Source organism: Ruminococcus sp. SR1/5, assembly GCF_000209835.1.
GTDB lineage: Bacteria > Bacillota > Clostridia > Lachnospirales > Lachnospiraceae > Blautia_A > Blautia_A fusiformis.
In genome coordinates this window covers 2,851,009-2,906,388 of record NC_021014.1, presented here as the reverse complement: position 1 = coordinate 2,906,388, position 55,380 = coordinate 2,851,009, and the positions used below count along the sequence as shown (strand labels likewise).

The following is a 55,380-nucleotide window of genomic DNA, read 5'->3' as shown; positions in this document are numbered from 1 at the left end:
AACCTCCGTAGTTCAGAAAGTTCGGAATACAGCCCATAGACCGGATCATTTCTTCCCCGATCTTATCAATCTCTTTGGTGCTGACACCCGGTTTGATGTAAGGGATCAAACCGTCATGCACCTTCTCAAGAAGATGGCCTGCTTCTCTCATAAGTTCGATTTCATGCTGTGTCTTAATTGTTACGGACATTCTTATTCTCCTAAGATGTCAACGATCTCCTGGAATACCTCATTCAGATCCCTGGTTCCGTCTACCGTCTTCAAAACACCCTGTGTGGTGTAATAGTCAATCAATGGCTGTGTCTGCTCATGATAAACATTCAGACGCTTCTGGACTGTTTCCGGCTTGTCATCATCACGGAGTACAAGCTTGTCACCACAGGTATCGCAGACCCCCTCTGTCTTCGGTGCTGCAAATACAACGTGATAAGTTGCACCGCATTTCACACATGCACGGCGTCCGCCCATACGTTTCACGATGTTATCATCCGGCACATCCACATCGATCGCATAGTCAATTTTGCTTCCAAGTTTGTTCAGAGCCTCTGTCAGACATTCTGCCTGCGGAATTGTTCTCGGGAAACCATCCAGAACATACCCTTCCCTTGCGTCATCCTGCTGGATTCTGTCAACAACAAGGTCGCAGGTCAGTTCATCTGGAACAAGAAGTCCCTGATCCATGTAAGTTTTTGCTTTGTTTCCAAGCTCGGTACCGTTTTTGATGTTAGCACGGAAAATATCTCCTGTGGAGATGTGCGGAATTCCATATTTCGCCGCAATTTTCTTAGCCTGAGTACCTTTACCTGCCCCCGGTGCACCCAACATAATAATTCTCATAGCATACCCTCCATTTTCCTGTTTTCTGCCTGATCTTCAGACAGTCCTGTTTACAAATCAAGGCTGCGACACTTTCGCACCGCAACCTTCATTTTCAATTAGTTCAGGAAGCCTTTGTAATTACGTACAAGCAGCTGAGATTCCACCTGCTTAACGGTCTCCAGGATAACACCTACGATGATGATGATAGATGTACCGCCGAAGGAAACATCCGCACCGAACACACCGTTGAAGAAGAACGGTATAACGGCCACGATAACAAGACCTACTGCACCTATAAATATAATATAATTCAGGATTTTAGTCAAATAATCTGAAGTCGGTTTTCCAGGACGGATGCCTGGGATAAAACCGCCCTGCTTTTTGATATTATCGGCTACTTCCAACGGATTAAAGGTAATTGATGTATAGAAGTATGCGAAGAATACGCAAAGTACCACATACACGATCAGCCCCCAGCTGTACTGGATCTGACTTGGATTACACCAGTTATTGGAGGAAAGTCCTCTTAAGATCTCGCTTCCGATGCCCGTTCCGTTTCCTTTGCCAGCAAACTGAGCAATGATCGACGGGAAAGACATGATAGAGGAAGCAAAAATAACCGGGATAACGCCGGCAGTATTTACCTTGAGCGGAATGTTTGTGGACTGACCGCCCATCATTTTACGTCCAACCATCTTTCTGGAATACTGAACCGGAATTCTTCTCTCTGCTCCGTTGAGGATAAGTACGAGCACTACAACAAACAGAATAATCACAGCAATGATGCAGGCTGCAAGCATTCCTTTTGCAATTGTTTTGCCCTTGACGAAGTTCTCATAAAGAAGGGACATATCACTCGGGATCCTGGACACGATATTGATAGTCAGGACGATGGAAATACCATTTCCAATGCCCTTCTCTGTAATACGCTCGCCCAGCCACATAAGCATTGCGGAACCCGCTGTTAAACTTGCAACAACTACGATTCCTTTAAGGAAGCTCATGTTCGGGATCATACCCTGACGTCCAAATCCGATTGCCATGGCAACAGACTCAAACAGAGCAAGACCAACCGTTACATAACGTGTGATTGCTGTAAGCTTTTTTCTTCCTTCTTCTCCGTCACGCTGCATCTCTTCAAGTGCCGGAATGGCAATGGTAAGAAGCTGAATGATAATGGAAGAAGTAATGTAAGGTGTGATGTTCAATGCGAAAATTGACATCTGAGTAAAGGAACCGCCGGTGAACGCATCAAAGAAATTGAATGCGTCACCGGTATTAGATTCAAACCACTGCTTAAAGAAGTCACTGTCGACTCCCGGTACAGGAAGCTGGGATCCGATTCTGATCACGAATATCATCCAGATCAGATAGAGAAGCTTTCTTCTCATTTCCTTTACTTTGAAAACACTCTTAAGAGTCTCAAACATTAGATCACCTCTACTGTACCACCAGCAGCTTCAATTTTTGTTTTTGCAGTCTCGCTGACAGCGTTTACTTTAACATTAAGTTTTTTTGTAAGCTCGCCGTTTCCAAGGATCTTAACACCATCACCGATCTTGGAGATTGCACCGCTTGCAAGTAAGCTGTCAACTGTAACCTCTGCGCCATCCTCAAAACGATTGAGAACGTCTACATTGATTGCGATAATTTCTTTAGAGTTTCTGTTAGTGAAACCTCTCTTAGGAAGACGTCTGTATAAAGGCATCTGACCTCCCTCGAATCCCGGTTTCTTGTGTCCGGAACGAGCAAGCTGTCCTTTATGTCCTTTACCAGCAGTTTTGCCGTTTCCTGAACCATGTCCACGGCCTCTTCTGAAGTTATCGCTATGCTTGGAACCCTCTGCGGGTCTTAAGTTTGATAATTCCATTCTGGCACCTCCTTAATCTTCTACTTTTACCAGGTGCTGCACCTGCTGAATCATTCCTCTGGTTGCAGCGTTGTCTGGCATCTCAACTGTTTTATGCATCTTTGTAAGACCCATAGCTTTTACAGTTTTTTTGTGTTTCGGTACTGCACCGATTGGAGATTTTACCAGTGTAACCTTGATTGTATCTGCCATTTCCATATCCTCCTTAACCCAGAATCTCATCTACAGATTTTCCGCGGAGCTTTGCAACCTCTTCCGGAGTCTTTAACTGGCTCAGGCCTGCGATTGTTGCCAGAACTACGTTCTGTTTATTTCTGGAACCCATACATTTTGTACGGATGTTTTTGATACCTGCAAGCTCGATTACGGCACGTGCCGGGCCACCGGCGATAACTCCAGTACCTTCCGGAGCTCTCTTCAGAAGCATCTCAGCGCTTCCGAATTTTCCGATGAAGTCATGTGTAATGGAATTGTTCTCGTCTCTTGCAACAGTAACAAGCTTCTTCATAGCGTCCTCTTTACCTTTGCGGATCGCCTCCGGAATTTCTGCTGCTTTTCCTAAACCTGCACCAACGTGTCCATTGCCGTCACCTACAACAACTAAAGCTGTGAAACGGAAGTTACGACCACCTTTAACAACCTTGGTAACACGCTTGATTGATACTACTTTATCTTCTAACTCTAACTGACTAGCATCAATAAGATTACGTTTCATGTGTTCTTTTCCTCCTCTTAGAATTTCAGTCCAGCTTCTCTTGCTGCATCTGCCAGTGCTTTAACTTTTCCGTGGTAGATATATCCACCTCTGTCGAAAACAACGCTCTCGATACCAGCCTCAACAGCTTTTTTACCGATCACTGTTCCAACTTTTGCTGCAGCCTGTACATCATCAGTGTTCTCAAGCTCTGCTTTTACGTCCTTCTGGAGAGTAGAAGCGGATACTAAAGTTTTACCAACTGTGTCATCAATAATCTGTGCATAGATGTGCTTGTTGGAACGAAATACTGCCAGACGAGGAGTAGTTGCAGTTCCGTTTAAATGATGACGTAATCTTCTATGCTTCTTTTCGCGAATTTCGCTTCTGGATGCTTTGTTAATCATATTCTCACTCTCCTTAATTATTTCTTACCGGTCTTACCGACTTTACGTCTGATAACTTCGTCAACGTACTTGATTCCCTTGCCCTTGTATGGCTCAGGTCTTCTCTTGTCTCTGATCTCAGCTGCGTACTGGCCAACTTTTTCTTTGCTGATACCAGATACGATGATCTTGTTTCCGTCAACTGTGGACTCAAGACCTTCTGGATCTTCCATCTCTACCGGGTGAGAATATCCGAGGTTAAGTACAAGTTTCTTGCCCTGCTTAGCAGCTCTGTAACCAACACCGTTAACCTCAAGCTCTTTTTTGTATCCTTCGCTTACACCAACAACCATGTTGTGGATAAGGCTTCTTGTTAAGCCGTGAAGGGCTTTGATTCTCTTTAAGTCGTTCGGTCTTGTTACAACTACATGACCGTCTTCAACTTTGATCTCTAACTCTGTCGGGAGTGCTCTCTCAAGTGTTCCCTTAGGTCCTTTTACTGTTACAACGTTTCCATCTGCGACTGTAACCTCAACGCCAGCTGGAATTGCAACCGGAAGTCTTCCGATTCGTGACATAAATTTGTCCTCCTTACTTAGATTGTCGGAGAGGGCCCATGCCCTCTCTGTTTTCAGTTTAAAAGCTATATGACTGCTTCGTTAAGCGGCTTTGGCCTACCAAACGAATGCAAGTACCTCGCCACCAACCTGAAGCTTACGAGCCTCTTTGTCAGTGATAACGCCTTTGTTTGTGGAAAGGATTGCGATACCAAGTCCACCAAGAACCTTCGGAAGCTCATCCTTGCCTGCGTATACACGAAGACCTGGTTTGGAGATTCTCTTAAGTCCTGTGATGATCTTCTGGTTTTTGTCCTCACCATATTTCAGTGTGATGTGAAGAGTTTTAACAACTCCATCCTCAACCAGATCATATTTTGCGATGTATCCCTCATCTACAAGGATGTTTGCGATAGCAATTTTCATCTTGGATGCCGGTACGTCTACAGTGTCATGTTTTGCAGTATTTGCGTTACGGATTCTTGTAAGCATATCTGCGATCGGATCGCTCATTGTCATGTAAGTTTCCTCCTCTTTCTTCAGACTTTACATGTCGTGTGAATATTATTTAAATGATTAAAAAGTTGCTTTCGCCTCGGCCTACCAGGAAGCTTTCTTAACACCCGGGATCTGACCTTTGTATGCCAGCTCACGGAAGCAGATTCTGCAAATTCCGTATTTTCTCAGGTATGCATGTGGACGGCCACAGATTCTGCAGCGAGTATACTCTCTTGTGGAGAATTTAGCTTTACGCTGCTGTTTAATTTTCATTGCTGTCTTAGCCATGAATCTTTTCCTCCTATTTAGCAAATGGCATGTTGAATAATGTCAGTAATTCGCGTGCCTCTTCATCTGTTTTAGCAGTTGTAACGAAGATAACGTCCATTCCTCTTACTTTATCAACCTTATCGTACTCAACCTCTGGGAAGATCAGCTGCTCTTTGATACCAAGAGCATAGTTTCCTCTGCCGTCGAATGCGTTCGGGTTAACACCACGGAAGTCACGTACACGTGGAAGAGCAAGGTTGATAAGACGATCAGCGAACTCATACATCTTCTCGCCTCTTAAGGTAACTTTACATCCGATCGGCATACCCTCTCTGATTTTGAAGTTAGCGACAGATTTTTTAGCTTTTGTAGCGATTGCTTTCTGTCCTGTAACAAGTTCCATATCTGCGATTGCAGCGTCAAGAAGTTTAGCGTTCTCTTTTGCCTCGCCAACACCCATGTTAACAACGATTTTCTCGAGTTTTGGCACTTCCATTACGTTTTTGTATCCGAATTTCTTGGTCATGGCATCCATGATCTCGTTCTTGTAAAGATCTTTTAATCTACTCACCTTTATATGCCTCCTCTCTTAATTAATCGATTGTCTTTCCTGTTGCTTTGGCAACACGAACTTTTTTGTCTCCATCCATCTTGAATCCAACTCTTGTAGCTTTTCCGTCTACAACGAGCATTACGTTGGAGATATGAAGCGGAGCTTCTTTTGTCACGATTCCACCGTTCTGATTAGCTGCGGACGGTTTAGCGTGCTTTGTAACCATGTTTACGTTCTCAACAACTACTGTGTTGTCTTTTACGTTAACTGCAAGGACCTTTCCGTCCTTACCTTTATCTTTTCCAGTGATTACCTTTACAGTATCACCTTTTTTAATTTTCATAGCTGACATTCGGCACCCTCCTATAATACTTCCGGAGCTAAGGAAACGATCTTCATGAATTTCTTCTCACGAAGCTCTCTGGCAACTGGTCCAAAGATACGTGTTCCTCTCGGAGTTAAGTCATCCTTGATAATTACGGCAGCATTTTCATCGAAACGGATGTAAGATCCGTCTTTACGACGAGCGCCTTTTTTAGTTCTAACAACTACAGCTTTAACAACGTCACCTTTTTAACAACGCCGCCTGGTGTTGCATCTTTAACCGTAGCAACGATTGTGTCACCGATGTTTGCATATCTTCTTGTAGAGCCGCCCATAACACGAATACAAAGGATTTCTTTTGCACCAGTGTTGTCGGCAACTTTCAGTCTAGTTTCCTGCTGAATCATACTGGTTTCCTCCTTATTTAGCTTTCTCTACGATCTCAACCAGTCTCCATCTCTTGTCCTTGGACAGCGGTCTGGTCTCCATTACCTTAACGGTATCTCCGATGTTGCACTCATTGTTCTCGTCATGAGCTTTTAATTTATATGTTCTCTTCACGATTTTTTGTAAAGAGGATGTTTTACATGGTCTTCAATTGCAACTACGATGGTCTTATCCATTTTGTCGCTGATAACCTTACCCACGCGGGTTTTTCTCAGATTTCTTTCCACGATTATGTCCTCCTGTCCTATTTGGAAGCGTTTGCCTGCTCAGTGATTACTGTCTGGATTCTGGCAATATTTTTACGAACCTCTTTGATTCGTCCTGTATTGTCTAACTGGTTTGTTGCATTCTGAAATCTCAGATTGAAAAGCTCTTTTTTAGCAGCTACTAATTCTTCATTCAGTTCTGCAACTGACTTTGCTTTTAAATCTTCCACGAACTTATTAATTTTCACTGTTATCACCGCCTTCTAAGTCTGCACGAGAAACGATTTTACATTTACATGGTAACTTGTGCATTGCAAGACGTAATGCTTCACGGGCAACCTCTTCGGACACGCCTGCAATCTCAAACATAACACGACCTGGTTTTACTACTGCTACCCAGTACTCCAGAGCGCCTTTTCCGGAACCCATTCGAGTCTCAGCTGGTTTAGCTGTTACCGGTTTATCCGGGAAAATCTTAATCCAAACTTTACCGCCACGTTTGATGTAACGGGTCATAGCAACACGGGCTGCCTCGATCTGATTAGATCTGATCCAACATGGCTCAGTAGCAACAAGACCGAAATCACCATAGTTGATAACATTGCCTCTAAGGGCTTTTCCTCTCATGGAGCCACGGAATTGTTTACGACGTTTTACTCTTTTTGGCATTAACATTATTTATCGCTCCCTTCCTTAGTTCCTTTTGTCGGAAGAATCTCACCATTGTAGATCCATGCCTTAACACCAACTTTACCGTATGTGGTGTCTGCTTCCGCAAAGCCATAGTCGATATCTGCACGAAGTGTCTGAAGCGGGATTGTTCCCTCGCTGTAGAACTCTGTACGAGCCATATCAGCTCCGCCGAGACGTCCGGATACGGAAGTCTTGATTCCCTTAGCGCCAGCCTTCATTGTTCTCTGCATTGTGGACTTCATAGCACGTCTGAAGGAAATACGGTTCTCAAGCTGAAGAGCAATGTTCTCAGCAACCAGCTGTGCATCTTTGTCCGGTCTCTTAACTTCTTTGATGTCAACGATAAGCTTCTTGTCTGTGTATTTCTGAAGCTCAGCTTTAACTTTCTCGATCTCTGCGCCGCCCTTACCGATTACGATACCAGGTTTTGCTGTGTAGATGATGATCTTAACTCTGTCAGATGCTCTCTCGATCTCGATTTTGGAAACACCTGCGCTGTATAATTTCTTTTTAAGGAATGTTCTGATGTTGTAGTCTTCTACCAGGTAGTCAGCAAACTTGTCTTCTGCATACCATCTGGAATCCCAATCCTTGATAACTCCGACTCTAAGGCCATGCGGATTAACTTTCTGTCCCATGCTTTTCCTCCTTACCTTTCATCAAGCACAACTGTGATATGGCTAGTTCTCTTCTCGATTCTGTAAGCTCTACCCTGTGCTCTCGGCTGAATTCTCTTCATTGTAGGTCCCTTATCTGCATAGCATGCTGCAACATAAAGGTTGTCTGCGTTCATTCCGTTGTTGTTCTCAGCGTTTGCTACTGCTGACTCAAGCAGTTTTTTGATCACGCTGGAAGCGTATCTCGGATTGTATGTCAGGATACCAAGTGCTGTCTGTACATCTTTGCCACGGATCGCATCTAATACGTAGCAGGCTTTCTGAACAGAAATTCTTGCATAAGATAACTTTGCAGACGGCCTTGTCTCTCTATTATTCTCATTTCTGGCTCTCTTTATCTGGCTTCTATGTCCTTTTGCCATCTTAAAGTGCCTCCTTTCTTAAATTCGATATCTAAGTTATCTGCCAGCTGTCTTAAATTGACAGCGGGCAGTTATAAATCTGATGACTAGCGTACTCCGGACTTCTTCTCGTCTTTTCCGTGTCCTCTGTAAGTTCTTGTTGCAACGAACTCACCAAGTTTGTGTCCTACCATATCCTCTGTGATATATACCGGCACATGTTTTCTTCCGTCATGAACAGCGATTGTGTGTCCTACGAAAGACGGGAAGATTGTGGAACGGCGAGACCAAGTTTTGATTACGGATTTATCATTTGCAGCGTTAAGAGCGTCTACTTTTTTAAGTAAGCTCTGGTCTGCAAAAGGTCCTTTTTTCAGTGAACGAGACATGCTTTCTCCTCCTTATTATTTCGATAATGCTTTTCCATCGCGTCTTCTTACGATGTACTTGTTGGACTGTTTGTTTTTCTTTCTGGTCTTCAGGCCGAGAGCAGGTTTGCCCCACGGTGTGCAAGGACCTGGGCGTCCGATACCGGTCTTACCTTCACCACCACCATGTGGATGGTCATTCGGGTTCATTACGGAACCACGAACTGTAGGTCTGATACCCATGTTACGTTTACGTCCGGCTTTACCGATGTTAATAAGGTTGTGATCTCCGTTTCCGATTACACCAACAGTTGCGCGGCATACGATCGGAACCATTCTCATCTCACCGGAAGGAAGACGAAGTGTTGCGTACTTTCCTTCTTTAGCCATGAGCTGTGCGCCGTTTCCTGCAGAACGAACCATCTGTCCGCCTTTTCCAGGATGAAGCTCAATGTTGTGAACCATAGTACCAACCGGGATAAGCTCCAGTGGGAGGCAGTTTCCAACACGAACCTCAGCTTCCGGACCATTGTAAACCTTCTGGCCTACTTTAAGTCCCTCTGGAGCGAGGATGTAAGCTTTCTCGCCATCTGCGTAGCAGATCAGAGCGATGTTAGCTGTTCTGTTCGGATCGTACTCGATTGTTTTAACTGTTGCAGGGATTCCATCTTTTCTTCTCTTGAAGTCGATGATTCTGTATTTTCTTCTGCTTCCGCCACCCTGATGTCTTACAGTGATCTTACCCTGATTGTTACGTCCAGCGTTCTTCTTAAGGGAAGTAACGAGGGATTTCTCTGGTTTTGCAGCTGTAATCTCAGAGAAGTCGGAACCAGTCATATGTCTTCTTGACGGTGTATATGGGTTATAGCTTTTGATTCCCATGATGTTTCTCCTTTCGAATTTGTTCTCGTGCTTTCGTGCACATATTCGGACTTATCTGTTAATTAAAGTCCCTCAAAAATCTCGATATCTTTGCTCTCTTCTGTAAGAGCTACGATAGCTTTTTTAGTCTTAGCAGTTTTTCCAACTACCATTCCACGGCGTTTTTTCTTTCCATCACTGTTGATGGTGTTTACGCTCTTAACTTTTGTTCCCTCGAACATCTTCTCAACAGCCTCTTTGATCTGAGTCTTGTTAGCTTCCGGATGTACAAGGAATGTATATTTCTTCTCACCCATGTCTGCCATGGATTTCTCTGTGATAACCGGACGGATGATTACGTCATAGTACTGAATACTTGCCATTATGCGTATACCTCCTCGATAGATGCAACGGCATCCTTTGTAACAACTACGGTGTTGTGTTTCATAACATCGTATGTGTTGATTGTAGCCGGTGTTGCAGTTTCCACGTCAGCGATGTTTCTTGCGGAAAGAACTACGTTCTGATCGTTGTCAGCTGTGATTACAAGAGCTTTCTCTGCTTTCAGGTTTGTAAGAACCTTCTGCATCTCTTTTGTCTTAACCTCAGCAAGTGCAAGGCTGTCAACAACAACAAGTTTATTATCCTGAACCTTGGATGTCAGAGCGGATTTAAGAGCTGCTCTTCTTTCCTTCTTGTTCATTTTCACTTCATAATCTCTCGGAACCGGAGCGAATACAACACCGCCGCCTGTCCACTGTGGTGCACGGATGGAACCCTGTCTTGCATGACCTGTTCCTTTCTGTCTCCACGGTTTTCTTCCGCCGCCTCTTACCTCAGAACGAGTTTTCGCTTTCTGAGTTCCCTGACGGTTATTTGCAAGCTGACGAACAACTGCAAGATGAACGAGATGCTCGTTGATCTCAACGCCGAATACTGCGTCATTCAGCTCCATTGTGCCAACTTCATTGCCTTCCATATTATAAACAGTTACATTAGCCATTCTGATGCTCCTCCTTTCCTATTATAAGGACTTTACTGTCTCTTTGATTGTAACCAAAGATTTCTTAGGTCCTGGAACAGCACCCTTAACTAACAGTAAGTTATTTTCTGTATCTACACGTACGATCTCAAGATTCTGAACAGTTACCTGAACATGTCCCATGTGACCTGGCATATGTTTTCCTTTGAAAACCTTGCTCGGATCGGAGCAAGCGCCGTTGGAACCTGCATGACGATGATATTTAGAACCGTGAGCCATAGGTCCTCTGGACTGGCCATGTCTCTTGATGGCGCCCTGGAAGCCTTTACCTTTGGAAACTGCAGTAGCATCGATATGATCTCCTGCTGCAAAGATATCAGCCTTGATCTCCTGTCCAACCTCATACTCGCCGGCATTGTCAAATCTGAACTCTTTTACAAATCTCTTTACAGCTACACCAGCTTTGTCAAAGTGGCCTTTCTCCGGTTTGTTGACCAGTTTCTCTCTGATCTCGCCGAAGCCAACCTGAACTGATGTGTATCCATCGTTCTCCTCAGTTTTAACCTGAGTTACAACGCAAGGACCTGCCTGTAAAACAGTTACCGGAATTAACATTCCATCTTCATTGAAGATCTGAGTCATTCCGACTTTAGTAGCTAAAATAGCTTTCTTCATTTCTTTCTTCCTCCTTATAGCGGATTACCATTCGGTAATCATATAGTTAATGTCAAATGACATTATTAGCGGTTTTTCATCTTGATATCGATGTGAACACCAGCCGGCATTTCCAGTCTGGAAAGTGCATCTACTGTTTTCTGAGTTGGTGTCAGGATATCGATAAGTCTCTTATGTGTTCTCTGCTCAAACTGCTCTCTGGAATCTTTGTATTTATGAACAGCTCTTAAGATTGTAACAACCTCTTTCTTAGTAGGAAGCGGAACCGGTCCACTTACCATTGCTCCGTTCTTCTTTACTGTCTCGATGATCTTTGCTGCAGATGCATCAACGAGCTGATGATCATATGCCTTTAATGTGATTCTCATTACCTGATTTGCCATAAAAAAAGTCTCCTCCTATTCGTACTTATATAGCAGTACGACAAGCGGCGACTGTACACATCTCCGTGTGTGTCATGGTATATTTGCACACACGTCCCATCCCAAGATGGTTATTGAACTTTGTACAGTGACTTGTCGTCAGTTTCCTAACTTGACATTCGCTCCACGGAAAACCTGCCAGTGTGGCAGCAACCTCGCGCTTCATAGCTATCAATGTCACAGCAAGGATTAGTATATACGATGATTCTTCAGAATGCAAGCCTTTTTTAAATTTTTTGATTTTTTAAAAAGAAGAAAATGGCTCATTTCTGAACCATTTTCTTCTTATATAATAGGTACTTATTTTATTCTTCCATATCGTCCACATCACCACTGATGATATCCGAGTAATCAAACAGTGTAACCTTCGTGATGTCATCCTTAACGATATCCGGTGCATCACCGGCCTTCTTTACGCGGCTTGCAAGCTGCGCTGCGGAATAAGACGGCATCGCAAGGCTTCCAATGGTAACCGGCTCCTCTTCCTCTTCCGGAACCTCTTCGACCTTTCCGGCCGGATGCGGCTTTCTGTTTTCTTCAACCGTACGTTCTGCCATTTCCAGTCTGGAAAGCATATCTGCTTCTTCTGAAGTGGCTGCTGCAATCTCTTTCTTAAGTTCCGCATGAGCTTCACTTGCGGCAGTCTGTGCAGTCTGCTGTATGGCAGCCTTCTTTTTATTCTCCGAATAGCCTGTAACATCCTCTTCGTCAATCTCATCTACGAAACCGCCCGTACGGACCTTACGCTTATCTGCTTTTTATTTTGTGTTTTCGTGCCTTTTCTTCCTGAATGATCTCTTTTCTTCTTCCTTCATTCTTCTGGCACGTGCTTTTTCTTCCTGCTTCAGTTCTTTCCTGGACTTCGCATAACCCGGTTCCGGATCGTTCACATCTTCCTCAATATCATCCGGCTCTTTCTTCCAGAGCTCTGCGATCACATACAGGATGATCAGGAACAATACGACCAGACCAAGAATGATCAGGCCTTCAATACTTTCTGTAGCCACCATAAGATATCCCACATAGCCAATGGTAACTACAACTTTCGGAACATAATCTCCAACCTTAATGGTAAAAGTCTTTCCTCCGGAAACGGACTGATCTGTTACTGTTCCGGTTCCCTTGGAGGCATCGAGATTGGTGATCGTATATTTATATGTCTCGGAATCTTTCTGTACAAGGATCGGAGTACCTGCGCTGATCGCAGAACTCTTCTCCGGGATCGCATATGTAACAGATCCGACTGGGAGGTTCGTTGCCTTATCGGATTTATCCACGATCACTGTTCTCACCCCGAAGAACGGCGGAAGAACAAGTCCCAGTACACAGATCAGTGTGCATATCACAACAAAATGTACGATAAATTTCAATACTTTTGACATAGGTAATCTTCCTCTTTCATATTTGTAGGTACTTTGAAGCGGAAAGGGATACAGCGGGAATCGGTCTTCCTTTCCGTCTGTATCCCTTTATATTCCACATCCGCAGGAATCTACCCTTTTCCGCGGACTGCTCTGTCCCAACTGATTACTGGTTGCTTAAATACTGTTCAATGCTCTCCATCGCTGCATTCTCATCATCACCGTTGGCAGACAGTGTAATCTCTTCTCCAGCGTCAAGTCCCAGGGTCATCATTCCCATAATGCTCTTTGCATTGACTCTTTTTTTGCCAATCTCAACATAAATTTCACTGTTAAACTGGCTTGCCACCTGAACAAGCTGTGCTACAGGTCTTGCCTCCAGTCCAGTGGATAAGTTGATAGTGATTGGTTTTTTAATCATAATAGCTCCTCCTTGTTCTCCCGCAGCTCATCTGCGATCTCACTCAGCTTGCGAAGCCGGTGATTCACACCTGATTTGCCCACCTGCGGATTCAACATCATACCTAATTCTTTCAGTGTGGCATCCGGATACTGCAGTCTCAGCCTGGCTATCTGTGCCAGTCCATCGCTTAAGCTCTCAAAGCCGATAGTTCTGCTGATCAGCTGTATATCTTCCACCTGTCTCACTGCCGCATTTACCGTTTTATTGATATTCGCAGCCTCACAGTTCACCTTACGGTTTACCGTGTTACGCATTTCCTTAAGTATCCGGATGTTCTCCAGATCCATAAGGGCTACGTTCGCCTCCATGACTGCCAGCATGTCAACGATCTGCGCGCCTTCCTTCACATAGACCACATATGATTTCTTGCGCACCACAATTTTAGCTTCTACGTGAAAGCTGCGGATAATCCCCTGTAATTGTTCTGCTTTCCTGCTGTCCGGACACACGATCTCAAAATGATACCCTTTCTCTGGATCACTGATCGAACCGGACGACAAAAAAGTACCGCGAATAAATGCCCGCTTGCAACAGTTCATCTGAACCACAAGCGAATTATCCATTTCAAGTAAACCGGTTTCGTTATCCACAGAAAGTTTTGTCCCCTGCAGTACTTCCTCTGTTCTGGCAGGATCCGTAACCTCAACAAGATATACCTTACCCCGTTTGAGATGAGACCCTTCCCGGATAACAATCGCTGTCTCTATATTAAAGGTTTTTCGCAATAATGTAAAGCTTTTTCTTGCAACTGCTTCATTTTCTGTCTGGATCCATAGTTTTCTGTTTCCATCCGACATTTTTTCCACACGGCCGCAGCCGCAGAGCAGTGCCGCCAGTTCTGCCACCTGACAGTGCCTGGCCAGACTAAGCTGTCCTGCAAGTTCTTCTTTGACTTTTCCTGAAAATGACATCCCGAACCCTCTTTTACTGTTTCCCTGCCACCCTTTTCATCGCGGCAGTTATTTTTTCAGAAGTCTGTCCTTCTCCGCATCCCTGTGCTCCAGGCGGATGCCGTATTCATCCGATTTGGAAAGCCTGGAAAAAAGTTCTCTGGCAATCGTAACAGAACGATGTTTTCCCCCTGTACATCCGATACCGATCACAAGGCTTGTTTTCCCTTCTTTAATGTAGTTAGGGATCAGAAAACGGATCATATCCTCCAGTTTGTCCGCGAAGGCTTTCGCCGTATCACTGGCCATCACATAATTGAACACTTCATCGTCAAGGCCTGTCAGAGGACGCAGTTCATCCACATAATAGGGATTGGGAAGAAATCGCACATCAAACACAAGATCTGCATCTGCCGGGATTCCATACTTAAAGCCGAAGGAAAGCACAGAGATCATGATATTGCTGAACTCTCTGTCATCCACAAAGATCTTTTCGATTTCCTGGCGAAGCTCCCTGGTAAGCAGATGGCTGGTATCAATGATATAATCCGCACGTTTCCGGAGAAATTTTGTTTTCTCACGTTCCAGGCGGATTCCCTCATCCACTCTCCCTGCTCTTGCCAGCGGGTGGCTTCTTCTGGATTCTTTATAGCGTTTTACAAGGACCGAATCCTCTGCATCCATAAACAGGATCTCGTAATCATACCCGGTCTGCTTCATACGGTCCAGAACTACTTCCAGTTCATCAAGGGCACTTCCGCTTCTAGCATCGATCCCCAGAGCCACATTTCTAACATTTTCGCTCTGCATCTCAGGAAGAAGGGAAGCAAATTTTTCCAGAAGCTGGATTGGAAGATTATCCACGCAGAAATATCCCATATCCTCCAACATTTTAAGTGCAGCTGTTTTTCCTGCTCCTGACACTCCTGTAACGATCACAAAACGCATAGTCTCTCTTCCTTTCCATTTCTTCTTCCGTTATCTGCAAAGCGTACATACGCATTCCTGTTACCTCTGTTTCGTATCCTGGGTACCTGAAAGCCGGACTACGCTGAGCCTTTTAGGTCTGTGCGATCGGATCCACAGACAAGTAAGTGGTATAATTATTTTGAAAACGATGTACCAGAAATGGTCATCAGGCTTCAAAATCACCCAGGAACTTCACCTCCGGTTCCAACGTAACTCCATATTTCTTATAAACGATATCCCTGACATTATCCATCAGCGTGCGGACATCCCTGGCAGTTGCACCGCCTGCATTGATCACAAAGCCACAGTGTTTCTCAGAAACCTGTGCACCACCTACCTGATATCCAGCAAGACCGCTGTCCATGATCAGCTTACCTGCAAAATATCCCTCCGGTCTCTTAAAGGTACTTCCAGCACTGGGATACTCCAACGGCTGTTTGGTGGTACGACGGATCGTCAGATCTTTCATGGTCTCACGGATCACTTCCGGATTTCCCTCCTTCAGCTGCAGCTTTGCTTCCAGCACGATATAACCTGCGGTTTTGATGATGCTGGTACGATATCCCAGTTCCAGTTTATCTGCCGGAAGGGTAACGATCTCTCCCTCCTCATCCATCACAGTTACCTCTGTGAGAACATCCTTCATCTCGCCGCCATAGGCACCTGCATTCATCACAACCGCACCGCCCATAGTTCCCGGGATCCCGCCTGCAAACTCAAAGCCTGTAAGAGCTGCATTTTTTGCTGCTGCTGCCACCGATGAAAGCAGCGCACCTGCCTGTACGGTGATCTCTGTTCCTTCTACGGTAACGGCAGACATATTTTTGTAGATCTGGATAACCGCGCCACGGTAACCGCCGTCTCCTACCAGAAGATTACTTCCGTTTCCGAGGATAAAATAAGGGATCGCACTTTCCTTACAGATTTTTACGATACGCCCCACATCTGTGTCTTTATCCGGCATCAGAAAATAATCCGCCGGACCTCCGATTTTAAAAGTTGTATGACGGCTCATTGCTTCGCCTGTAAAAACACGTTCTTCTCCAAGAAGATCGCAGAACTTTTTTATGATTTCTGAATTCACTTTTTATTTCCTCAGTCTTTCTGTTTTATTTCTGTAAAGCAGACATTACTGTTCCGCCTTGACTCATGCTCATGAACTGGATCTGTCCGTGATCTGCGCTCAATTTCTCATTTGCTATCAGCTGTGTGAAACGTTTCCGGCTGACAGTATATCCCGCACAACTTCTCCCGCCAGCAGATATCCCGCAGTCCCTGTCACAAAGGAAATATTTCCTTCGGCAGGCTTCTTCACCATAGTTCTTCTCCGTCTGAAAAGCTTTTCTTTTGCCGGTTGTTCTCTGGAATACAGTACTTTGAGTTTACGTATTCCCTGTTTACGCAGTTCTTTTTTATGATTCTGGCCGCCGGGCATACTGTGGTCCTGCTGATATCCGCAACCTCAAGTCTAGACGGGTCTATCTTGTCCCCGATGTCCAGGCAGGAGATCACAGGCACACGTCCCTCCCTTGCTCTGCTGATCAGAAGCAGTTTTGACGACAGTGTTCCCATTGTATCCACAATATAATCAAAGGAACGCAATTCAAACATTCCCGCAGTCTCCTCATTATAAAAGGTTTCGTAGGTATGCACCAAAATATTCTCATCAATATCCCGGATTCTCTTCTTGGCCGCCTCTACCTTGCTCATTCCCAGAGTAGAATGAAGTGCCAGCACCTGGCTTCCGATATTCGTCAATGTGATCTTTTCATGATCGATCAGTGTCAGACTCCCCACACCGCAGCGCGCAAGTGACTCTGCCACCTGTGATCCGGCTCCGCCAAGACCGAATACTGCAATTTTCGCCCTGCTGAGTTTTTTTACACCTGTATTTCCAACGAGCAATTCCATACGTGAAAAAGCATCCTGCATATCCGTCCTCCTGACACTGTTTTTCTTTTGATTGAGAAAGACAGCGCCTGTCCGCCGCTGTCTATATTCTTTTTTATTATACTATCTCTGTCCGTAAATGTACAGATATTCTTGTTTTTTAAGATTTTCGCATAAAAAATTTATATTTTCTCATACTATTCCCATACAATCCTACAAGGAGGTTCTGTTCATGCTTCAACAGCTGATTCTGTGCTTTATCGGTTTCTGTGCCGGGATCATCGTTGCAGGAGGTGTCTCCGGACTGCTGATCGGCCTTTCCATTGTTCCCCGCTATGCAGGTATCACGCATACAGCTGACCAGATTTTTCTTTATGAAGATCTGACACTTCTGGGAACAGTTGCCGGAACCGTCGTCACCCTGTTTCCGATCAGAATTCCGCTGGGACCTTTTTTCCTGGCTGTCTGCGGAGTATTTTTCGGAATTTTCCTGGGCGGCTGGATCCTTGCACTGGCAGAAATCGCAAAAGTCTTTCCCGTCTTTGCCAGACGGCTGAAGCTCTCTCAGGGGCTTTCTCCGGTAATAATTTCCATTGCTGCCGGAAAAGCCCTGGGCTCCCTGTTTTATTATGCCATGAGCTGGATGTAATTCTTACTGTCACTCTACCATCTCACGAAAGGATTTTCCATATGCAAAATATCAACCCAAAAAATATGAACAATATGTCAAGCAGCTTACTCCCACCCACAGTCTGCCGCTGAATATGGCAAAAGCTTTTCTCACAGGCGGACTGATCTGTCTTCTTGGACAGGTTATCTTAAACACAGCACAGGCTCTCGGTGCAGATGCTTCCGATTCCAGAACCTGGTGTTCTGTCCTTCTCATTCTCTTAAGCGTCCTTCTCACAGGCTTTGGTATTTATCCCAAAATCGGCAAATTCGGCGGTGCAGGAAGTCTTGTTCCCATTACCGGATTCGCCAACTCAGTGGCTGCATCCGCCATTGAGTTCCGGGCAGAAGGACAGGTTTTCGGCATAGGATGCAAGATCTTTACTATTGCAGGTCCTGTGATCCTCTACGGCATCTTAAGCGCCTGGGGACTGGGTGTGATCTATTATATCCTAAAGATCCTGGAGGTGATATCATGAGCAAAAATCTCAGACTTGGCGCAGCCAGCATTGCATTTTCACAGCCTTTGTATATCGAAAGCGCCGCATCCATCGTCAGTCAGAAAGAGGCGGACGGTCCTCTTGGAGATCTTTTTGACCTGGTCTGTGAAGATCCCATGTTTGGCTGTGACACCTGGGAATCTGCGGAAAGCACACTGCAGAAAGAAACTGCCACTCAGGCCATAAGCAAAGCCGGACTGAGCTCCGAAGATATCCATCTGATGTTCGCCGGAGATCTTCTCGCTCAGACATCAGCCACCTGTTTCGGCTCCGCTGGACTTGGAATTCCCTTTTACGGTCTTTACGGCGCCTGCTCCACCATAGGGGAAGCACTTTCTCTCGGTTCCCTTGCTCTGACCGCCGGATTCGGCACACGAGTCTTATGTGCCACCTCCAGCCATTTCGCAAGTGCGGAAAAAGAATTTCGTTTTCCTCTGGGATACGGAAACCAGCGGCCGTTTTCTGCCACCTGGACAGTAACCGGAAGCGGTGCCTGTATCCTAAGTACATCTCCTCCCGGAGAAAAAGCTCCTCTGCGCTCCGGCAAAGGCTGTGCTGCTATCACTGGCCTTACTGCCGGCCGTGTGATGGATTACGGTCTCAGGGATTCCATGAACATGGGAGGCTGTATGGCTCCTGCAGCCTGCGATACCATTGCACGAAGCTTTTCGGATTTCGGGCGGACGCCTTCGGATTATGATGCCGTCTTTACCGGGGATCTGGGAATCATCGGGCAGAAAATTCTCCTGGATCTTCTGGAGGAACAAAATATCCGGCTTTCTCCCATTCATAAAGACTGCGGTATCCTGATCTATGACAATCCTTCTCAGGACACTCACGCAGGAGGAAGCGGCTGCGGCTGTTCTGCTGTAGTCCTTGCCTCCTACATCCTTCCGAAGATTGTATCCGGAGAATGGAAGCGGATCCTTTTTGTACCAACAGGAGCGCTTCTTTCCAAAGTAAGCTTTAATGAAGGTGACAGTATTCCGGGTATTGCCCACGGAGTTGTCATCGAGCATATGGAGGTATGAGCATGGATTACTTTAACGCATTCTGGTTCGGCGGCCTTGTCTGTGCCCTGATTCAGATCCTTCTGGACAAGACAAAGCTGATGCCTGGCCGTGTGATGGTACTTCTGGTATGTAGCGGCGCCCTGTTAAGTGCCGTTGGCGTCTACCGGCCGCTGGTGGATTTTGCAGGTGCCGGGGCCTCCGTCCCGCTGATCGGTTTCGGACATGTATTATGGGAGGGTATGAAAAAAGCCATTGAAGAAGACGGCATCCTTGGGCTTTTTTACAGGAGGCTTCACTGCCTGTGCTGCCGGAGTTTCCTCCGCCCTGATCTTCTCTTATCTGGCCAGTCTCTTCTTCCGTCCAAAAATGAAAAAATAATATTCCGGGAAAGGAGTTTTTTCTCATGAGTGATACTCTTTATCTGCAACTGGATCAGAACATTGAAGTCACCAACCCACATGTATATCTTCAGGATATCGCTGCACTTTCCATGAGTGACCCCAAAATCCTCAATCGTCTGCGGGTCATGCCTGTGATCGTTCTGGATGCGAAAAAGCCCGGACGCTATGTGATGTCTGTCTCGGATCTTCTGAAAAAGATCCAGAAGCTGGAACCCTCCATTGATATTTCTCCCATCGGGGAAACGGATTTTATCATCACCTACCGCATCAGCTCTGCCACAGGGAAAATTTTCCGGTATGTGAAAATCCTTTTTGTATGCCTGGTTTCCTTTTTCGGCGCCGCTTTTTCCATTATGACATTTAATAATGACGTAGATATGGGCAGCCTTTTTAGCCAGTTTTACACTCTTGTTACGGGAAAAAGTTCCTCCGGCTTTACCATCCTGGAGATTTCCTACTCCATCGGGATCGGCCTCGGCGTACTGATCTTCTTTAATCATTTCGGGCATCTGAAGCTAAGCGATGATCCCACACCTATGCAGGTGCAGATGCGGACCTATGAGGATGATGTAAACCGGACACTGATCGAACAGGCTGCACGAACAGAAAATCCAGAAACTGACTCATAACCAGAGCCCACTCTCATATCCGTACAATTCCGCCGCCTGTCGCACAAAAAAAGCTCCCTGCAGATTTCTCTGCAAAGAGCTTTTTTTATATAATATGGGTTTACTTTTTTCTGAAATGATATTTACAGAAGTCCTCCGATAGATAAGAACAGAGGCGCAAATACCAGTGATACAATAGTCATAAGCTTGATCAGGATGTTAATGGAAGGCCCTGATGTATCTTTGAACGGATCGCCGACTGTATCGCCGACAACGGCTGCTTTGTGCGCCTCGCTGCCTTTTCCGCCATGATGACCTGTCTCGATGTATTTTTTGCATTATCCCATGCACCACCTGCGTTGGACATGAAGATTGCCATCAGTACACCTGTTACAAGCGCACCGGAAAGAAGTCCTCCAAGAGCCTCAACGCCAAGAACAACACCTACGATAACCGGAACAACGACCGCCATGATTCCAGGAAGCATCATCTCGTGAAGAGCTGCTGTTGTGGAGATCGCAACGCATGATTTGTAATCCGGTTTCTCAGTCCCCTTCATGATACCCGGTTTCTCACGGAACTGGCGTCTTACTTCCTCGATCATCTTGTAAGCAGCCTTGGAAACGGATTCCATTGTGAAGGCCGAGAAGAGGAATGTAAGCATACCACCGATAAAGATACCGATCGTAACACGAGGAGCAAGGATATTGATCGCATCCAGATTTACTGCATTCGCATAAGATACAAACAGAGCAAGCGCTGTAAGAGCTGCGGAACCGATCGCGAAGCCTTTACCCATAGCTGCTGTTGTGTTACCTACAGAATCAAGCTTATCTGTGATCTCACGAACTGACTCATCCAGACCTGACATCTCTGCAATACCACCGGCATTGTCAGCGATGGGTCCATACGCGTCAACGGCAACTGTGATTCCTGTTGTGGAAAGCATACCAACTGCTGCAAGAGCGATTCCGTATAATCCATCCACACCGTATGCTACAAAAATACCAACACAGATCAGCAGGATCGGGAATGCTGTAGATTTCATACCTACTGCGATACCACTGATGATAGTTGTAGCTGCACCTGTCTCAGACTGCTCGCCGATTCCCTGAACCGGTTTGTAATCTGCAGATGTGTAATACTCTGTAATGTTTCCGATGATGACACCGACAACAAGACCTGCGATCACAGCAATGGCTGCCTTCATGTCTCCGAAGAGAGTCTTGCTGAGGATCAGGGACACGATGATAACAAGTGCTGCAGATACATAGCTTCCTCTTGTGAGGGCTTTCTGCGGATTGGAATTATCATCACCTTTTACAAAGAATGTTGCAATGATGGATGCGATCAGTCCACAGCCTGCAATAGCCAGCGGATAGAGAACACCGGAAACTGCTCCGGCTACCGCACCAAGTGTAAGGGCAGATACCAGAGATCCTACATAGGACTCAAAAAGGTCTGCACCCATACCGGCAACATCACCTACGTTATCACCTACGTTATCCGCGATAACAGCCGGATTACGAGGGTCATCCTCCGGGATTCCTGCCTCAACCTTACCTACAAGGTCAGCTCCTACGTCAGCTGCCTTTGTATAGATTCCACCACCAACACGTGCAAACAGTGCGATGGAAGAAGCACCAAGGCTGAATCCAGAAAGTACGTCAACGTTCTTTGTGATGATATACACAACGCTGACACCCAGTGCACCAAGACCTGCAACACACATACCCATAACAGCACCGCCGGAGAATGCAATGGAAAGAGCCTTGTTCATTCCTCCCTCTTTTGCTGCATTTGCTGTTCTTACATTAGCCTTTGTTGCAACGGTCATACCGCAGTATCCTGCGATTGTTGAAAACAGAGCACCTACTACGAAGCAGATTGCTGTTACCCAGCTTCCAACTCCGATTCCGATCAGTACAAAAAGTACGGCTACAAAATAACCAGGATCTTGTACTCTGCTGTTAAGAAGGCGCGGGCACCTTCTGCGATCGCACCTGCGATCTCCTTCATTCTGTCTGTTCCTGCATCCTGCTTGCTGACCTTCGCTGCAAGGTATGCTGCGAACAGAAGTGCCAGTACTGCTGCCACCGGCACCAAATACATGTAGTTTTCCACTCTTTTTACCTCCGTTCATGTATTGTTAATACTTTATCACATTATTTTGCATATTTCAAATAGAATTTTCACTTAGTTTTCTGTTAATATTGTGATATAATAAAATTTTATATAAATGAAATAAATTTTTTATATTATTGCTCGCATTTTTCCAGTTTCAGACAGCTTATATAATAGGAAGTTTTTTATATCTCTATTTGGACAAAATTTCCATTTTTCTTTCCAGAAGATTTTTTTCCAATAATTGTTTTTCTGCATTTTCGAATCCAATTCGTTCTATAGTCTCGGCAAAACGTTCTCCCTTTAATCCCTGGTCCTTAAAAAGCAGGATTGCCTTCTCAATAACATCCAGTGCCTCTTCCTCTGACGTAAAGATCCGGTTCAGGGCCTTTCCATGAGAAATTTTCTTTCCCCAGCGTCCACCGATATAGATCTTGAATCCGTAGGTACCGTCCGGGATGGAATGAAATGGACATTTTCCCACACATCTTCCGCAGTGTCTGCAAAGCTCCTCATCAATGTGCAGTTTCCCGTCAACGACCTTCGCCACTTTGTTTGGACATGTAGCTTCAATGGCACATTTTTTACAGCCCTTGCAGGCCTCGCTGTCAAAGTGCGGGATCCTCTGTCCGATGATCCCCACATCGTTCAGATTTGGTTTCACACAGTTATTCGGGCATCCGCCTACTGCGATCTTAAATTTATGCGGCAGTGCAACCTGACGGTAGCCTTTATAGAATCTCCGGAAAATCTCTTCTGAAATTGCATAGGAATCCAGAAGTCCATACTGACAGGTGGTTCCCTTGCAGGATACTACCGGTCGGACCTTTGCTCCTGTTCCTCCTGTCTCCAGACCTTCCTTCGCAATAAATTCCTGAAACTCTTCGATCTTTTCATAGGGGATTCCCTGGATCTCCACGGAGAGCCTGGTCGTGTAGGTAAGATTTCCGTTGCCGAATTTCTCTGCTGCTTCCGCCATACATCTGTGCTGTGCCGCTGTCACCTTTCCGTTTACAGTGATCACCCGTGCAGAAAATTCATCGGTTCCCCGGTTATTTAAAAAACCCTGCCCCTTCAGTCTTTTCTCTTCCTCTTTGCTTACAGTTAATGCTGACATATTTCCTCCTCCTGGTCTCACCGGTATTCCGATACTTTCCCATGGTATCGTTGCCCTGTATTTTGCAATGTTGAAATCGTTTTCACGTACTTCCTACTATACCACTTGAAGATGTATTTGAGAAATGATATTATTTTATAAAAATGATAGGTTTTACCTATATACCAATTTACAATAAAAGGAGATTCCATATGACCATCCGCCATCTCACTGTTTTTGCGGCCGTTGCGGAACAGGGCTCCATGAGTGCTGCTGCCAAACATCTTTATCTTTCCCAGCCAACAGTCAGTCAGGCCGTCCGTGAGCTGGAAGCTCATTATAACGGCCTTCTCTTTGAACGTCTTGGAAAAAAGCTTTATCTCACAGAACGGGGAAAGCTTCTTCTTCCCCATGCCCGTGAAATGATCCGCCAGTTTCAGCAGCTGGAAGAGCTGATGCAGAACCAGGGACAGTCTTCCACCCTGAAGCTTGGCTCCACCCTCACTGTGGGAACCTGCCTGACCCCATCCATTATCCTGGATCTGCAGAAAAAAATCCCGGACCTTGACGTTTACTCCTTTGTCACCAACACGCAAAATATCGAACAGAAGCTTCTGCGTTCTGAGCTGGACGCTGCTGTGGTAGAAGGTGAGATCCATTCCCCGGACCTTGTCGTTCTTCCCATCATCGACGACTGTCTGGTCCTTGCCGCCGGAAAAAAGCATCCGTTTTACCGCAGAGGACGCATCCATGTCCAGGAGCTGAACAACCAGAAATTTGCAGTCCGGGAATATGGAAGCGGTACCAGACAGCTTTTTGAGGACTATACACTTCGCCATGATCTGAAGATCCGGACTGCCTGGGAAGCCAACAGTCCGCGGGCACTGCTGAACGCAGTGCTGTATAACCAGATGCTCTCTGTTATGTCCATCCGTCTTATGCATCATGAGATCCGTCACCGTTCAGTCCGGGTCTTCTGCAACGAAGCAGGGGAATGGAACCGGAAATTCAAGCTGGTCTATCACAAGAATAAATTTCTTACCCCTGCTATCTTTGAGCTGGAAAAGATCCTTCACACCTATCAGCAGCTAGAACTGCCCTCTGTCATGGGTGTTCTGGAACAGGAATAAGCAGGGGACTTACCTGATCCAGTAAAAAAACGGCCGCACATATCGCTCTTACGATATGTACAGCCGTTTTTCGTTTTTTTCTCACCCGACAGGGTCGGATCTTTTTTTGAACCGGATATTTAGTTTGATTCGTTGAACACGTTTTTATCCAGTGCACCGTTCTGGTGTGCAACGATGGTTGTGCAGACTGCATCACCGGTAATGTTAACCGCTGTTCTGGTCATATCCAGGATACGGTCAATACCCATGATCAGACCAATTGCCTCAACCGGAAGTCCTACAGAGTTAAATACCATGGTCAGAGTAACAAGACCAACACTTGGTACACCGGCAGTTCCTACGGAAGCAAGGGTTGCAGTTCCGATAACTGTCACATAATCCATCGGACTTAAGTGGATACCAAAAGCCTGTGCCGCAAATACTACGGCAACACCCTGCATGATAGAGGTACCGTCCATGTTGATGGTAGCTCCAAGAGGAATGGTGAATGAAGAAATCTTCTTGGAAACACCCACTTTTTTGGACAGGGTATCAATGGACATCGGGATCGTGGCATTGGATGTAGCTGTTGAGAATGCAAATGCCATAACCGGGAAAAATTTCTTGATGAATTTTATCGGATTCAGTCCTGTGAAGATCTTCAGCAGGATCTGGTATACGCCGAAGCACTGGATCGCCAATGCAAGGAGAACACCGATCATATATTTTGCCAGCGGGATAAACGCGCTGAAACCGATGTTTGCAAAGGTTCTGCTGATAAGGCAGAATACACCGATCGGTGCAAGTGCCATGATCATCATGGTCATCTCCATCATGATGTCATTGAACTGGCTGAAAAAGTTCGCTACTGTCTCTGCGCGCTCTCCCATTTTCGCAAGGATCACACCCACGATCAGGGCAAATACGATAACCTGAAGCATGGTTCCGCTTGCCAGGGAATTGATCGGATTGTCCGGAATGATATTCAGGATGGTATCCGTAAGAGAGGTAGCCTCCATAGTCTCCACAGAGGAAGCGGAGGACTGAATAGAGCTCATATCAAGTCCCACACCCGGATTGATCAGATTACCTACCGTCAGAGCAACCGAAACAGCCAGAGCTGTAGTCGCCAAATAAAATACCAGTGTTCTCACACCTACGGTTCCAAGCTTCTTGGTATCACCGATGGACATACTTCCGCAGACAAGGGAACAGAATACCAACGGTACAACCAGCATTTTCATCAGACGGATAAATCCCTGTCCGATCACATAAAGGATTCCCTCCACGATCACATCTTTCTTGAAGCTGCTGTCAGGAACCAGGTAACAGAGAATGATTCCCAGTATCGCACCTGCGATCAGCGCCACAAAGATCTTCGTGGTAAGGCCCATTTTCTTTTTCTGCTGTGTTTTCTCTTTTATATTTTTCTCTTTCATTCTAGTCCTCCGCTCTTTCATCCATATATTCTTTCAGCGATGCTTTCCAGTCCGGCATGTCATACACTTCAATAATACGGAGGATAAAATTATCAAGGACAGCATATGGCGGTCTGACAGAAGAAAGATCTGACTGCTCTGTCGGCACGGATCTCAGTTCGATCTCCTTTCCTGCAAGGCGAAGGATCTCGGTTGCAAACTCATAACGGTTGCATACACCGCTGCAGGTTACGTGATAAGTTCCATATTCGTTGGTATCGATAAGATACAGGATCATTCTTGCCAGATCCTTGGCGCTGGTCGGTGATCCGAACTGATCCGAAGCAACGGAAAGCGCCTGGCCTTTTTCTGCTGTCTCCAGCACACGGTTTACAAAATTGTTTCCGCCTTTTCCGTATACCCAGTTGCTTCGGATAATGAAATGTTTGTGTGTAAACTCTTTTACATAGTTCTCTCCGGCTCTCTTGGAACGGCCGTAAACAGTCAGCGGATTGGTATCGTCAAACTCTGTATACGGTTTTTTGCTCTTTCCGTCGAAAACATCATCTGTGGAAAGCTGGACGATCTTTGCCCCGCATTTTCTTGCCACGATGCTTAAGTTTCTTGCTCCCAGTGCGTTGACACGGTATGCATGTTCCGGATTCTTCTCACACTCATCGGTATCTGTGATACCGGTGCAGTTGATGATCACATCCGGACGGTTAATGGAACCGAAGTTGATCACTTCATCTGTGTCTGTGATATCCAGCTCATCAAGATCTGTGTTCAGAGTCTCGATCTGCATTGGATCCAGAACATCATTCAGTGCCCGTCCGATCTGTCCGTTGGCACCTGCGATCCATACTTTTAACATCTTTCTACCTCCCTGGTGTAATATGTGTGATATATAAAATAAAGAGACATTGATTTAGATCAAAACCAATGCCCCTTTAACCTATATACTGTAATATATTTTATCAATATCACAAAAAACTGTCAAGAAAAAAGCCCCTGTTTCCATAAGGTTCCTGCTGCTGATGTTACTGCCCACCAGCAGTATTTCCTCAAGATGTTTTTGTGAACAGAATTTACAGAAATCCTGAGGATCGGGAGTTCCATAACTCCCGATTTTGTATTGTAAATTCTGTCCCATGAATTATAATCTAAACAGGAGATCATCTAAAAACACATACAAAGGAGAAACTTATGAAAAAGCTAAAAAAATTAACATCTCTGCTATTTCTGTTCTGCTGTCTTTGCTTCTGTCTGATCCTGTTTCCACAGACAGCCCGGGCAGGCTCTCTTACGCCAACCGCACAGGACAATCTCAATGTCAGGTTACGCCGTACCTCTGATCTTATTCCTGTTTCCGGCGGATACATGAGGGTCTTCCACCAGAAAAATTCTGTCGGCGTTGAATATTACGATAATGATCTGAAGATCAGAAGCAAGCGCAAGATCAACATGGAGCTTCCACTGTGGGGTGGCTTTTATGCCGGATCTGACGGATATTATCTGGTAGAAGGCCAGACAAACAACAAAGAAAACGATTCCGCTGAGGTCATCCGCGTTATCCGCTACGATACAAGCTGGAACCGGAACGGTGCAGCAGCAATTACCAGTAACCCGGAGCTTTTTGGCGGTGAGGTCCGCACGCCCTTTGACTATGGCTGTGTGGAAATGACAGAAAGCAACGGCAAGCTCTATGTTGTTACCGGTCACGAAGGATATGTGGATCCCTCTGTCGGTCAGGGACATCAGGGCTTCCTTATGGTCGAGATCGACCAGGCAACCATGAAAGGAAAGATCGTTTCCTGCGATCTGTGGCATTCCTTTGCACAGTATATCAAATCACAAGGTTCTTATCTCTACGTACTGGAGCAGAGTGAGGGTTCACGATGTACAATTCTTTCCAGATACGACAGCACTACACTTGCCTGCACCACCATAGAGCTTTTGCCATACGGAGGCTCACATACTTCTGTGTGGGCACTGGCCTGCTACGCAAGCGTTGACGGCATGGCTGTTTCCTCTGACAGTGTATTATGCGTTGGCACTTCCATCGATCAGTCCAAATATGATAAGGTATCTGAAAACACGCCTCATAACCTTTATCTGTCCGTCACACCAATGTCTGACTTTTCCGAAAAAGCAACCACTACCAGGAAGCTTACCAACTTTACAGGCGGAGGAAAAAGCTTTGCGGGCGTAAAGATCACCAAAATAAATGACAACCGTTTTATGATTTCCTGGGAAGAATACGTCTCCGACGATAACAAGAAAAACTCTTCCGCTAACGATCCGCTCTCTTCCAGCACCCTTCATTATCTTTTTGTGGACGGAAAGGGAAAGAGTCTCAGCAAAGAGTTTACAACAGCTGCTCCGATTTCTGACTGTCAGCCTGTGGTAAAGGATTCCAGGGTCGTTTATTATGCTTCAAACTCCAACACCTTGAACTTTTATTCCATTAATTCCGACAACGGAAAAGCTGACAAAAAAACTTACCATATCGCAGGTGACAACGCAACCTGGAATTTCAAAAACGGTATCCTTACGATCTCCGGCTACGGACCACTTTCTATTTCCACAGAGGAAAACCACCGATACCCGGTCTCTTCAACAAAAGGCTGGTTTATCTTCTCCAACGATTCCTCCTGGAAAGCTATCAAAAACCAGATCAGAAAGGTAATAATAAAGCCTGGGATCACAAGTATTTCCGAAAGGGCCTTTGTTTGTCTTCCTGAGCTGAAAGAAGTGGACATCCAGAAAGGGGTCACAAAGATCGGAAAAGAAGCTTTCGCCTACTGTGACAAGCTATCCAGGATCAACATACCTGATACTGTTAAAAGCATTGGAACGGATGCTGTGTGGGGCGGCTACGGGTATGTCAACTCTCATGCATATTTTTGCAAGATCCATGCTCCGTACGGCTCTTACGCAGTTACATATGCCAAGAAAAACAATATCAGCTATGCATGCAATATTTCCGATGCAGCTGTAACAGGGATCAAAAAACATATACCTATACAGGCTCTGACATAAAGCCCGTTCCAACCGTAACTCTTGGAAAAGCAAAGCTTTCTGGCATCAATGATTATCATGTGACATACCAGAACAATAAAAAAGCAGGAACTGCTACCCTGAAGATCATCGGTGATTACCATTTCTACGGAACCATCACCTTAAATTTCCAGATCACTCCTGCAGCCACACCAAAGCCACAGACTGCAAAAACATTCCGGGATGCTTATAATGTCTACACAGTCAATACCACCGGGACTTCCGTAGCACTGAAGGGACCACGTTCACGCAATACTGTCACTGCAAAGATTCCGGCCACTGTCAAAGCTAACGGAAAAACCTACAAAGTCACAGCCATTGCAGCCAATGCCTTCAAAAACTGTAAAAACCTGAAACAGGTAACGATTTCAGGAAATATCACAAGCATAGGTGCCGGAGCCTTCCAGGGATGCACAAGTCTTCGTACTGTAAAAATCGGTTCCCGAGTTTCTGCGATCGGCACAAAAGCTTTCTGTGACTGTAAGGCCCTTACCTCTGTCACCATACAGACAGGACGTCTTACTTCCAAAAGCTCAGGTAAATATATCTTCACAAGAGCAGGTCAGAATAATTACAAAAAACTGACTGTAAAGGTTCCGGCAAGCAGACTTTCCTCTTACAAAAAGCTGTTTCAGAGCCAGGGTCTGTCCACACAGGCCAGGGTTATCAAATAGTCAGGATCGTACCTTGCATTTCCACGCCCCTTATGCTATACTCAGTTTCGCTGCAAAAGCCCGCAAAAACCAAGGTCGTACAGGGCTTACAAGGCGGTCACCGCCTATAAATGTGCCGAGTGTTCGTGACCTTCCACTCGTAAAACAAAACTAAAGGAGAATAAAAAACATGAAAAACAAAGGTACTCATTTTCTGGTACAGGGAGCTGCCATTGCAGCTGTATATGTTGTCCTGACACTGGTATTCGCGCCACTTAGCTTCGGTGAAGTTCAGATCCGGTTTTCCGAGGCGCTGACCGTTCTTCCGTTCTTCACACCGGCTGCCATCCCGGGACTGTTCGTGGGATGTATCATCGCCAATCTTCTTGGCGGTGCGATTCCGGTTGACATCATTTTCGGAAGCATTGCCACACTTATCGGTGCATTCTTTACCTACAAGCTTCGCAATACAGGCAAATGGACAGCCCCAATCCCGCCGATCGTTTCCAACATTGTGATCGTTCCTCTTGTGCTTCGTTACGGATATGGCATTAACCTTCCTATCCCGTTTATGATGCTCACAGTAGGAGCCGGCGAATTTATCTCAGCCGGTGTGATCGGTATGATCCTTCTTGGAGCACTTTCCAAATACAAAAATGTACTTTTTCATAAAAAAGCAGCAGTCTGACTAAATCTGCTGCCCACAAAAAGGAGCCATGAGAAAACAGCAGCATTTCTCATGGCTCTCTTTATTTTTCTCTGCGGATTCCTGCAGACTGCGCAGGATCCTCTTTTCCATTCTGGATACCTGTACCTGGGATACGCCAAGCTCATGGGCGATCTCCATCTGGGTCATGTTCTGAAAATACCGCATATAGATCAACCTCCGCTCCTTTGCCTCCAGAGTCCCCAGTATCTCTTCCAGAAAAATCCTGTCCAGTACTTTTTCCTGCCGATTTTCTTTTTCCGGAAGCTTGTCCATCAGAGAAATCTCCGTTCCCTCACCCTGATAGATCGTTTTGTGAAGAGATTCCACCTCTGCACCGGATTCCATGGTCATTACCAGTTCTTCTATGGAAATTCCCATTTCCTCTGCCATTTCTCCCGTCGTAGGTTCCCGCTCCAGCCGGCGTGTCAGTGCTTCTCTCACCTGATAGATCCTGTAGTGGTTTTCCTTCAGAGAACGGCTTACCTTCAGTATCCCGTCGTCCCTGAGATAACGTTTGATCTCTCCGATGATCATGGGAACGGCATAGGTGGAAAATTTCACATCATAGGACATGTCAAACTTATCCACAGCTTTCAGAAGTCCGATGCTGCCGATCTGGAACAGATCCTCCATCTCCACCCCTCGTCCCAGAAAACGCTTTGCCACACTGTATATCAGTCCTGTATTTTCCTCAAACAAAAGATCTCTTGCCGCTTTATCCCCCTGGTGTGCACGCCCGATGAGGACAAGAGTACGATCCATAGTTACCTCCTGATGATCTTTTTCATGTGCACTGTAGTTCCACGGCCAACCTCCGATTCCACCTGAAGCTCATCCATAAACGCCTCCATGAATGTAAACCCCATACCGGAGCGGTCTTTATCAGCCTTTGTGGTAAACAGAGGCTCCATGGCTTTTTTGATATCCGGGATCCCGGCTCCGTGATCTGTCACATCTACCTGAAGCTCCTGCCCCCGGAGACGACATTCTACACGGATCTTATGTATCTCTCCTTCATACCCGTGTATGATGCAGTTGGTCACTGCCTCCGATACTGCGGTCTTCAGATCCGAAATTTCCTCCAGCGTAGGATTCAGCTGTGTGCAGAATGAAGCCACAGCAACTCTTGCCAGTGCTTCATTTACCGGTCTGCTGTCAAAAATGATCGTCATTTCATTTGTGTTTTCCATCATAAACACCCTCCTGTTCACCTGCCGATTTTTTAATTCCACAGATTTCAATATATTTTCCCACTCCAGATAGCCGCAGAAGCTTTGCAATATGACTGTTCACATTGACAACCTGCACACATTTCCCCCTCATGCCAAGTGCCCGGTACCTACCCATCAGCAGACCGATCCCGGAACTGTCCATAAAAACGGTCTCTGAGAAATCAAAAATCATATTTTTTATATAGTTATGTCCAATAATCCGGTCTGAATCTCTCCGGATCTCATCAGAAACCGGATGATCCAGTTCCGCCGGAAGATGTACAGTCAGCACGGTTCCGGATTTTTCAAAACCTGATGTCATTCTATCATTCCCCCATTTTTGATTTTTTATTCCATTTCTCATGACCAAAGGGTAAAAAAGAGGAATGCGCCAACGCACATTCCCCTTATCCGAGGTTTCTCCTCTGTATGAGTTATGATCTTTTTTATTCTGTATAACCTCCATCGTAAGAGGAATCCTCATATCCTCCGTCACTGTAGCTGCTGTCTTCTCCGGAATCTCCGTCAGAGCTCTGTGCATCTTCTCCCGCCGAAGCTGCGGCATCCGCTCCAGCTTCAGCTGTTCCATCTGTGCTGCTGTCAGCACTGGACGTTCCGTCAGAAGCTCCGCTCTCGATCCCGCTTACACCAGTCTTTCCGCTGATAGTACTGTAAATCCCCTTTGCAGAATCTGACAGTGTATCCACATATACCTTCTGTAGTTCCAGCGCCGCTGTATCCAGATCCTCCTGCTGCATGGCAGTATATGCATTAAACAAAGCCTCATAGCTCTGACTGCGTTTCTGCTCTTCCTCTGCCTGCTTGGCAACTGCATCTGCCGTATCACTGGACTGGGCAGCTTCTCCCTGAGCTTTGGTAAGCTCCACGCTCTGGCTGGAAAGAGAATCACTGTACTGTATGATCTGCTGATTGGCCTGCCTGTAAATATCCTGTTTCACAGCCGGCAGCACAAGGAGCCAGAATGCTGCCGCCCCTGCCGCAAATCCAAGTACCGTGGTAAAGAAAAGTGATATCTTTGATCTTTCTTTATAAGACGACGGCCTTACAACGATTTCTCCTGAAATATTATCATTCTCATTTTTTCATTTCCAAACAAGCCCTTACGCCGTTTTTCCATCTTTGTGGTAACACCCGTCTGCTCGTCAACTTCACGCAGGAAACGAAGTGTGGTGGTATTGGTCTTGTCGATCCTGGCTGCTTTTTTCAGGGTTCTTCTCGCCTTATTCCACTCCTGATTCTTCATCTGGATCAGAGCAAGAAGATGATACCCCTTGATCAGCTTGGGATTCTGGGACAGGATCTTTTTCAGGCGGATGGCCGCCATATCCTCATGGCCTTCCCTACACATGGCGAGGGCATTGTTATATTTCTTGATGCTTTCGTTGATTGTTTCCAGTTTGTTCTGGTTTGCCTGAAGCCTGGCAATATATTCTGAAGCCAGATTTCGGTTCTTCTGGATATTCTTGCTGATGACCCACTCACTCAGTGCGGCAACCACCTCACCGGTCTCAAAATATACAAGACCAAGAAGATTTCTTGCACGGATATTCCGTTTGTCATAAGCAAGACTTTGCTTCAGACAGCTGATCGCCCCGGACAGATCCCGGATGCTGGCTTTTTCCAGCCCCTGATTATAATAAAGCTTGGAAAGATAATCCACCTTCTTCTGGATCAGTACATTGGCTCCACAGTGCGGACAATAATCCAGATCTGTATCCGTCAGGAACGCTCCACAGTTTATGCAGTTCATCCACTTCTCCTTATCTTACACGTCTGTTGCTCTTGACCTCACGCAGCATCTCCTGGAGTACATCCATGATATCTGTGATCTCCCGGTCATAAATGACACCTTCTACATCTGCCACATCCAGACATGGTTCAAATTTCTTCAGTTCCTCTTCGTAATCGATCATAATTTTTTCCTCCTGATCACAGCCTTGATCTCACCGACCAGATAAAGGGATCCTACACAGAACAGCATTCCATCCTCACCTTTTTCCTTTACTGCCCGTTCAAAAGCTGCTGGAACATCCTCTATTGCTTCCACTTCCGGTACTCCGTCTTCACGGAAGATCTCCGCAAGCTCTTCTACCGGAACTTTGCGGTATCCGCCTACCTGTGTGACGATCACATGTCGAAAACGGATCCTGCTACAGATCGTGCGGATCATATCCGTATAGTCCTTGTCATCCACTGCGGAAAACAGCAGAGTCAGAGGAAATTCCTTCTGGAAATGTTCTGCTGTCTCTACAAACTTCTCAACACCGTCTTCGTTATGTGCGCCATCTACGATCACACCCGGAAGAACCGTTTCCATCCTTCCCTGCCAGCGTGTTTTTGCCATACCAGCCTTCAGAGCCTCCAGAGATACCGGAATCTGATCTTCCAGTACCTGAATGGTTTTCACCGCAAGAGCTGCATTCATAACCTGATAACGGGCGATAAACGGTATATCAAATACGGTATCACCATATGTCTCGTCCTTAAGAGAAAATCGGATTCCGTCCTTTGTGATCTTATGGATCTCTGTGTCTTCCCGTTTCAGCTCATAATATGGACATCCCAGCTTCTCTGCATGCTCACGCATCACTACGGCCGCATCCGGATCATTTCCATCGTAGATCACCGGAACACCCGGCACCATGATCCCTGCCTTCTCTCCTGCGATCTCGGAAACTGTATTTCCAAGATACTGCATATGATCGAGGCTGATGGATGTGATCACACAGGCTGCCGGATCCTCCACAGCAGTGGTTGCATCCAGACGTCCGCCAAGACCGGTCTCCAGTGTTACATAATCCACGCCGGCTTCTGCAAAGATCACCATTCCCATCAGAAGGAGTGTCTCAAAATAGGTGGGATGATAGCTTCCCTCCGCAACCAGCTCATCGGAAAGCTTTTTAACTTTTTCAAAAGCACGAAGGAAAGTATCGTCATCGATCACTTCCTCGTTGATCTGAAAACGCTCGTTGATCTCCACCAGATGAGGAGATGTAAAAAGTCCGCAGGAATATCCTGCTTCCCGAAGGACCGATGTGATAAAAGCACAGGTACTTCCCTTTCCGTTGGTTCCTGCCACATGGATCACACGGAATTTCCTCTGCGGATCTCCAAGTCTTCTTAAGCATTCTCTGGTATGGTCCAGGCTGTTCTTAGTAGTAAATCTCGGTATATCTTCAATATACGCAACTGCTTCTTCGTAATTCATAAAAAAACCATCACTTATCTATAATGTATTCGTAAAGAACTTTTGGGGAGAAAAGCTTCTCCCCTCCTGTTCGTTACGATACCATTATATAATAGTGGTGGAAGATGTCCAGTCCTAATCGTAATATTTTATCCGACATTTTTTGTATCGGAGTATCTTTTCTATGCCATTTACTGGTTGTCTGTACTGTTTTCTTCACCGGAATCTTCTGTGGATTCCGTTTCTGACGCTGTATCCGTTTCCTCCATTGACCCTGTATCAGAACTGCTCTTTTCACTGTCAAGCTTCCACTTGCTGTCAGCGAGCAGCGCATAGACCGCCCGGTCATGGCTCTTTGTCATGGCCTTTCTTGTGGAACTGTTGCTTCGCTGCACTACCGAGAGCCGGTCAAAATCATCCAGTTCCTTTCCGGTAATGATCAGCTTGGTAGGATTCACGTAAACCGTATCATACCATTCTCCGTTGATCTTCACCTGGCTGGACGGCGTAAAGTTTGTCCCCTGGATATAATAGGTGTGATCCGTCTCAGACACAACCTGAATGGAATCCAGCGTGGTATCATAGATTCCCATACGCATCTTTGTCCGCTCAAAAGGATTCGCTCCGTCATATGTATACTGCTTTCCGTAGAGAAGATCGTACTGCAGGGTCTCCAGATCCACCTGATAATTTTTGGTGTTTCTTCTTGCCTGATGATACTTGAAAACATTTCCCTCATGGATACCTACACGATCCATAACCTCTGCTGCCATCTGGTATGCCGCAAGATTTTCTTTCTTTTTCTTAAGTCCGAAATTATCCCACATCACATACTCTGTCTGGAACAGATATTTATTCTCCACATCCTCCACGGTCAGTCCCATGGTCGGCAGATGATCACCATACATGACCAGTACCACATCTTCCGGATAATCTGCCAGCCTGTCAGTCAGCTCTTTGACAAAATTATCCATCTCATGGATCTGATTTACATAATACTCCCACTTATTATTCAGCTCGTCAGTAGGTGCCCCGGAAACTGTGATCTCCGGATTTTCCAGTACCGGTTCTGAAGGATAATCTCCATGTCCCTGCACGGAAATAGTATATACATAATCAGGTCCTTCTGTGGAATCCAGACACTTGACGATCTCATCGGTGAGGACACTGTCCTTGGTCCAGCCCAACGGGTTCTTCTGATTTTCATCCTTCATGTACTCTGCCGAAGTGAAGGTATCAAATCCCAGATTCGGAAAAATGCTTCTTCTTCCGTAGAAATTCGCCTCATTGTTATGTACTGCATGAGCAGTATAGCCCAGATTCTTCAGAACATACGGTGCGCTCTCACAGGTAGTTTCCTTAAGGATACTCTTGTACGGATATTCACCCGGTCCAAAATAATGAAGGCTCATTCCGGTAATGGATTCAAACTCAGTATTTGCGGTTCCAGCTCCTACGGAAGGTACCTTATAATATCCGGAGGAATACTCCTTCATCAGCTTTCTGAAATTCGGAATAGGATCTTCTGACAGCTCCAGATAATTTACCAGCGTAGGATCAAAAAAGGACTCCAGCTGCAAAAACAGAATATTCGGATGACTGCCTTCTTTCGTTTCCGGAAGATTTTCTTCCGACTTCTCGATCCTTTTGATCTCGCTTTTGGAATAGTCTCTCGGGGCACTGATTCCAGTATTAAAGATCGTCGTTGCCAGACAGTAGGGATATCCGTAATCCTCATAAGCTATGGCAATATTTCCAAAATAATTGGAAAGAACTCTTTTTTCCAGAGCAAGCTGTGTGATTCCTCCAAATGCAAGAACCCCGACCAGGACCAGCGGAATATTTACCTTATATTTCAGCTTGCCTCTGTACTTCGGCGATCTTATCAGGATGATCAGAAGAATCAGAACTGCAATCCCCAGAAGAACTGCACCTATGGTCATCTGGGTATGGGTCAGATATTTTTTTGCAATACTGAGACCATCTGTCAGATTCTTCACATCCGGTCCTGTAAACGGTGTGACACGGTTGAGAAGAAGCACACCGTTTACGATTCCCAGAAACAGCCATAAGCTACCCACAAAGATACGCCAGAAAATTCTCTTTCGGAAGAGATAAACAATCAGCATCGTTGTAAAGATAAACGCTGCATTATAAGCAAATACAAGCGGCTTTGTGGTCATGTAGGTCCACGCCTCTGTGAACGAGTGCCTGCATATGGCCTCGATCACAAAGTACAGGACTGCACAGCCCAGAGCCTGAAGTATCAGCGAAATCTTATTGAAAAAGTTACACCACTTCATTAAAACACTCCTTCGTTATTTCACCATCTGTGTTAACTGCAGGTTCACTTTCTCTTTCATCTCTTTGTATTTCTCAAGTTTCTCCTTCTCTGCCTCTACCTTGGCTGCAGGTGCCTTGTTCACAAAATTCGGATTGTTCAGCATTCCCTCGCAGCGTGCGATTTCTTTTGTAAGTCGCTCCTGCTCTTTTGTGAGACGTTCGATCTCTTTTTCACGGTCGATCAGATCCTCCAGCGGCAGATAAACCACACCGTCTGCCACAACGATGGATACCGCATCCTCACCGATTCCGTTCTTATCTTGCTGTACGTGGATCTCTTTTGCAAACGCAAGGTTTGTAAAGGACTTCTTGCAGGACTCAAAACGTGCACAGCTCTCTGCGTCCTTGCCTACGATGTAGATATTTGTCTTTCTGTTCTGTGGTACGTTCATCTCGTTTCTGGTGTTACGGATTCCACGTACAACTTCCTGGAAGCTTGCAACTGCTTTCTCAGCATCTGCAAAGTTCATTTCGTCTTTATATACCGGCCAGTCAGAGATCATGATGGACTCTTCCTCAGGAAGCAGTGTGCAGTAGATCTCTTCTGTGATAAACGGCATAAACGGATGAAGAAGCTTCAGTCCCTGTGTCAGTGCAGTGCGGAGTGTCCACAGTGCATCGTTTGCTGCTGCCGGGTTCTCCTCTGCTTTCCACAGTCTTACTTTGGCCATCTCGATATACCAGTCACAGAGCTCATCCCACAGGAAGTCATAAACTTTCTGTACAGCGATTCCAAGCTCATATTTATCCATATTCTCAGTAACATCACGGATCACTGTGTTCAGTCTGGAAAGGATCCATTTATCCTCGTTGCACAGTGCGTTCAGGTCTTCCGGCGCTGTTACTGTCTTGCCCTCCAGGTTCATCATAATGAAACGGGAAGCATTCCAGATCTTATTTGCAAAGTTACGGCTGGATTCTACACGCTCCCAGTAGAAACGCATATCATTTCCAGGTGCATTACCTGTCATCAGTGTCAGACGAAGGGCATCTGCGCCGTATTTGTCGATAACCTCCAGCGGATCGATACCGTTTCCAAGAGACTTACTCATCTTACGTCCCTGTGAGTCACGTACCAGACCGTGGATCAGTACATGGTGGAACGGTGTCTCACCGGTCTGCTCCAGTGCGGAGAATACCATACGGATAACCCAGAAGAAGATGATATCATATCCGGTTACCAGAACATCTGTAGGATAGAAATACTCAAGCTCCGGTGTCTTATCCGGCCATCCAAGTGTGGAGAACGGCCACAGTGCGGAACTGAACCAGGTATCCAGAGTGTCCTCATCCTGATGCATATGTGTGCATCCGCATTTCGGGCATTTCTCCGGCATCTCTCTTCCAACCACCATCTCACCGCACTCATCGCAGTAATAAGCCGGGATCCTGTGTCCCCACCAAAGCTGACGGGAAATACACCAGTCACGGATATTCTCCAGCCAGTGCAGGTAAGTCTTGTCAAAACGTGCCGGAACAAACTGAAGTTTTCCGTCGTCCAGAGTTTTGATAGCAGCTTTTGCCATTTCGTCCATTTTTACAAACCACTGTGGTTTGATCATCGGCTCTACCGTTGTACCGCAGCGGTCATGGGTACCAACACTGTGGCTGTGCGGAACAACCTTTACAAGAAGTCCCTGCTCCTTCAGGTCCTCTACCATGGCCTTACGTGCCTCGTAACGGTCCATACCTGCATATTTTCCGCCAAGGCTGTTGATGGTGGCATCATCATTTAAGATGTTGATTTCCTCAAGGTTATGACGGCGTCCAACCTCAAAGTCGTTGGGATCGTGTGCCGGTGTGATCTTAACGCAGCCTGTTCCGAATTCCTTGTCAACATACTCATCGGCAATAACCGGGATCTCTCTGTCTGTAAGAGGAAGCTTCAGCATCTTTCCTACAAGGTCTTTATATCTTTCATCCTCCGGGTTTACAGCAACTGCTGTATCGCCGAGAAGTGTCTCCGGACGAGTGGTCGCGATCTCAACAAAACGTCCTTCCTCACCTACGATGGGATAATTGATGTGCCAGAAAAATCCGTCCTGGTCTTCATGCACAACCTCTGCATCAGAAATAGAGGTCTGGCATACCGGACACCAGTTGATGATCCTGGAGCCTTTGTAGATATAGCCTTTCTCATAAAGGCGGATAAATACTTCCTGAACAGCCTTGGAGCAGCCCTCATCCATGGTAAAGCGCTCACGCTCCCAGTCTGCAGATGCTCCCAGCTTTTTCAGCTGATTGATGATCTTTCCGCCGTACTCCTCTTTCCATGCCCAGGCATGTTTCATAAATTCGTCACGGCCGATCTCGTTCTTGTCAATCCCTTCCTTACGAAGCTTCTCTGTTACCTTAACCTCTGTAGCGATGGCTGCATGGTCAGTTCCCGGCTGCCAGAGAGCCTCATAGCCCTGCATTCTTTTGAAACGGATTAGGATATCCTGCATGGTCTCATCCAGTGCATGTCCCATATGCAGCTGTCCGGTTACATTGGGCGGCGGCATTACAATTGTAAAAGGTTTTTTGTCCGGATTAACTTTTGCATGGAAGTATCCGTTATCCATCCATTTTTTGTACAGACGATCCTCAATACCCTTGGGATCATAAGTCTTTGCAAGTTCTTTACTCATGTTTTCCTCCTGAATCTTTCTGATTATAGGAACCTTAAAATGCTCCTGTTCTCTGCAAGAAAAAACACGCCCTCCACACAAAAGCCAATAACTAATGTGCGAAGGGCGATCATTCTCGCGGTACCACCTTCATTATCCGGAAAAAACATCTGTTATTCCCGTCTATCTCTTGTCCCTTAACGCGGGGTACGTGAAAACCTACACAGCAGCATCTGCATCTGTTCTGCATTTCTGCATTTCTGCTTTCAGTTTCCCGGCTCCTAAGCTACCTTCTGCAGTCCTCCATCTGAAAATGCCTTTCAACCTGCGCTTCTCTTGCGTCTGTGCATTTCTCTCTGTCAGCGTAGATCTGCATACTCCTCTTATTCAACGCCTTTGCCATGTTCCTACTATAATGAAATTTTCTTTTTTGTCAAGACAGAGGCCTGCTTTTCCTGGGATTTCACATATTTCCGGATACGAAGATCTTTCTGGCATTTCATTATTTTATTCCACGCTCTTCAGTGACTCTACCATATTGATCTTTTTCAGCTTAAAATGCATCACCATATTTACAAACATGGAGAACCCAAAGGTAATGATTCCACTGTAAACAAAGCTTATTGGCTTGATATTTCTTCCGAACATCACCGCATCTACCTCAACGGTTGTGATCACATACCGGTGAAGGAAGATTCCGAACACTGCGCCTGCCAGAATCCCTATGAAGGACAGCAGGATATTTTCCCGAAATACATACTGGGAAACCTCGCCATCATAAAATCCCAGGACCTTCAATGTTGCAAGCTCTCTCTGCCGCTCTGTGATATTGATGTTGTTCAGATTATACAGTACCACAAATGCCAGCATTCCGGCAGAAATGATCAGGACCCAGATCACCGCTCCGAGGGATCCCAGCATTCGCTCTACCTGACCTGCTGTGCTGCTTGTATAGCTGATACTTAAAGCTGCCGGATATTTCAGGATTGCATTTCCAAGAGTTTCCAGATCACTCTCTGCATCCTCTTTCATAGTATATACTGTACTTGAATATTCCGGTTTCTCTCCGAATGTTTTTTCATAACAGGGTGGGGTCATGTAAACGTAATGTCCCATATAGTTCTCCGTGACAGCAGTGATCTTTACTTTATATTTTCTGTTGTCTTTCTCCAGGGTAATCTCGTCTCCTGTTTTCACACCGATAAGAGAAGCCGTTTTTTCACAGATCACCGCTCCATCATCGGTAAGCTCATACTGCTCGTGGGACTTTCTGTCACGTAACGTTACATCCTCTTTAAAATTTTCCGTATTTTCCGGAACATACACATAGATACTGACACTTCCCTTTTCTTTTGGTGCCGTCATCTTGGTGAGCTGCACACGGGTATAGTGATCGATCTCGCTGTTTCCGTCCAGGAATTTCAGAAGATCCTTTTCCTGGCTGTCTGTGGCATCCTCATCATTGATCACCATGGCATCATAGTGCTGGATCTGGTCATATTGGAGAATCGCAATATCCATAATGGAGTCATAAAGTCCGAATCCTACAAGCATCAGTCCCATGCTTCCTGCAATTCCGAAAATGGTCATAAAAAGACGCTTTTTATAACGGAAAAGATTTCGCATGGACGATTTCCAGGAAAAGCTCAGATGCTTCCAGATAAAGCTAATCCGTTCAATAAGGATCCGTTTTCCTTCTTTCGGTGCAGGCGGACGCATCAGAGATGCCGGTGTTTCTGCCAGGGTCTTTGCGCAGGAAAACAGTGTAGCGCCCATAGTACAGATCACCGCTGCCCCGGAAGCAATCAGTGCATATTGTAACTCATAATCCAGCTGCATGTGATCGCCAATATTCCAGTACATGATTCCATACGCCTGGATAATGATAAACGGAAGAACCTTTTCTCCGAAAAGTACTCCTGCGATACTTCCACCTACTGTAGCCAGAAATGCGTAGCTGAGATACTTGGATGCAATGGATGCTTTTCCGTATCCTAGCGCTTTCATGGTTCCGATCTGGGTTCGCTGTTCCTCCACCATTCGTGTCATCGTGGTAAGACTGATCAGAGCCGCTACAAGGAAGAATATCATCGGAAAAACCTTTCCGATGTTTTTCAGTCGCTCTGCGTTATCACCAAAATCCGAATATTCTGGAAGGTCATTGCGGTCCGTGACGATCCACTCCGGTGTTTCAATATCATCCACCTCTTTCTGGGCATCCTCGATCTTCTGCTGGGCTTCCGCAATTTTGTCATCGGCTTCTTTTTTGCCGTCCTGATATTCTTTCTTTCCATCGGAAAGCTTCTTTTTGGCGTCCTCCAGGTCTTTTTGGCGTCTTTTAATTTCTGTTCATTTTCCCGGATCTCTTTTTCACCATCCAGGAGCTTCTGTTCATTTGCATCCAGTTCTGCCTGACTGCTGGTAAGCTTTTCTGTATTGGCCTGGATCTCTGCCTGACCGGCATTTAACTGGGCCTGTTTTTCCTCCAGCTGCTGCCGCCCTGAGCTGAGCTGGGCTCTGGCCGAATCCAGCTGGCTCTGGCCATCATCCAGAGTTGCCTGGTTTGCCGCAATTTCTTCTTTTGCCGCTGAAAGCTCAGCTTTCTTTGTTTCCAGCTCTTTTTCCCTTTATCCAGTTCTTCCTGGCCTGCGTTCAGCTGTGCTTCTGTCTGGGAAAGTGTCTCTTCCTGTTCCTTGATCTGGCTGAAGCCCTCATTGATCTGACCAAGGCTGCTCTCCAAGGTAGCTCTTGTCTGGGCCAGCTCTGATTTTTTTGCAGTAAGCTCTGCCTGCGCCCCGTCGATCTGTGCCTGACCGGCATTTATCTGTTCTTCCATTGCACTGATCTGACCATTTAAAGTCTGGATCTGCGTGGAAAGCTCCGCCAGCTCTTCCTCGGTTTTTCCTGCTTCCGCACCAGCATCATACTGCGCCTGCAGCTCCGCCGCCTGACTGCTTAATGCCTCTTTCTGACTGGTCAGTTCATCCAGCTGTGCCTGCTGCCCGGAAAGGGCTTCTTCACTGGAACTGATCTGGGATTCGCCCTCGGAAACCTGTACAAGTCCTGCCTCACACTGTTCTTTCTGACTGGTGAGAGCAGCCTTTGTTTCTTTGATCGTATTCTTTCCCTTTTCCAACTGTTCTCTTCCACTTTCAAGCTCAGCCTGTTTGCTTTCCAGTGTTTTTTCCGCTTCCCGGAGCTGGGCCTCGCCGTCACTTACCTGCTGTTTTGCGGCAGTCAGCTGTTCATATCCGGCAGTCAGCTCTGCCTGCTTCTCATTTATCTGGGCTTCGGAGTCGGCAAGCTGGGATCTGGCAGCATTTAACTGGGACAGACCGTCTTCCACCTGCTGTTTTGCGCTGTTAAGCTGAGACCATCCATCTTCAATCTGCTTTCTTCCGTCAGCAAGCTGCTGTTTTCCATCGGTCAGCTCCTTTTTTGCATCACTGAGCTGCTGTTTTCCATCTTCGTACTCTTTTTTTCCATCCTCATACTTCTTCTTCCCATCATCCAGCTTTTTCTTCGCGTCGCCAAGCTTTTCCTCGGATTCCTTCTTTCCGTCCTCAAGCTCTTTTCTGGCATCATCCAGTTTTTCATTGGCTTCTGCGACGATCTCCTCGTAGCGCAGGCTGCACTGTTCTTTTTCGATACCTTCCACGCGTTTCCGGATCTTTTTGATAAGATTGTCGTAGGCATCGGTATAGCTGATCACATCCCCGGATTCATGAACCATAATATAGATCTGGGTAAAAGCTTCCTGTTCAAAATCCTCTGGAAGAATGTATCCGAAGCCGCTGACCTCACCCGATCCAAGAGTCGTATTTCCTCTGTTAAATGAAATATAAAGAGGGCTGCTTCCGATTCCCACAACTGTATAGGTTGTTTTTTCAGAAGCTCACTGTCTCCATCCTCACTGACAGATATGGTATCCCCGATTTTATACCCCCGATTCTTTGCAAATGGCTTGTCGAGAAAAATCTCACCGCTTTTTTTCGGTATCCTTCCTTCATCTGCTGTGAGCAGATTAAAATTGCTGCTGATGGCTTCCAGATGAAGAACCTTCCTGGCATCGTCCTCTCCACTCATAACATCCGTAGAGTAACCGCCCTCAGCCAGTTCCACACCGTCAATATCCGATACCGCTTTTACATCACGCTGCGTCAGTCCCAGTGTTCCCTGGATCTTCAGATCCATCAGCTTTGCTGCTTCATAATAAGCATCTCCTGAATATCTCATATCCGGAGAAGACGCCTGGATCCCGGAAAAAAATGCAACACCCAGTGCCACGATCAGAAAGATCGAGATAAAACGTGCTTTACTTTTCCGGATCTCCATCCAGAAATCTTTGTGTAATGCCTTCATTCCGTCACCTACCATTCAATCTCTTCCACTGGTGTGGGATGTGCATTTTCAGTCATCCTGGAAACCTTGCCGTTTTTGATCTTGATCACACGGTCGGCCATAGGTGTCAATGCAGAGTTGTGAGTAATGACAATAACCGTCATGCCCCGTTCCCTGCAGGTATCCTGAAGGAGCTTCAGGATTGCCTTGCCGGTCTGATAATCCAACGCTCCTGTAGGTTCATCACAGAGCAGAAGCTTTGGATTCTTCGCCAGCGCTCTGGCTATGGAAACTCTCTGCTGCTCACCGCCGGATAACTGTGCCGGAAAATTGGTCAGTCTCTCCCTCAGCCCTACTTCCTCCAGAACTGTCCTGGCATCCAGAGGATTCTTACAGATCTGAAGAGCAAGCTCCACATTCTCCAATGCAGTCAGATTTGGCACCAGATTATAAAACTGGAATACAAATCCAATATCCTCCCGCCGGTATCCGGTCAGCTGCCGGTCTGTATATTTTGCAATATTTTTTCCATCGATCCAGACATTGCCGGATGTGGCCTTATCCATTCCGCCCAGGATATTCAGCACCGTTGTCTTTCCGGCACCGCTTGGTCCTACCACAACCACAAATTCTCCTTTTTTATCCGGAAGCTGATCTCATCCACAGCTATGATCTTCACTTCTTTTGAGCCATAGATTTTGGATACATTCTCCAGCTTCACATAGTCTTCCGTATGCTCCATTTCCACCCCTCCTCTTTACTCTCTATATGATTTCAGGGGGCTTTTATCTGCCCCCTTTTAATTCTCTCACTCACGTATCACAGCTGTAGAAAAATGTTTTCGGCTGTGATCGAATATTATCAATAACTATATTTATAAGTATATCGGTTCTTAATTCAAAATGCAATTTCTACTTATATTTTACAAAGATTTTTCATTCCTGCGCATTTGTATTTTACATTTCTTTTCTATAATACAGACAGATAAAGGAAATCAATATTATGGCTGCAATATTATGGCTGACTGTTGCTGACAACAGCAGAAGTATAATTCCAGCAAAACAGGAGGATGGATTATGTATAAAGTACTGTGGAATCACTTAGATCAAAATTTAAAAAAGGCCCCTGCGCCAGCTGTTTTTCTTGCACTTTTGACAGCTGGATGGAGTGCAGCCGGAATTCTTGCAGGATTACTTGTTTGTCTGGAACTTCAGACAGAACTGATGGTGAAGCTGACTGTGATCTTATGTGCCGGTGGATACGCCGGACTGATTCCCGGTTTCTTCGGTGGGATCTTTTATCTTTACCGAATGGATCTTCGGAAACCTTCTGCGGATCCTGTAGCTGATCCGGCAGCTGAAGCGGAAAAATCTTCTGCCGATCCTGCTTCATTGATCTATTTTCACAATAATTGACAAAAAAGCAGAACTCTGCCTGGTTGTGCAGGGTTCTGTCTTTTTTATTGAATATGTGTATTAAGTTTGATTACTTTCTTATGGAATCCGCAAGCTTTTTTGCTTCTGCTGTCAGTTCTCTTATTTTGTCAAATTCTCCTGCCTTCACAAGATCTCCTTTTACCATCCAGCTTCCGCCGCAGCAGAGGATTTTGTCACAGAAAAGATAGTCCTCAAGGTTTTTCGCATTGATCCCGCCGGTAGGCATAAAACGGATTCCTGTATAAGGAGCTGCCATAGCAGAGCATGACGCTTTGCGTGCTCAGGATGCCATGTACCTTCATCTGGTTTATAATCGTAAACGAATCCTGCTTACGGAAAAAACTTCCTGATCTGTCGGACAGCATCCTTTCCTGATGCTGTCCGATCTTCCAGAAGTCTGTCTTCACGGTCTTCAGCAAGTACATTTTTATAGAAAAAATAAGCCCTGGAAAGATGAATTTCCAGGGCTTTCTAAGAGGTGCCACCCGGATTTGAACCGGGGATAGAGGTGTTGCAGACCCCGGAAAAAACCTCGGAACCCTCTAAAACTCTAAGGTTTTCCAAACTGTCCACCTTATATCCACCCTAATTTTCATGTTGCTTTCATGCCATATCAGGTATTTTACTGTGCCAAATCTATGCCACTTAGCACCCCTATGGGCATATTATAAACATTTTAGTATCTTTCGTCTACAATTATTTTACTACAACTACAATATTATATGGAGGTTTATCGTGAATTATCAATTAGAATTAAAACAAATTGTGGATTTTCCACGCTGCCGGATTTACCGGGAATTTATACAAACCCTTATGAAAGACAGAAGCATCCGTACCAACGGAGGTTCCTGTCTTTTTTATTTTCTCATTTTATGTTCTTATGCAAATTACAGTTCCTCTTATCGGAACATCGAACACCTTACTTACAAAGTTGTTCCTGGAGAATGGATCTGTTCTCTTAAAGAACTACAGATTCACTTCCGCCAAAAATTCCAGCACCAGGTTATATCCATACTGGATACCCTGGTAGAGCAAAACCTTCTAACCTACTCACTACACGAAAAAAATAAGATTATCCAATACAAGATCAAAGACTGGCCAAAAGATAATACTGCCCTTTCCCATAATTACCCATGCAAAAAAGACATCGGGTTTTTCTTTTTTCCAATCGCAGATGTTCATAAACTAATCGGACTAGGAAAATGTTCGGAAATGGATGCTCTTTTGGATCTTTGGATTCATGCAGTCTATAATGATCCATCTGTGCAAGGCTCTGATGCCGGTCCGGTAGTATATTTTCGCAATCAGACTGGAAATCCCTTGTTCAGTTATCAGGAACTTGCCAGACGTTGGAAACAGTCGAAATCTTCTGTGTCCCGTCTGCTTAAAAAAACTTGAAGATACCGACATGATCACACTGATTTCCTATTCCGGGAAACATGGCAGCATGGTATATCTACGTAATTATCTGTCCGTTATGTTTAATATCAGTGATGTCATGATTGATAAGGAGGAAATTGCCATGAAAATGCAACTGCCAATACATATACCCGAAGACACCTTGCCTGTTAAAAACAATTCTGAATGCGTTTCAGAATCTATTACTGACGAACAAATCATCGTTTCACAGGAAGGCTCCTGCGTTCCAGAATCACACATCAAAGCCATTGTTCGCAAAGTCGCTGAAATACTGGAAATACAAGGCATTTCTTGTTGTAGATGCCCCAAAACAAAGTATATATTATCTCCTTTATCAGCCTGCAAGGATAGTATATATCTATATTCACTACGTATTATCTGCCCCTGGGGGAAAGCCGCCTATCAGTTTGAGTTAAAACTAAAACCGGAAAATCCCGCCGTCACCAACGTCCCAGGGCATACTCCGCCTCTGCAGCATACCTTACCTGCCTTCGCTGAAATCCCAGAAGTTCTGTTGAAAGGAGGGGTTGTATAATGGCAAAGAAAAATCACCACCCTGTTTCTGCTGAAGTAGAAAATAATCCGCTGTACCATGATACCTATAAACTGCTCCGTTGTTACCGGGATTCTACTTATAGCCTGATGGTTGCTGTCCGGCAGGTGGAAATTCAATTCCAACTGGAATACAACACCAGTGTAGACGAATTTCTAGATTCCATCTATGCTGCAGGAGCAGATCTGGGAGACAGCCAGATTGAAGAATGGGCAAAAAGCATTGCCCGCAGTAACAAAATGATAAAGCTGCTTCTCTCTTCTGTGGATCTGCTCCGGAAAAATCATAAACATGGGGAAGAATATTACTGGATATTATATTACGCCTTTCTGTCTCCCCATGAACTGAAAAACACAGAGGAAATCCTGGAAGAGTTGGAAAAGCACGTTCCCAGTATCTCCTACCGGACGTACTACCGAAGGAGGCAGGCTGCTATTAACGCTCTTAGCAGCATACTATGGGGATTTTCTGCAAAGGGGACACTGGAAACTTTAAATAAGTTTTTCCCAAAATAAAATCGACATTTTCCATATAGGCACTCATTCTCTATATTAAAATGAGTGCCTATAAAAATTGATTTTCCCAATTGTACCTTTTACAGTAGTTATAAGTTTCCAAATACCACATCTTGTTCTATTTATATTTATTTGCTATAATATGATAGTTGAAAACCAATAATTTCTTTACAAAATAGGGGAGATTTCTCTAATTTTACCTATTATTTCAAATGACTAACGGAGTGAAAGAATTAGATATGCCTAAGGAATTTAAAAGTGTGGCAGAACAATTAAAAGCAATGTACAATGCATTGAAAAAATGGCCATTCATGATGGGGATAACCATTCTTATGTTTGTACTTCTGATTTCGTCAGAATACTTGACAGATAATGAGTTTATACTTTTTTACAAATAATAGGGTTTGCTATAAGTTTTGCATTCATAGTAATGATTTTAATACTTGATAAACACGGAAAACAATATTTGAAGAAAATGAGTTTTTTGCCAGCTTATGGTTTGCATCCTGTCTGGCTCTTGCAGATTTCAATCAACCCACTCTTAAATTAATCATCCAATTATATACTGCCTTTCTTTTCATTTTTGATGCTTGTATTATTCCCGATTTTCTCTCAAGCATTGATCCTCAGAAAAACAAGAATGAGTGTGTTTCTAATGAGCTAAAAGAAAAATTGAGAAATTAGAAAAAGAAATTGAAGAACTCAAAAAGTTCGAGAAAAAGACAGACTAATAACTTCTTGAGTGAGTTCTACTAAATAATTACAAAACTATAACATCGAGAATACTTGGAAACTTATTTCTCTCTAAATGTGCTTTAAGATGATTAACTCTTCATCTTATCATTTTTAGTAATTAAACATGTTAAAACGTTTCCCCCTCCATTGCAAGAACATAGAGTTCCTTGAATATTTCTATTCTTAAGAATTCTATGTTCTTGAATAAATAAAAGCTTAATATAAAAAATTTCACCTTATTCGCTGCATGCTGATGGTTCTATATAATCTTCCTCATTTCCTATCCTTCTTCTATATGCTACAGTTCCTCCTTGTCTTTGCATTGCCCCTATTCGCTTCTCAACCTGTATAATATCCTCCATGCTAATTAGCGGATGTGTTGTAAAGAAATAATCACTGTTGGCATACCATAATAAATTATCAAACATATCTTCTTCAATATGTATATTAAAATCTTCCTTTTCCCACCATAAATCTGAAGGCAACAATAATAACCAATTCAAATTACACACTATTTTATATTTTGTACATATTAATTCAATCGTATCTAGTGTTTTATTGATCATTTCCATTGTTTCCCATGGAAATCCTATAATAAAGGAAAGAAAACAATGCTTATCAAATTGATACTGTTTTAAAATTTCTAAAGCACTAAAAAGTTGCTCTACCGTTAACCCCTTTCTTATTTTTTTCAATCCTTCATTATACCCACATTCTACACCTATTTGCATAGATGAAACCATTTGCAGTGGTATATTCTGTAATATTTGATTCTTTAATATATCAGTAACTCTTGCTTCGATAAATACCTTTTCGGTATAACCATACAAACGATGCAACTTTTTAAAAACATTAATAGCTCTTTCTCCATTTGCCGTAAAACAATCATCTACGAATAGTAATCTAGTCCCTCTATTTATGTTATCTTTAAACTGCAGTGCATGCTTAACACGTTTAATTACATGCTCAACAGATAAACCTCTCCAGTTTCTCCTATGGGGTATGGAACAAAAAGCGCAACTAAAACGACACCCTCTAGAAGTTTCTACCGGCAACTGTGTATATGGATTGGATGAAGGTAATAATTCATATGCTGGATACGGTGTATTTTCCATTTCTTCGACTGTTAGTTCTATTTCATCTTCATTTCGTAACACATTACCATTCAGTTTATAAGTAATACCTTTAACACCCTCTAATGTCATATTATACTCAAGAGCATTGCATAAATTCACAATAATCTTTTCACCCTCACCACGCATAACTATATGGGCATCTGATGATTCTAAAACATGTTTATCAAATATTGATGGGTGCAACCCACCCAATGCTATTTTAACGTCTGGAAAATTATCCGCTATTCGTTGGATAATAACCTTTGTATTAGACCAATTAAAAGAATTGACTGAAAACGCAATCAACTGTATATCTTTACTAGAAATTTTTTTCATTATATACTGAGCGCATAATTCCTCTATATCCCCCTTGTGTTCATACTGGATAAATTCGCAAGGATCAATTATGCTTACTTCATGTTTATTTTCATTAATATAGAAGCCAAAAGATAAATTGCCATCGGTGCTAATTCCAAAGGTTCAAATTGATTTTTACTTATCTTTTGTGGTAACGCAACTATTAAAACTTTCATAAATTATCTCCTTTTTAATATCTTTATTCCTACAGCAGCCCCAATAACTATTTCTGCAAGTATTATCGAACTAATAGTTAAACGGACTCCATAAACATACGCAATAACATACAATTCACATGTCAAAAAAACTATATTAAAATACATGTTCAAATACGAAATAAATTTCTCATTTTCTCTTTGGAAATATTTATATACAACAAACCTAAATATTTTTTTTCCTATGCTGAGGGTAAGCACAGAGATGATTGGCATAATAAAAATATATGTCTTACTAACTATATTACTGGGTTCTGCTGCACTCCACTGAATTGATATTTTATTAGGAACCAAAAAGAAAATATTATACTAACAAGTATACAAACTATCGTTACAATAATAGATACTACTGTAAACTTATCCTTCCTTTTCATATAATTACCCCTTTCACTTCAAATCACGTCTTTTAAATATTATATACGATAAACTCAATGTAGAAATACTCCACACTACTACAATTATCAATATTTTAGCAATAAAGTTAATATCAATATCTTGTTTTACCCAAACATCTAAATAACCTATAGGTGTAACTTCTAAAATTCTCTTAATAAGATTTATTTTTTCTCCTAATGATTGTAATATAGGAAAACCAATCCCTATTACCAATACATTAAATAACAGTCCAGCTTTGGATCCCTCCATTATAAATTCCACTCCAAAACACATAAGAAATATAGTAATTTCCAATAGAATAGTAACCAATAGTTTTAAAAATATCATTCCAAATGAAAAAGTATCATTCGTCCATCCATAAAGCATGGTTGTTACACATGTTAATACCATTGGATATAAAAAAGATAAAATAACACTATAAAAAATATTAACTATCCCTTTACTGACAAAAATTATTTTTCTATTATTGCCAAAAGATGCACTTAATTGTAATGTTCTGTTTTGAAACTCGCTACCTAAATTAACATCCAAAAATATAGAACACAAGATTATTGCAACACTAATATTACTCATACCACTTTTTTAGTGCATTTTCCCCTGACAACTCCTTTATCTTTCCCGCCATATACATAGAATGATTCATATAAACTGTAATTACTCCTAATACTAATGCTCCCACACAGAGTATAGTAAAAATTTTTGTGTGGCGTGTTTTATATTGCTCGCTTCTGATAGCATCTAACATATACTCATTCCTCCAATATATCTAAATATATTTCTTCTGGCATCTTATCCGGATATTTATGAACAATTTCCTCATACGTAAAATTCTTCTTAATAGTCCCTTGGGATATAAAAATATAATCTGTGGCTACCCTAAATAATTCATCTAATATGTGGCTTGAAATTAAAATTGTAATACCTTTTTCTCTTAAATCACTTAAAAGTTTTCGTATCTGAATAGTACTTTTAGGATCTAACCCATTTAATGGCTCATCTAATACCAATAATTGTGGTTTCCCAATTAAAGCAAGGATAATACCTAATTTTTGCTTCATGCCTAGTGAATAATTTTTACTTTTTATGATTTTCCCAAATTCCAAATTTCATTGCAAGCTCCACAATTTCTTTTTCTATCAAAGTGCTTCTCATCAAACTTATAATTTTTATATTTTCTTTTGCCGTAAGCCCCGGATAAAACGCTGGTTTTTCTATCAAAGCACCTATATTTTTGCTTTTTAACTCCATTTTTCCATTATCAGATCCAATAAGTCCCGATATAATTCTCATGAGAGTTGTTTTTCCAGCACCATTCTCTCCAATCAGTGCATAAATATGGCCTGTATATATTGATAAATTTATATTATCTAAAGCTTTTGTTTTACTATACTTTTTTCGATTCTTTCACATTTTAAAATAATATCTTCCACTATTAGAATGCTCCTTTAAATAATTTAAGAGAGGATTTTAGTATTTAAAAATACTAAAATCCTCAATGCTACCATAGTTTAGGCTTAAATATTAATTGTAATGATAACCGTATCTCCAGCTACAGCTCCGTTAACATAGGTAACATAATATGTTTCCCATACCCATTCTGTACCATAAGTTGAAACTCCACTACTGTCATCACCATCCAAACCTTCCACTACCGGTGGCTGATATCCATTCATATCCTCGCCCATACGGTTTCCTCCTTTCATAAATATTTGTTTTATCAAAATACTCACGTATGATAAAACACTCTATCATATATCTCAATTATTGGGTAAAAGACTCAAATCATCCAAATCCTTTTCTAACATATCAATGTAAATATCATCCATGAACGTAGCAGGAAATTTTTCTGTGATTCTCCCCATGTCTCCAACTGATTTAATAAATGCTGCCATATAACAAGGAATCTTTTTCTTCCATAATTCATATAAACCACCATTCCAGTACTCTTCAATACTATGATTTCTGATGTTTCCAACAACTAATGGCAGGTAAGGGCTTGTAACAATATCTCCATTTGCACGAATACTTATATAATACATCGGTAGTTCTGTATGTTCCGGAAAACGTATTAAATGATCAACAGGATCTCCCCATACAATTTTAATACTTGGGTTACGTGCATTAATCGTATTAATTGTGTTTACCAATTTTCTATATTGAATATCTGTAGGACAAATATTCTCTAAATTTTTATTCCCACGTCCTAATGGCATAAGTGGCTGTACACGTAACTCAATTTTATTATTAAAAGACATTGACTCTAATTTTGTATGTAATTCTTCCAACTCCTCTATGTTAAATGATGTTGGTGTAAATGCAATCGACATTTCCATATCATACTTTCTAACAATATCTATGGCTCTAAACACGCTGTCATAAACGCCTGTCTTATTTCTTAATTTATCATGGCTCTCCGCTTTAGCACCATCTACGCTAAACTGTATGCTATTCAATCCCGAATGATATAAATCTCGTATAACACTTTCTGATGCCAAAATGCCATTGGTTACTATTGCTGTCCTGACTCCGCAATTACTTAACATTTTTATACATTTGCAGATAAGTTCTTTTCTCAATAATGTTTCTCCGCCACAAAAACAAAAATTCAACAATTTCATAGGCAAAATATCTTTAACAAATTTAATCACCTCATCATCAGATAATTCATGTTCCATTACTCTGTTTTCACCACTTGCATTGTAACAATGCAAACATCTTAAATTACATTTGTTTGTTATATCTAAAGCTAACTGATATGGTCCTACTGTAAAGTCTATATTTCTATTCATATATATACCTCTCTAATGCTCATACTGTCCAATCATAAATAATTAAGTCATTTCCTTTTCCATACTCATCCATTAACTGTGAAACCTTTTTTAAACCCACAATTAAACAACTGCTTTTCCAACATTTCTAAATCTGAACCTATCGTTTTAATTCTCAACTTAGAAATATTAAATGGATACAAACTCTTCAATAGTTGTTCACACCCTATAAGTACTTGTTCCAATATTTCTTCTGGAACTAATAATGTTGTAATTTCTAATATATCCGTTTCTGGGTGATTATTGGATATAGATGTTATTCCCATTACATTTCCTTCTCTATCTTTTAACACAAAAAAATCCTCTTTATAATAAAACATCTTGCTCCTTAGTACAGTTTCTTTTTGGTAATCACTCAATCCTTTATTCCTATTTGCTGGGCAATTATGATATGTATATTCTGTATTATCTGCATACATTTTATATGCAGCAAATATTTCCCTAATGTCATCTTCAGTTGCCCAAATCAAATCATATTTTTCATTTAATTTTATAGTTCCGTTTACCATAAATGGTGATCCTCCCTTTCCCCATGACAAAGCCCATAATTTATCAAATGCAAACAATGTAACCACAACATCTTTAAGAAAATCAGCCGTAGGATTCATATATGAATATCTTGTTGCAAAATCTTCTTTGATTTGTTCTACTATCCTTTCTCCATTGCATAGCTTAAGTATTTCCCATGCTTCTCCATTCATAACCATTTCTTGAGTCTTTCCGTTTACAATAGCAAAACTTTTTTATTACCTTTTTCATGTCGGAAATAAAATATTCTTTCTTCCTCAAATTTAGGAATACTCTTTAATAGTTTTTCCTTATTAGTTAAACTTATATTATCGTAAAACATATACTTACCTCCTTTGATATTAACTACTGAGTTCTCCTTTCTTTTATTTTAGATAAATAGTTTTTATATCAGAAAATCTTTCAAAAAAGATTTCTTTCATGAGTTACTATAAAAATTATCCTTTCCCTTCCTAACTCCCAAAGAATCTCTGATAATATTTCCTTTGTTTTCATATCTAAATCAGATGTTGGTTCATCCAAAATCATAATATCTGTATTTTTTAATAATACTGGTAACAGTTGAATTCTTTGCATTTCCCCACCCGATAATTCATGAAATGCTCTATCTAAATAATGCAAAATATTAAATTGATTCGTCAAATATATATTTTCTAAATGATACTGTTTTATCAATATTTCAAGAGCACCTATATCAAAACGTTCTGCTAACATCTCTTTTACCGTTATATCCATTTCATTTTGATTTTGTATATATATAGATATTTTATTTTTTCTCAAGGATTCAATTTCTACTTCTGAAATAGGAATATTATTAAACTCAATGTTTCCCTTCTTTTTAGTGTGTAATAAACCACACAAAAGATATAAAAGGGTTGATTTTCCGCTACCATTCGCTCCCATGATCAGATTAATTCCTTCCATAAATTCTTCATTATAATTTGTTAAAATTTTTTATTATCATAACTGAATTCTAATCTACTAATTTTAACTCT

69 protein-coding genes and 5 pseudogenes (2 of these 74 cut by a window edge) are annotated in these 55,380 nt (G+C 43.6%); 13 read left to right on the top strand and 61 right to left on the bottom strand.

Translation table 11 applies throughout. The features are described from left to right. The 31 genes and pseudogenes from map to CK1_RS14455 form a co-directional block, all read right to left on the bottom strand. On the bottom strand, nt 1-190 hold the beginning of the coding sequence (gene map, locus CK1_RS14605) for a type I methionyl aminopeptidase (protein WP_015526936.1). The gene continues 569 nt to the left of window position 1, outside the view; only the first 190 of its 759 coding nucleotides appear in the window; the start codon lies at nt 188-190; its stop codon lies beyond the left edge, outside the window. A gap of 2 nt (nt 191-192) precedes the next feature. Continuing rightward, nucleotides 193-837: an adenylate kinase gene (locus CK1_RS14600; protein WP_015526935.1), complete on the bottom strand. Its 645-nt coding sequence runs from the start codon at nt 835-837 to the stop codon at nt 193-195. Nucleotides 838-935: 98 nt separating this feature from the next. Next, nucleotides 936-2,249 carry a preprotein translocase subunit SecY gene (gene secY / locus CK1_RS14595; RefSeq protein ID WP_015526934.1) on the bottom strand — a complete coding sequence of 438 codons (1,314 nt, stop codon included), beginning with the start codon at nt 2,247-2,249 and terminating at the stop codon, nt 936-938. Beyond that, nucleotides 2,249-2,689, bottom strand: a complete 441-nt coding sequence (rplO, locus tag CK1_RS14590; protein WP_015526933.1) for a 50S ribosomal protein L15 — start codon at nt 2,687-2,689, stop codon at nt 2,249-2,251. The genes secY and rplO overlap by 1 nt, the downstream gene beginning before the upstream one ends. Before the next feature lie 12 nt (nt 2,690-2,701). After that, nucleotides 2,702-2,881 carry a 50S ribosomal protein L30 gene (gene rpmD / locus CK1_RS14585; RefSeq protein WP_015526932.1) on the bottom strand — a complete coding sequence of 60 codons (180 nt, stop codon included), beginning with the start codon at nt 2,879-2,881 and terminating at the stop codon, nt 2,702-2,704. Between the two features lie 13 nt (nt 2,882-2,894). Then, on the bottom strand, nt 2,895-3,404 hold the full coding sequence (gene rpsE / locus CK1_RS14580) for a 30S ribosomal protein S5 (RefSeq protein WP_015526931.1): 510 nt from the start codon (nt 3,402-3,404) through the stop codon (nt 2,895-2,897). Between the two features lie 17 nt (nt 3,405-3,421). Continuing rightward, nucleotides 3,422-3,790, bottom strand: coding sequence for a 50S ribosomal protein L18 (gene rplR / locus CK1_RS14575; protein ID WP_015526930.1), 369 nt, complete (start codon nt 3,788-3,790; stop codon nt 3,422-3,424). Nucleotides 3,791-3,807: 17 nt separating this feature from the next. Further along, a complete protein-coding gene (gene rplF, locus CK1_RS14570) occupies nt 3,808-4,347 on the bottom strand; it encodes a 50S ribosomal protein L6 (RefSeq protein ID WP_015526929.1) in 540 nt (179 codons plus the stop codon). A 96-nt stretch (nt 4,348-4,443) separates the two neighbouring features. After that, entirely contained in the window at nt 4,444-4,845 is a 402-nt protein-coding gene (gene rpsH / locus CK1_RS14565; RefSeq protein WP_015526928.1) for a 30S ribosomal protein S8, read from the bottom strand. An 81-nt stretch (nt 4,846-4,926) separates the two neighbouring features. Continuing rightward, complete coding sequence (locus tag CK1_RS14560; RefSeq protein ID WP_015526927.1) at nt 4,927-5,112, bottom strand: type Z 30S ribosomal protein S14; 186 nt, start codon at nt 5,110-5,112, stop codon at nt 4,927-4,929. Nucleotides 5,113-5,125: 13 nt separating this feature from the next. Beyond that, a complete protein-coding gene (gene rplE, locus CK1_RS14555; RefSeq protein WP_021650765.1) occupies nt 5,126-5,665 on the bottom strand; it encodes a 50S ribosomal protein L5 in 540 nt (179 codons plus the stop codon). 22 nt (nt 5,666-5,687) lie between these two features. Further along, entirely contained in the window at nt 5,688-5,999 is a 312-nt protein-coding gene (rplX, locus tag CK1_RS14550) for a 50S ribosomal protein L24 (RefSeq protein WP_015526926.1), read from the bottom strand. An 11-nt stretch (nt 6,000-6,010) separates the two neighbouring features. Continuing rightward, nucleotides 6,011-6,378, bottom strand: a pseudogene (gene rplN, locus CK1_RS14545) (50S ribosomal protein L14). Nucleotides 6,379-6,391: 13 nt separating this feature from the next. Then, nucleotides 6,392-6,648 (bottom strand): annotated as a pseudogene (gene rpsQ, locus CK1_RS14540) (30S ribosomal protein S17). 14 nt (nt 6,649-6,662) lie between these two features. After that, nucleotides 6,663-6,872: a 50S ribosomal protein L29 gene (gene rpmC / locus CK1_RS14535; protein ID WP_021650762.1), complete on the bottom strand. Its 210-nt coding sequence runs from the start codon at nt 6,870-6,872 to the stop codon at nt 6,663-6,665. Beyond that, nucleotides 6,862-7,299 (bottom strand): 50S ribosomal protein L16, encoded by a 438-nt coding sequence (gene rplP / locus CK1_RS14530; RefSeq protein ID WP_015526924.1) that lies wholly within the window; start codon nt 7,297-7,299, stop codon nt 6,862-6,864. Before rplP ends, rpmC begins: the two co-directional genes overlap by 11 nt. Next, the gene (gene rpsC, locus CK1_RS14525; protein ID WP_015526923.1) at nt 7,299-7,955 is read right to left on the bottom strand and encodes a 30S ribosomal protein S3; all 657 of its coding nucleotides are present in this window, start codon (nt 7,953-7,955) and stop codon (nt 7,299-7,301) included. Before rpsC ends, rplP begins: the two co-directional genes overlap by 1 nt. An 11-nt stretch (nt 7,956-7,966) precedes the next feature. Continuing rightward, nucleotides 7,967-8,356, bottom strand: a complete 390-nt coding sequence (rplV, locus tag CK1_RS14520; protein ID WP_015526922.1) for a 50S ribosomal protein L22 — start codon at nt 8,354-8,356, stop codon at nt 7,967-7,969. An 86-nt stretch (nt 8,357-8,442) separates the two neighbouring features. Then, nucleotides 8,443-8,724: a 30S ribosomal protein S19 gene (rpsS, locus tag CK1_RS14515; protein ID WP_015526921.1), complete on the bottom strand. Its 282-nt coding sequence runs from the start codon at nt 8,722-8,724 to the stop codon at nt 8,443-8,445. 15 nt (nt 8,725-8,739) lie between these two features. Next, nucleotides 8,740-9,585, bottom strand: coding sequence for a 50S ribosomal protein L2 (gene rplB / locus CK1_RS14510; protein ID WP_015526920.1), 846 nt, complete (start codon nt 9,583-9,585; stop codon nt 8,740-8,742). 62 nt (nt 9,586-9,647) lie between these two features. After that, the gene (rplW, locus tag CK1_RS14505; RefSeq protein ID WP_015526919.1) at nt 9,648-9,947 is read right to left on the bottom strand and encodes a 50S ribosomal protein L23; all 300 of its coding nucleotides are present in this window, start codon (nt 9,945-9,947) and stop codon (nt 9,648-9,650) included. Then, entirely contained in the window at nt 9,947-10,567 is a 621-nt protein-coding gene (gene rplD / locus CK1_RS14500) for a 50S ribosomal protein L4 (protein ID WP_015526918.1), read from the bottom strand. The genes rplW and rplD overlap by 1 nt, the downstream gene beginning before the upstream one ends. Before the next feature lie 21 nt (nt 10,568-10,588). Further along, complete coding sequence (gene rplC, locus CK1_RS14495) at nt 10,589-11,221, bottom strand: 50S ribosomal protein L3 (protein ID WP_015526917.1); 633 nt, start codon at nt 11,219-11,221, stop codon at nt 10,589-10,591. Nucleotides 11,222-11,286: 65 nt separating this feature from the next. Then, nucleotides 11,287-11,604, bottom strand: a complete 318-nt coding sequence (gene rpsJ, locus CK1_RS14490; protein ID WP_015526916.1) for a 30S ribosomal protein S10 — start codon at nt 11,602-11,604, stop codon at nt 11,287-11,289. 344 nt (nt 11,605-11,948) lie between these two features. Then, complete coding sequence (locus CK1_RS14485) at nt 11,949-12,218, bottom strand: hypothetical protein (RefSeq protein WP_015526915.1); 270 nt, start codon at nt 12,216-12,218, stop codon at nt 11,949-11,951. 183 nt (nt 12,219-12,401) lie between these two features. Further along, nucleotides 12,402-13,025, bottom strand: a complete 624-nt coding sequence (locus CK1_RS14480) for a hypothetical protein (protein ID WP_015526914.1) — start codon at nt 13,023-13,025, stop codon at nt 12,402-12,404. A 145-nt stretch (nt 13,026-13,170) separates the two neighbouring features. Beyond that, nucleotides 13,171-13,425: an HPr family phosphocarrier protein gene (locus CK1_RS14475; protein ID WP_015526913.1), complete on the bottom strand. Its 255-nt coding sequence runs from the start codon at nt 13,423-13,425 to the stop codon at nt 13,171-13,173. Then, a complete protein-coding gene (gene whiA, locus CK1_RS14470; protein ID WP_015526912.1) occupies nt 13,422-14,378 on the bottom strand; it encodes a DNA-binding protein WhiA in 957 nt (318 codons plus the stop codon). Before whiA ends, CK1_RS14475 begins: the two co-directional genes overlap by 4 nt. A gap of 48 nt (nt 14,379-14,426) precedes the next feature. Further along, nucleotides 14,427-15,305: an RNase adapter RapZ gene (gene rapZ / locus CK1_RS14465; RefSeq protein ID WP_015526911.1), complete on the bottom strand. Its 879-nt coding sequence runs from the start codon at nt 15,303-15,305 to the stop codon at nt 14,427-14,429. 187 nt (nt 15,306-15,492) lie between these two features. Next, the gene (gene murB, locus CK1_RS14460; protein ID WP_021650759.1) at nt 15,493-16,410 is read right to left on the bottom strand and encodes a UDP-N-acetylmuramate dehydrogenase; all 918 of its coding nucleotides are present in this window, start codon (nt 16,408-16,410) and stop codon (nt 15,493-15,495) included. 227 nt (nt 16,411-16,637) lie between these two features. Further along, complete coding sequence (locus tag CK1_RS14455) at nt 16,638-17,258, bottom strand: tRNA threonylcarbamoyladenosine dehydratase (RefSeq protein WP_015526909.1); 621 nt, start codon at nt 17,256-17,258, stop codon at nt 16,638-16,640. Between the two features lie 190 nt (nt 17,259-17,448). Here CK1_RS14455 and CK1_RS14450 point away from each other — a divergent pair, with 190 nt between their 5' ends. The 5 genes and pseudogenes from CK1_RS14450 (at nt 17,449) to CK1_RS14430 (ending at nt 20,428) form a co-directional block, all read left to right on the top strand. Beyond that, entirely contained in the window at nt 17,449-17,865 is a 417-nt protein-coding gene (locus tag CK1_RS14450) for a stage V sporulation protein AB (RefSeq protein WP_015526908.1), read from the top strand. Between the two features lie 115 nt (nt 17,866-17,980). Then, nucleotides 17,981-18,364: a SpoVA/SpoVAEb family sporulation membrane protein gene (locus CK1_RS14445; RefSeq protein ID WP_015526907.1), complete on the top strand. Its 384-nt coding sequence runs from the start codon at nt 17,981-17,983 to the stop codon at nt 18,362-18,364. Next, nucleotides 18,361-19,416 (top strand): stage V sporulation protein AD, encoded by a 1,056-nt coding sequence (locus CK1_RS14440; protein ID WP_015526906.1) that lies wholly within the window; start codon nt 18,361-18,363, stop codon nt 19,414-19,416. The genes CK1_RS14445 and CK1_RS14440 overlap by 4 nt, the downstream gene beginning before the upstream one ends. A 2-nt stretch (nt 19,417-19,418) precedes the next feature. Then, nucleotides 19,419-19,776 (top strand): annotated as a pseudogene (locus CK1_RS14435) (SpoVA/SpoVAEb family sporulation membrane protein). Nucleotides 19,777-19,801: 25 nt separating this feature from the next. Beyond that, complete coding sequence (locus CK1_RS14430) at nt 19,802-20,428, top strand: stage V sporulation protein AA (RefSeq protein ID WP_015526904.1); 627 nt, start codon at nt 19,802-19,804, stop codon at nt 20,426-20,428. 122 nt (nt 20,429-20,550) lie between these two features. Here CK1_RS14430 and CK1_RS14425 read toward each other — a convergent pair. Further along, nucleotides 20,551-22,519, bottom strand: a pseudogene (locus CK1_RS14425) (sodium-translocating pyrophosphatase). A 205-nt stretch (nt 22,520-22,724) separates the two neighbouring features. After that, nucleotides 22,725-23,648, bottom strand: a complete 924-nt coding sequence (locus CK1_RS14420) for a ferredoxin-like domain-containing protein (RefSeq protein ID WP_015526902.1) — start codon at nt 23,646-23,648, stop codon at nt 22,725-22,727. Between the two features lie 191 nt (nt 23,649-23,839). On the opposite strand from CK1_RS14420, the gene CK1_RS14415 reads away from it, so the two are divergent. After that, nucleotides 23,840-24,757: a LysR family transcriptional regulator gene (locus CK1_RS14415; RefSeq protein ID WP_015526901.1), complete on the top strand. Its 918-nt coding sequence runs from the start codon at nt 23,840-23,842 to the stop codon at nt 24,755-24,757. A gap of 119 nt (nt 24,758-24,876) precedes the next feature. On the opposite strand, the gene CK1_RS14410 is transcribed toward CK1_RS14415, so the two are convergent. Next, on the bottom strand, nt 24,877-26,175 hold the full coding sequence (locus CK1_RS14410; RefSeq protein WP_015526900.1) for a dicarboxylate/amino acid:cation symporter: 1,299 nt from the start codon (nt 26,173-26,175) through the stop codon (nt 24,877-24,879). A gap of 1 nt (nt 26,176) precedes the next feature. Next, complete coding sequence (rfbD, locus tag CK1_RS14405) at nt 26,177-27,028, bottom strand: dTDP-4-dehydrorhamnose reductase (protein WP_015526899.1); 852 nt, start codon at nt 27,026-27,028, stop codon at nt 26,177-26,179. Between the two features lie 332 nt (nt 27,029-27,360). Between rfbD and CK1_RS14400 the strand changes: the two genes are divergently transcribed. The 3 genes from CK1_RS14400 (at nt 27,361) to CK1_RS14390 (ending at nt 30,555) form a co-directional block, all read left to right on the top strand. Beyond that, nucleotides 27,361-29,196 (top strand): leucine-rich repeat protein, encoded by a 1,836-nt coding sequence (locus tag CK1_RS14400; RefSeq protein ID WP_015526897.1) that lies wholly within the window; start codon nt 27,361-27,363, stop codon nt 29,194-29,196. A 59-nt stretch (nt 29,197-29,255) separates the two neighbouring features. Then, nucleotides 29,256-29,888, top strand: coding sequence for a leucine-rich repeat domain-containing protein (locus tag CK1_RS14395; RefSeq protein ID WP_306288958.1), 633 nt, complete (start codon nt 29,256-29,258; stop codon nt 29,886-29,888). A 169-nt stretch (nt 29,889-30,057) separates the two neighbouring features. Next, nucleotides 30,058-30,555: a QueT transporter family protein gene (locus CK1_RS14390; protein ID WP_015526895.1), complete on the top strand. Its 498-nt coding sequence runs from the start codon at nt 30,058-30,060 to the stop codon at nt 30,553-30,555. On the opposite strand, the gene CK1_RS14385 is transcribed toward CK1_RS14390, so the two are convergent. The 13 genes and pseudogenes from CK1_RS14385 to CK1_RS14325 form a co-directional block, all read right to left on the bottom strand. After that, on the bottom strand, nt 30,556-31,338 hold the full coding sequence (locus tag CK1_RS14385; RefSeq protein ID WP_015526894.1) for a SigF/SigG family RNA polymerase sporulation sigma factor: 783 nt from the start codon (nt 31,336-31,338) through the stop codon (nt 30,556-30,558). Nucleotides 31,339-31,340: 2 nt separating this feature from the next. After that, the gene (gene spoIIAB, locus CK1_RS14380) at nt 31,341-31,766 is read right to left on the bottom strand and encodes an anti-sigma F factor (RefSeq protein ID WP_015526893.1); all 426 of its coding nucleotides are present in this window, start codon (nt 31,764-31,766) and stop codon (nt 31,341-31,343) included. Continuing rightward, complete coding sequence (locus CK1_RS14375) at nt 31,750-32,109, bottom strand: anti-sigma factor antagonist (protein WP_015526892.1); 360 nt, start codon at nt 32,107-32,109, stop codon at nt 31,750-31,752. The genes spoIIAB and CK1_RS14375 overlap by 17 nt, the downstream gene beginning before the upstream one ends. A 124-nt stretch (nt 32,110-32,233) precedes the next feature. Beyond that, entirely contained in the window at nt 32,234-32,746 is a 513-nt protein-coding gene (locus CK1_RS14370) for a hypothetical protein (protein WP_306288957.1), read from the bottom strand. A 104-nt stretch (nt 32,747-32,850) separates the two neighbouring features. Continuing rightward, nucleotides 32,851-33,558 (bottom strand): hypothetical protein, encoded by a 708-nt coding sequence (locus CK1_RS14365; RefSeq protein WP_015526891.1) that lies wholly within the window; start codon nt 33,556-33,558, stop codon nt 32,851-32,853. Nucleotides 33,559-33,568: 10 nt separating this feature from the next. After that, the gene (locus CK1_RS14360) at nt 33,569-33,721 is read right to left on the bottom strand and encodes a hypothetical protein (RefSeq protein ID WP_015526890.1); all 153 of its coding nucleotides are present in this window, start codon (nt 33,719-33,721) and stop codon (nt 33,569-33,571) included. Further along, nucleotides 33,718-35,016 carry a bifunctional folylpolyglutamate synthase/dihydrofolate synthase gene (locus CK1_RS14355; protein ID WP_015526889.1) on the bottom strand — a complete coding sequence of 433 codons (1,299 nt, stop codon included), beginning with the start codon at nt 35,014-35,016 and terminating at the stop codon, nt 33,718-33,720. Before CK1_RS14355 ends, CK1_RS14360 begins: the two co-directional genes overlap by 4 nt. Before the next feature lie 170 nt (nt 35,017-35,186). Then, on the bottom strand, nt 35,187-37,298 hold the full coding sequence (locus tag CK1_RS14350; RefSeq protein ID WP_015526888.1) for an LTA synthase family protein: 2,112 nt from the start codon (nt 37,296-37,298) through the stop codon (nt 35,187-35,189). Between the two features lie 15 nt (nt 37,299-37,313). Next, nucleotides 37,314-39,968 carry a valine--tRNA ligase gene (locus tag CK1_RS14345; protein WP_015526887.1) on the bottom strand — a complete coding sequence of 885 codons (2,655 nt, stop codon included), beginning with the start codon at nt 39,966-39,968 and terminating at the stop codon, nt 37,314-37,316. A 486-nt stretch (nt 39,969-40,454) separates the two neighbouring features. Continuing rightward, nucleotides 40,455-42,152, bottom strand: a complete 1,698-nt coding sequence (locus CK1_RS14340; RefSeq protein ID WP_306288956.1) for an ABC transporter permease — start codon at nt 42,150-42,152, stop codon at nt 40,455-40,457. Between the two features lie 259 nt (nt 42,153-42,411). Then, entirely contained in the window at nt 42,412-43,680 is a 1,269-nt protein-coding gene (locus CK1_RS14335; protein WP_015526884.1) for a hypothetical protein, read from the bottom strand. Beyond that, complete coding sequence (locus CK1_RS14330; RefSeq protein WP_015526883.1) at nt 43,656-44,324, bottom strand: hypothetical protein; 669 nt, start codon at nt 44,322-44,324, stop codon at nt 43,656-43,658. Before CK1_RS14330 ends, CK1_RS14335 begins: the two co-directional genes overlap by 25 nt. After that, nucleotides 44,318-45,030: pseudogene (locus CK1_RS14325) on the bottom strand (ABC transporter ATP-binding protein). The gene CK1_RS14330 and the pseudogene CK1_RS14325 overlap by 7 nt, the downstream one beginning before the upstream one ends. Before the next feature lie 334 nt (nt 45,031-45,364). Here CK1_RS14325 and CK1_RS14320 point away from each other — a divergent pair. Then, entirely contained in the window at nt 45,365-45,703 is a 339-nt protein-coding gene (locus CK1_RS14320) for a hypothetical protein (RefSeq protein WP_015526881.1), read from the top strand. Nucleotides 45,704-45,773: 70 nt separating this feature from the next. Here the strand turns inward: CK1_RS14320 and CK1_RS14315 are convergent, their stop codons facing one another. Beyond that, on the bottom strand, nt 45,774-45,980 hold the full coding sequence (locus CK1_RS14315; protein WP_015526880.1) for a beta/alpha barrel domain-containing protein: 207 nt from the start codon (nt 45,978-45,980) through the stop codon (nt 45,774-45,776). A 479-nt stretch (nt 45,981-46,459) separates the two neighbouring features. Between CK1_RS14315 and CK1_RS14310 the strand changes: the two genes are divergently transcribed. From CK1_RS14310 to CK1_RS14300, 3 genes are read left to right on the top strand one after another with little or no spacing between them, the layout of a single operon-like run. Then, nucleotides 46,460-47,122 carry a hypothetical protein gene (locus CK1_RS14310; protein ID WP_306288955.1) on the top strand — a complete coding sequence of 221 codons (663 nt, stop codon included), beginning with the start codon at nt 46,460-46,462 and terminating at the stop codon, nt 47,120-47,122. 10 nt (nt 47,123-47,132) lie between these two features. Beyond that, a complete protein-coding gene (locus CK1_RS14305) occupies nt 47,133-47,678 on the top strand; it encodes a hypothetical protein (protein WP_306288954.1) in 546 nt (181 codons plus the stop codon). Continuing rightward, on the top strand, nt 47,678-48,211 hold the full coding sequence (locus tag CK1_RS14300; RefSeq protein WP_015526878.1) for a hypothetical protein: 534 nt from the start codon (nt 47,678-47,680) through the stop codon (nt 48,209-48,211). The genes CK1_RS14305 and CK1_RS14300 overlap by 1 nt, the downstream gene beginning before the upstream one ends. 971 nt (nt 48,212-49,182) lie before the next feature. Here the strand turns inward: CK1_RS14300 and CK1_RS14295 are convergent. The 12 genes from CK1_RS14295 to CK1_RS14240 all read right to left on the bottom strand — a co-directional run. Then, nucleotides 49,183-50,424: a B12-binding domain-containing radical SAM protein gene (locus CK1_RS14295; protein ID WP_353611258.1), complete on the bottom strand. Its 1,242-nt coding sequence runs from the start codon at nt 50,422-50,424 to the stop codon at nt 49,183-49,185. A gap of 47 nt (nt 50,425-50,471) precedes the next feature. Continuing rightward, the gene (locus tag CK1_RS14290) at nt 50,472-50,594 is read right to left on the bottom strand and encodes a hypothetical protein (RefSeq protein WP_015526875.1); all 123 of its coding nucleotides are present in this window, start codon (nt 50,592-50,594) and stop codon (nt 50,472-50,474) included. Nucleotides 50,595-51,020: 426 nt separating this feature from the next. Further along, the gene (locus CK1_RS14285; RefSeq protein WP_015526874.1) at nt 51,021-51,602 is read right to left on the bottom strand and encodes an ABC transporter permease; all 582 of its coding nucleotides are present in this window, start codon (nt 51,600-51,602) and stop codon (nt 51,021-51,023) included. Then, a complete protein-coding gene (locus tag CK1_RS14280) occupies nt 51,595-51,774 on the bottom strand; it encodes an ABC-2 transporter permease family protein (protein ID WP_015526873.1) in 180 nt (59 codons plus the stop codon). Before CK1_RS14280 ends, CK1_RS14285 begins: the two co-directional genes overlap by 8 nt. Nucleotides 51,775-51,778: 4 nt before the next feature. Next, nucleotides 51,779-52,132 (bottom strand): AAA family ATPase, encoded by a 354-nt coding sequence (locus CK1_RS14275; protein ID WP_306288953.1) that lies wholly within the window; start codon nt 52,130-52,132, stop codon nt 51,779-51,781. Further along, a complete protein-coding gene (locus CK1_RS14270; RefSeq protein WP_306289112.1) occupies nt 52,104-52,352 on the bottom strand; it encodes an ATP-binding cassette domain-containing protein in 249 nt (82 codons plus the stop codon). Before CK1_RS14270 ends, CK1_RS14275 begins: the two co-directional genes overlap by 29 nt. Before the next feature lie 191 nt (nt 52,353-52,543). Further along, a complete protein-coding gene (locus tag CK1_RS14265; protein WP_015526871.1) occupies nt 52,544-52,714 on the bottom strand; it encodes a hypothetical protein in 171 nt (56 codons plus the stop codon). A gap of 72 nt (nt 52,715-52,786) precedes the next feature. Continuing rightward, complete coding sequence (locus CK1_RS14260) at nt 52,787-53,818, bottom strand: radical SAM/SPASM domain-containing protein (RefSeq protein ID WP_015526870.1); 1,032 nt, start codon at nt 53,816-53,818, stop codon at nt 52,787-52,789. Nucleotides 53,819-53,883: 65 nt separating this feature from the next. Then, a complete protein-coding gene (locus CK1_RS14255) occupies nt 53,884-54,558 on the bottom strand; it encodes a hypothetical protein (protein WP_306288952.1) in 675 nt (224 codons plus the stop codon). 23 nt (nt 54,559-54,581) lie between these two features. Further along, nucleotides 54,582-54,707, bottom strand: coding sequence for a hypothetical protein (locus CK1_RS14250; protein ID WP_015526868.1), 126 nt, complete (start codon nt 54,705-54,707; stop codon nt 54,582-54,584). Between the two features lie 80 nt (nt 54,708-54,787). Continuing rightward, a complete protein-coding gene (locus CK1_RS14245) occupies nt 54,788-55,309 on the bottom strand; it encodes an ATP-binding cassette domain-containing protein (protein WP_306288951.1) in 522 nt (173 codons plus the stop codon). Between the two features lie 20 nt (nt 55,310-55,329). Continuing rightward, nucleotides 55,330-55,380: the final stretch of a hypothetical protein gene (locus CK1_RS14240; RefSeq protein ID WP_015526866.1), read on the bottom strand. It continues 294 nt past the right edge of the window; 51 of the gene's 345 nt are visible here — the last part of the coding sequence; the start codon falls outside the window, past its right edge; the stop codon is at nt 55,330-55,332.

Coding starts and splice junctions, on each gene's coding strand:
- CK1_RS14260 (WP_015526870.1), bottom strand. CDS start 53,818: ATGAATAGAAATATAGACTTTACAGTAGGACCATATCAGTTAGCTTTA.
- rplV (WP_015526922.1), bottom strand. CDS start 8,356: ATGGCAAAAGGACATAGAAGCCAGATAAAGAGAGCCAGAAATGAGAAT.
- CK1_RS14245 (WP_306288951.1), bottom strand. CDS start 55,309: ATGGAAGGAATTAATCTGATCATGGGAGCGAATGGTAGCGGAAAATCA.
- spoIIAB (WP_015526893.1), bottom strand. CDS start 31,766: ATGGAAAACACAAATGAAATGACGATCATTTTTGACAGCAGACCGGTA.
- rplO (WP_015526933.1), bottom strand. CDS start 2,689: ATGGAATTATCAAACTTAAGACCCGCAGAGGGTTCCAAGCATAGCGAT.
- CK1_RS14375 (WP_015526892.1), bottom strand. CDS start 32,109: ATGACATCAGGTTTTGAAAAATCCGGAACCGTGCTGACTGTACATCTT.
- rpsC (WP_015526923.1), bottom strand. CDS start 7,955: ATGGGACAGAAAGTTAATCCGCATGGCCTTAGAGTCGGAGTTATCAAG.
- rpsE (WP_015526931.1), bottom strand. CDS start 3,404: ATGAAACGTAATCTTATTGATGCTAGTCAGTTAGAGTTAGAAGATAAA.
- rplR (WP_015526930.1), bottom strand. CDS start 3,790: ATGATTAACAAAGCATCCAGAAGCGAAATTCGCGAAAAGAAGCATAGA.
- rpsJ (WP_015526916.1), bottom strand. CDS start 11,604: ATGGCAAATCAGGTAATGAGAATCACATTAAAGGCATATGATCATCAG.
- CK1_RS14385 (WP_015526894.1), bottom strand. CDS start 31,338: ATGGATCGTACTCTTGTCCTCATCGGGCGTGCACACCAGGGGGATAAA.
- rapZ (WP_015526911.1), bottom strand. CDS start 15,305: ATGCGTTTTGTGATCGTTACAGGAGTGTCAGGAGCAGGAAAAACAGCT.
- CK1_RS14335 (WP_015526884.1), bottom strand. CDS start 43,680: ATGGTTCATGAATCCGGGGATGTGATCAGCTATACCGATGCCTACGAC.
- CK1_RS14355 (WP_015526889.1), bottom strand. CDS start 35,016: ATGAATTACGAAGAAGCAGTTGCGTATATTGAAGATATACCGAGATTT.
- CK1_RS14420 (WP_015526902.1), bottom strand. CDS start 23,648: ATGTCAGCATTAACTGTAAGCAAAGAGGAAGAGAAAAGACTGAAGGGG.
- CK1_RS14345 (WP_015526887.1), bottom strand. CDS start 39,968: ATGAGTAAAGAACTTGCAAAGACTTATGATCCCAAGGGTATTGAGGAT.
- rplC (WP_015526917.1), bottom strand. CDS start 11,221: ATGAAGAAAGCTATTTTAGCTACTAAAGTCGGAATGACTCAGATCTTC.
- CK1_RS14250 (WP_015526868.1), bottom strand. CDS start 54,707: ATGTTTTACGATAATATAAGTTTAACTAATAAGGAAAAACTATTAAAG.
- CK1_RS14450 (WP_015526908.1), top strand. CDS start 17,449: ATGCTTCAACAGCTGATTCTGTGCTTTATCGGTTTCTGTGCCGGGATC.
- rpmD (WP_015526932.1), bottom strand. CDS start 2,881: ATGGCAGATACAATCAAGGTTACACTGGTAAAATCTCCAATCGGTGCA.
- CK1_RS14400 (WP_015526897.1), top strand. CDS start 27,361: ATGAAAAAGCTAAAAAAATTAACATCTCTGCTATTTCTGTTCTGCTGT.
- CK1_RS14350 (WP_015526888.1), bottom strand. CDS start 37,298: ATGAAGTGGTGTAACTTTTTCAATAAGATTTCGCTGATACTTCAGGCT.
- CK1_RS14300 (WP_015526878.1), top strand. CDS start 47,678: ATGGCAAAGAAAAATCACCACCCTGTTTCTGCTGAAGTAGAAAATAAT.
- rplW (WP_015526919.1), bottom strand. CDS start 9,947: ATGGCAAGTATTCAGTACTATGACGTAATCATCCGTCCGGTTATCACA.
- CK1_RS14445 (WP_015526907.1), top strand. CDS start 17,981: ATGGCAAAAGCTTTTCTCACAGGCGGACTGATCTGTCTTCTTGGACAG.
- rplP (WP_015526924.1), bottom strand. CDS start 7,299: ATGTTAATGCCAAAAAGAGTAAAACGTCGTAAACAATTCCGTGGCTCC.
- CK1_RS14485 (WP_015526915.1), bottom strand. CDS start 12,218: ATGCTTTCCAGACTGGAAATGGCAGAACGTACGGTTGAAGAAAACAGA.
- CK1_RS14280 (WP_015526873.1), bottom strand. CDS start 51,774: ATGTTAGATGCTATCAGAAGCGAGCAATATAAAACACGCCACACAAAA.
- rplD (WP_015526918.1), bottom strand. CDS start 10,567: ATGGCTAATGTAACTGTTTATAATATGGAAGGCAATGAAGTTGGCACA.
- CK1_RS14480 (WP_015526914.1), bottom strand. CDS start 13,025: ATGTCAAAAGTATTGAAATTTATCGTACATTTTGTTGTGATATGCACA.
- CK1_RS14600 (WP_015526935.1), bottom strand. CDS start 837: ATGAGAATTATTATGTTGGGTGCACCGGGGGCAGGTAAAGGTACTCAG.
- CK1_RS14285 (WP_015526874.1), bottom strand. CDS start 51,602: ATGAGTAATATTAGTGTTGCAATAATCTTGTGTTCTATATTTTTGGAT.
- CK1_RS14475 (WP_015526913.1), bottom strand. CDS start 13,425: ATGATTAAAAAACCAATCACTATCAACTTATCCACTGGACTGGAGGCA.
- rpsH (WP_015526928.1), bottom strand. CDS start 4,845: ATGACAATGAGCGATCCGATCGCAGATATGCTTACAAGAATCCGTAAC.
- rplX (WP_015526926.1), bottom strand. CDS start 5,999: ATGTCAGCTATGAAAATTAAAAAAGGTGATACTGTAAAGGTAATCACT.
- CK1_RS14290 (WP_015526875.1), bottom strand. CDS start 50,594: ATGAAAGTTTTAATAGTTGCGTTACCACAAAAGATAAGTAAAAATCAA.
- rfbD (WP_015526899.1), bottom strand. CDS start 27,028: ATGTTAAAAGTATGGATCGCAGGTGCCAACGGACAGATCGGACGGGCA.
- CK1_RS14440 (WP_015526906.1), top strand. CDS start 18,361: ATGAGCAAAAATCTCAGACTTGGCGCAGCCAGCATTGCATTTTCACAG.
- CK1_RS14365 (WP_015526891.1), bottom strand. CDS start 33,558: ATGAACTGCATAAACTGTGGAGCGTTCCTGACGGATACAGATCTGGAT.
- whiA (WP_015526912.1), bottom strand. CDS start 14,378: ATGTCATTTTCAGGAAAAGTCAAAGAAGAACTTGCAGGACAGCTTAGT.
- CK1_RS14360 (WP_015526890.1), bottom strand. CDS start 33,721: ATGATCGATTACGAAGAGGAACTGAAGAAATTTGAACCATGTCTGGAT.
- CK1_RS14320 (WP_015526881.1), top strand. CDS start 45,365: ATGTATAAAGTACTGTGGAATCACTTAGATCAAAATTTAAAAAAGGCC.
- CK1_RS14255 (WP_306288952.1), bottom strand. CDS start 54,558: ATGAATGGAGAAGCATGGGAAATACTTAAGCTATGCAATGGAGAAAGG.
- CK1_RS14305 (WP_306288954.1), top strand. CDS start 47,133: ATGATCACACTGATTTCCTATTCCGGGAAACATGGCAGCATGGTATAT.
- rplB (WP_015526920.1), bottom strand. CDS start 9,585: ATGGGAATCAAAAGCTATAACCCATATACACCGTCAAGAAGACATATG.
- rpsS (WP_015526921.1), bottom strand. CDS start 8,724: ATGTCTCGTTCACTGAAAAAAGGACCTTTTGCAGACCAGAGCTTACTT.
- CK1_RS14265 (WP_015526871.1), bottom strand. CDS start 52,714: ATGGGCGAGGATATGAATGGATATCAGCCACCGGTAGTGGAAGGTTTG.
- CK1_RS14430 (WP_015526904.1), top strand. CDS start 19,802: ATGAGTGATACTCTTTATCTGCAACTGGATCAGAACATTGAAGTCACC.
- CK1_RS14415 (WP_015526901.1), top strand. CDS start 23,840: ATGACCATCCGCCATCTCACTGTTTTTGCGGCCGTTGCGGAACAGGGC.
- CK1_RS14315 (WP_015526880.1), bottom strand. CDS start 45,980: ATGGCAGCTCCTTATACAGGAATCCGTTTTATGCCTACCGGCGGGATC.
- rplF (WP_015526929.1), bottom strand. CDS start 4,347: ATGTCACGAATCGGAAGACTTCCGGTTGCAATTCCAGCTGGCGTTGAG.
- CK1_RS14455 (WP_015526909.1), bottom strand. CDS start 17,258: ATGCAGGATGCTTTTTCACGTATGGAATTGCTCGTTGGAAATACAGGT.
- CK1_RS14560 (WP_015526927.1), bottom strand. CDS start 5,112: ATGGCTAAGACAGCAATGAAAATTAAACAGCAGCGTAAAGCTAAATTC.
- CK1_RS14390 (WP_015526895.1), top strand. CDS start 30,058: ATGAAAAACAAAGGTACTCATTTTCTGGTACAGGGAGCTGCCATTGCA.
- secY (WP_015526934.1), bottom strand. CDS start 2,249: ATGTTTGAGACTCTTAAGAGTGTTTTCAAAGTAAAGGAAATGAGAAGA.
- CK1_RS14330 (WP_015526883.1), bottom strand. CDS start 44,324: ATGGTAGGTGACGGAATGAAGGCATTACACAAAGATTTCTGGATGGAG.
- CK1_RS14410 (WP_015526900.1), bottom strand. CDS start 26,175: ATGAAAGAGAAAAATATAAAAGAGAAAACACAGCAGAAAAAGAAAATG.